Raw genomic sequence first — 57302 nt, forward strand, 5'->3', positions numbered from 1 at the left:
GATCGCGGTGCCGATGTTGTCGCGCATTGCCAATTTCGATGATTTCGACCCGCTGGCGAACGAGCCTGGCGTGCGGCTGACCATGGTGCCGCCGGGCAAGCCGATGCCGGCCGAGGCGGCCATGATCATCCTGCCCGGCACCAAGGCGACGATTGCCGACCTTGGCTTTCTGCGCGCGCAGGGATGGGATGTCGACATTGCGGCGCATGTCCGGCGCGGCGGGATGCTGATGGGCATTTGCGGCGGCTTTCAAATGCTGGGCCAGATGATCGCCGATCCGGACGGGGTAGAGGGGCCGCCGGAAACTGTCGCCGGGTTGGGCTATCTGCCCGTGGTCACGCACCTGACCGCAGACAAGCGCGTGACAGACGTGACGGGCACCAGCATCGGCGATGACGCCCCCTTTTCCGGGTATGAAATCCATGTCGGGCGGACGGAGCCTGCCGGCCCGGTCCAGCCGCTGCTGCGGCTGGCCGATGGTCAGACGGATGGCTGCATTTCCGCCGACGGGCGCATCGCGGGCTGTTACATCCACCGCCTGTTCGATCATCCGGCGCAGCGGGCGGCGTGGCTGGCGCGGATCGGCACGGCATCGGACGGTGTGCTTCAGTCCGACCGGGTGGAACGCGCGCTGGACGCGCTGGCCGAACAGCTTGCCGTGCATCTGAATACCGAACAGCTTCTTGCCATTGCGAGGTCCATGCCATGATCGATGCCGCCGCCGTCCGGGAACATCTGGACGCCCTTGCCAAACCGCAGCGCAGCCTGGGGCGGCTGGAGGACCTGGCCGTGCGCCTTGCCGTGGTTCAGCAGCGGCTGGACCCGTTGACGCATCCGCGCCGCATCGTCCTGTTCGCGGGCGATCATGGCGTGGTGGCACAGGGGGTGACGGCATGGCCACAGGCGGTCACCGGCCTGATGGTCGAAACGATCCGCGCGGGCCGTGCCACCAGTTCGGCGCTGGCCGCGGCGCAGCGATGCGACCTGCGGCTGGTCGATGTCGGCGTGGCAATGCCGCCAGCGTCGCCGCATCCCGATTTCTATCATCACGCCAGTATCGCGCCGGGCACGGCCGACCTTGGCACCGGCCCGGCCATGACAGTGGATCAGTTCGATGCGGCATGGGCGGTGGGGGCAGCAGAGGCGCGGCGCGCCCATGCCGATGGCCATGCCGTGCTGATCGCAGGCGAAATGGGCATCGGCAACACGACGCCTGCTGCCTGCCTGACCGCGCTGCTGGCCGACGCGCCGCCGGAACAGGCGGTCGGGCGGGGGGCGGGCGCCGATGACGCCATGCTGGCGACCAAGGCCCGCGTGGTCGCCGACGCGGTTGCCCGTGCATCGGCTCAGTTCCCCAACGATCCCCGCGCTGCGATTGCGAGCATCGCCGGGTTCGAAATTGCCGCCATGGCCGGTTTCTTTGCGCAAGGGGCAGTACAGGGTTCGACCCTGTTGCTGGACGGATATGTCGCAACGGCCGGCGCGCTGATTGCCGAGACGCTCGCCCCCGGCACGCGCGACGCCATGATCGCGGCGCACCGGTCGGCAGAGCCGGGCCATGCTGCGGCGCTTGCCCGGCTTGGCATTGAACCGCTGCTCGACTGGCAGATGCGGCTGGGCGAGGGCACGGGCGCGCTGGTCGCCCTTCCGCTGATCGACAGTGCCGCTGCATTGCTGCGCGACGTGGCGCTGCTTTCCGATCTGGGTGTCTGACATGGGCATGGCCTGCCCCTGGTGGGCGCCGCCCGTGCTGGCGGTCCAGTTCCTGACCCGTATCCCGGTGCCCGGCACCGACCGGCTGACCGGGGATCAGGTGGCGGTCGGGCTGGTCCGGGCGGTCGGCTGGTTTCCACTGGTCGGCGCGCTGATCGGCGTGATGACGGCGGCCATCGCCATCGCCGCCGACAGCCTGTGGCCCGCACCGGTGGCCGTCGCACTGGCGCTGATCGTCGAGGCGCGGGTGACCGGCGCGTTTCACGAGGACGCGGTGGCCGATTTCTGCGATGCCTTTGGCGGCGGCACGACGGACGAGGACATCCGCCGGATCATGAAGGACAGCCGCATCGGCAGCTATGGCGCGGTCGGCCTGATCCTGGCGATCGGTGTGCGCGCCGTCCTGATGCTCGCCGCGCTGCAGGGCATGACGCCCGCGCTTGCGGCAGCGGTCATCGTTGCGGCGGCTGGGTTCGGGCGGCTGGTGGTCGTCATGCTGATGGCGATGATCGCCCCGGCGCCGGGCGGCACCGGCCTTGCCAAGGATGTGGCGTCCGGGGTGGGCGTGCCCATTCTGCTGACCGCGCTGGTCACGGCGATCCCCGGGCTTGCCGCGCTGGTCCTGTGGATGCCAGGGCAATTTCTGGCGGCCGTTGCGACGGCTGGGCTGTTCCTCACCTGGTTCCGCGCGCTGCTGCTGCGCCGGATCGGCGGCAGTACGGGCGATTGCCTGGGCTTTGCCGCCTATGCCGGGCAGCTGATCCTGTTGCTGGCGGCGACGGCGGGTTGAGCGCGGAGGTCCTTCTGGTCCGACACACCGCCGTGGCGCTGGCATGGCGCGGGCGATGCTATGGCGCCAGCGACGTTCCGCTGAGCCGACAGGGCAGGGCGGATACCATTGCGCTGGCGGCGGTGCTTGCTGAACGAAATCCCGTTTGGGTGGTGCATAGCGGGCTGGCCCGGACGCGGATCCTTGCCGAGCGGATCGCGCGAGCCTGTGGCTGTCCGACCGGGGAGGATCGGGGCTGGCGCGAACGCGATTTCGGCAGCTGGGAGGGGCAGCGATGGACCGCCATCTATCGCGCGACCGGCAATGCCATGGACGGCATGATCGACACGCCCGACAGTTTTCGCCCAGGCGGCGGGGAAACGACGTTCGAACTGGCCGACCGGGTGGCCCTTGCCCGGCAGCGACTGCCCGGCGGGCGGGGGATCGTCGTCACCCATGGCGGACCCATCGCGGCCCTGATCGGCCGCGACCGGGGCGCACTGGCCACCGACTGGCCCGCGCTGGTCCCGCCTTGCGGCGGATCGGTCGTCATGCCGGGGGAGTGGCGCGCCCGGCAGGATTCGAACCTGCGGCCCCAAGCTTAGAAGGCTCGTGCTCTATCCAACTGAGCTACGGGCGCGTGCTGGGCGCGATAGCGCGGATTGCGCGGGCAGGAAACCGTTCGCATAACGGGGGCATGAGCATGGGGTCAGAATCAGTTCCGCGTCACGTCGCGGCGGGCGCGGTATCGAGCGGGCAGTTCCGCTATTTCGATTTCGTGATGGCCGCGTTCTGCGTCGTCCTGGTGCTGTCCAACGTCATCGGCGCGGCAAAGCTGGCGCAGCTGGGCGGGTTCGTGTTCGGGGCCGGCATCCTGTTTTTTCCGGTGAGCTATGTGCTGGGCGACGTGCTGACCGAGGTGTATGGCTATGCCCGTGCGCGCCGCTGCATCTGGGCCGGGTTTGCGGCGCTGGTGTTCATGGCGGTGATGAGCTGGGTTGTCGTCAGCCTGCCGCCCGCTGACGGGTGGGAGGGGCAGGCGGCCTATGAGGCCGTGTTCGGACAGGTGTGGCGCATCGTTATCGCGTCCATCACCGCGTTCTGGGCGGGCGAGTTCGTCAATTCCTTTGTCCTCGCCAAGATGAAGCTTGCCACCGGTGGCAAGTATCTGTGGACGCGGACCATCGGATCGACCGTGGTGGGACAGGGCGTCGACAGCCTGATCTTCTATCCGATCGCGTTCCTTGGCATCTGGTCCAACGAACAGGTGCTGACGGTGATGGTCACCAACTGGGCGCTGAAAGTGGCGTGGGAAGCGGCGCTGACCCCGGTGACCTATCTGGTGGTCGGCAAGCTGAAACAGGCCGAGGGGGTCGACCTGTTCGATCAGGATACGAACTTCACGCCGTTCAGCGCCAGGGTATAGTCCGGGACCGCTGGCGCTCGCGGCCGGGACGAACGGCCTGCCGAATCAGAACCAGGCCTTGTCCCCCCGAACATATTTACGCTGCCAGTCGTCCTCTGAAATCGCCAGATAGATGATGAATTCGATGAACGCGATCAGCGAGACGGCAATGCCAGGCACGACCAGCAGCCAGCCGATGGTGCCGCACAACAGCATGATGACGCCGGTGCCGATCCGGCCGAGATAGAATTTGTGGGCGCCGAAAATGCCGAGGAAAAAGGCGAGGATCGCGGCGATATATTTGTTCTTCTCGCCCGCCAGCAGATTGTCCGACGCGATGGCAAAGATCGAATGCGCCATGCCGTCGGCGATTTCGAAATCCACCGTCTGGCCGTTCACCGGATGCGCCTGCATCCGCCACTGGGACGGGACGAACCGATAGCGCACGCCATCGTCGCCGCTGATGAACCCTTCGCCCCGGTCATAATCGAACGCCAGTATCTTGCCGCGCATCGCCGCCGCCTCCCGTTGATCGACCAGCATTGTTGCCGGTTCAGGTGTGTTAGTCAAGTAAAGCGGCCTGGCCAGGCCAGTCAGAGCGTCGGTCGCCAGTCCCAGCCGAGCGGATCGCCGTCCATCACCTCGATCCCGGCGGCGGTCAGTTCGTCGCGGATCGCATCGGAGCGGGCGAAGTCCTTCGCCGCGCGGGCTTCCTTGCGGTCGGTCAGCCGCGCCTCGATCTCCACTTCGGTCAACGTGGCGCTGGCAGGCCGGACGCGCAGCGCCTTCCGGCTGAGGGTCGCAAGCCCAAGGCCGAGCACCGCATCGAACGCGGCCAGCGTCGCCAGCCGGTCGGGCGCGGACAGCCGCTTGTCGGCCAGTATTTCGTCCAGCACCGGCAGCGCACGGGGCGTGTTGAGGTCGTCGCTCAGCGCCTCGTCCAGCCGGTCGAGATAGGCGCCGGCCACCGTGCCGTCGCCGGTATTCTCCAGCTTTCGCACGGTCATCACCAGCCGCTTCAGCCGGGTCTGCGCCGCCAGCACCTGTTCCGCGCCGAACTCTAGCTCGCTGCGATAATGGGCGCTGAGGCACATCAGGCGATAGGATAGCGGGTGAACCCCCGCCGCCTTCAGCGCCTCCAGAGTCGCGACCGACCCCTTGGACTTGGACAGCTTGCCCGTGCGGTCGACGAGGAAGTTGTTGTGCATCCAGAAGCGCGCGCCGGTGAACCCGGCGGCAACCCCCTCTGGCGCGGTGCAGCCGCAGAATGCCTGGTTCTGCGCGATCTCGTTCGGATGGTGGATTTCGCGGTGGTCGATGCCGCCGGTGTGGATATCGAACGGAAAGCCAAGATATTTGCCGCTCATCACCGAACATTCGAGGTGCCAGCCCGGGGCGCCGCGGCCCCAGGGGCTGTCCCATTCCATCTGGCGCGTCTCGCCGGGCGGCGTCTTGCGCCAGATGGCGAAATCCTGCGGATGCCGTTTGCCCGATACGGGGTCGATGCGGCTTTCCCCGGCATCGTCCTGTCCCCCGGCCAACCGTCCATAGTCCGGCACGGTGGAGCTGTCGAAATACAGGCCGCTGTCGATTTCGTAGCAATGGGCCGGTGCGATCCGTGCGGCGAAATCGATCATCTCGCCGATATGATCCGTCGCGACCGACCAGACGGATGGATCGCCGATGTTGAGATCGCTGAGGTTCCCCTTGAACACCGCGGTGTAATGCGCCGCGATGTCCCAGGCGGATTGCCCGCGCTTTTTTGCCGCCGCCTCCATCTTGTCATCGCCCGCATCGGCATCGCTGGTCAGATGGCCGACATCGGTGATGTTGATGACATGGGTCAGCGGATAGCCCTTCCACCGCAGGACGCGCGCCAGGGTGTCGGTGAACACATAGGCGCGCAGGTTGCCCAGATGCGGATCGGAATAGACGGTCGGCCCGCAGCTATAGACGCGCACGCCCTTGTCCGCATCCAGCGGGGCAAAATCCTCGACCATGCGGGTCAGCGAATTGTAGAGGCGAAGCGTGGTCATGGTGCGGGGCGTTTAGCGAAGGGCAGGCGGGCGAGCCAGCCCCGATCCTTGAGCACGCGCATCGCCGCATTATGGCCCGGCGCGCCGGTCACGCCGCCGCCGGGATGGGTGCCCGATCCGCACAGATACAGGCCGGGGATCGCGCCGCGATATTCCGCCTCGCCCAGAAAAGGCCGCGCGGCCCAGAGCTGATCCAGGCTCATTCGGCCGTGGAAAATGTCGCCGCCGATCAGGCCGAACGTGCGTTCCAGGTCCAGCGGCGAATGGATCTGGGTGGCGACGATCAGCTTGCGAAAGCCCGGTGCGAACCGCTCCACGGTGTCCAGCACCGCATCGGCGGCCGCGTCCCGGCAATCGTCCCAGCTTTTGCCATCGGGCAGGACCGGCGCGAATTGCTGACAGAACAGGCTGGCGACGTGCGCGCCTGGCGGGGCCAGGCTGTCGTCCAGCATCGACGGGATCAGCATTTCCACGATCGGTTCGCGCGACCAGCCATGGGCGCGGGCATCGTCGAACGCCCGCTGCATATAACCAAGCGAGGGCGCCATGATGATCCCCGCGCCCAGATGCGGCCCCGGATCGGGCAGCGCGGCAAAGCGGGGCAGGGCGGACAGGGCGACGTTCATGCGAAACGTGCCCGACCCGGCGCGATAGGCGTGCGACCGGGCCAGTGCATCGGCCGGCAGATCGGCGGGATCGAACAGGCGTTCGTACAGCAGTTTCGGCCCGACATTCGCGATGATGCGGGGTGCGCGCAGTTCCTCGCCGCCGATCAGGCGAACGCCGGTCGCCCGGCCGCGATCGTCGATCAACACGCGCTCGACCGCCGCATCGGTGCGGATCGTCGCTCCGGCAGCGACCGCCGCCCGTGCCATCGCCTGCGTGATCGCGCCCATTCCGCCAATCGCGTGCCCCCACAGGCCGCGCTTGCCGTTCACCTCTCCAAACACATGGTGGAGCAGGACATAGGCGGAACCGGGCGTGTCCGGCCCGGTATAATTGCCAACCACGGCATCGAATCCGAACAGCGCGCGCACCGGATCGCTTTCGAACCATGGGTCCAGAAATTCGCTGGCCGACAAGGTGAAGATGCGCAGCAATTCGCGCTGCACCGCGATGGGCAGGCGGGCGACCTGACGCGACTGGCCAAGCGCGGCCAATATCGCACCCGCGCCGCCGCCGACATTGGGCGGCTGTTTCAGCGCCAGATCGCGCAGCACATCGGCAATCCGTTCCAGCATCGCGGAATAGGCGGGCAGGCGGTCAGCATCACGGGCCGAGAATTTCGCGAACTGGGCGGTCATGTCCGCCTGTCCGCCGGCCAGCAGATGGCGGCCATCGGGCAGGGGCAGGAAATTGCCCACTGGCCGTTCAACAATGGTCAGGCCATGGGCGTGGAGCGCCATGTCGCGGATCACGCGCGGCTGAAGCAGGCTGACGGTATAGCTGGCGGTGGAATTGCGGAAACCGGGCGCAAAGGTTTCGGTTACCGCGGCCCCGCCCACGATCTCGCGCGCCTCCAGCACTAGCGGTTTCAGCCCCGCGCGCGCCAGATAGAAGGCGCAGACAAGGCCGTTATGCCCGCCCCCGATGATGATGGCGTCATGGGTGGCGACGGGGGACATTCGATCCTTCAGGCAAGCTGGATGACGGACCGTTCCTTCATCGACCGATAGATCGCTTCGATCAAGCGGATGTCGCGCAGCCCCTCTTCGCCCGGCACGATCGGCGTCCTGCCGGTGCTGGCACACAGAGCGAGATGGTCGAGCATCGCCACGAACTGTTCATCGCCGGTGCTGCGCAGATCGACCGGGCTGACCCGTCCGTCGCGGCTGACCCGCATGGCATGGCCGCCGTAGAAGGTTGCCGGTTCCAGTTCCAGCCACCCCCGGGTGCCCACCGCGCGATAGCGGCCATGACCAGAGCTTTAGGACGACAGGCAGTTGGCAACGACGCCCGAGGGGAATTGCAGCATGAACGATACCCGGTCCTCCACCTCCGCAAAACGGGGGTCGGTCCGGTCCGTGGTTTCGAACGCGGACAGGGCCACCGGTTCCTCCCCGGTCAGATAGCGCGCAGCGTTCAGGGAATAGATGCCGATGTCCATCATCGACCCGCCCCCGGCCTTTGCCTTTTCCAGTCGCCACTGGTTGGGGCCGATGGAAAAGCCGGTTTCGACCTGAAGCGTGCTCAGCGGGCCGTCATGCCCCTGCCGCACCCAGTCGATCGCCCGGCGGTTATAGGGTTCGAAATGGCAGCGATATCCGATCATCAGGTGCCGGTCCGCCGCCTTTGCCGCGTCGATCATCGCCTGACATTCCGCCGGGTTCATCGCCATCGGCTTTTCGCAAAGCACGTGCTTTCCTGCGTTTAGCGCGCGGATCGAATATTCGGCATGAAGAAAAACGGGCAGGACGACATAGACGATGTCGATATCCGGGTTGTCGCGGATGCGGTCGAAATCGGCATAGCTGTAGCGGTGGGTTTTCGGCACGTCATAGTCCGCGCCATATTTGTCCAGCTTAGCCGGGGTTCCGCTGACCAGCGCCGCGATGCGGCTATGCTGACACAGCTTCATGCGGGGCATGATCTGCGCGGTTGCATAGCTGCCCAGACCGACAATGGCATAGCCCAGCTTGCGCACCGGACCGGCGGCGCCGAGGCGGGCGGGCAGGGCGGTGGCGATTGCGCCCATGCCGATGCCGTGCAAGACCGCGCGGCGATCCTTCTGTGCCTCCATCATCCCCTCCATCCGCAATTGACCATCACGGGATAGGGAAAAGCGGGGCGATCAGAAACCCTTAATCCGGCAACGCATCCTGTGCCGTCAGCCGGTATCCGACGCCCGGTTCGTTGACGATCAGCGCGGGGCGGGCGGGATCCGCCTCGAGCTTCTGGCGCAACGCGCGCACGACGATGCGCAGATATTCGACATCGCCGGCATGGGCCGAACCCCAGACATTGGTCAGCAATTCGCGGTGGCTGATCACCCGGTCGGGGTACCGGGCCAGTTCGGCCAGCGTGCCATATTCCTTGGGCGACAGATGCACCTCTGCCCCCTGCCGCGTCACCCGGCGGCGCTCCAGGTCGATGGTGACATGGCCGGCAGTCACCACCGGCTGGCTGCCCGCGGCCCGATGGCGAAGCGCGGTGCGCAGCCGCGCGAGCAGTTCCTCGGTATCAAACGGTTTGGTCAGATAATCGTCCGCGCCCAGATCGAGTGCGGCGACCTTTTCGGCGGTTTCCTCGCGCGCGGAAACGACCAGCAGCGGCGCGGTGGACCGGCCCCGGATCAGCTGGATCAGCTCCAGCCCGTCCCGGTCGGGCAAGCCAAGGTCGAGCAGCACCGCATCGGGCCGCTCGATTTCGACCAGCGACAATCCCTCGCGCGCCGATGCCGCCTCGATCGCGTCATGCCCCGCCCGCGTCAGCGCGGCGCGGAGCAATCGGCGGATATGGGCATCGTCCTCGACGATCAGCACCTTTGCGGCATGGGTCATGCCGCCCGGTTTAGGGCCGGGCATTGCCCGCGTCGAGCGCACGGTTCAGCATCAGCACATTGACCCGCGGCTCGCCGATAAAGCCCAACAGGGGGTGTTCGATCCTGGCGTTCACCAGGGCACGCAACCGGGCCACGCTGGTGCCGCGTGCCTTTGCCACGCGGTCCACCTGCGAAAAGGCCGCCTCGGGGCTGATATGGGGGTCAAGCCCCGAGGCAGAGGCTGTCAACAGGTCGGCGGAGCCAGTCTGACCTGCGGCAGGGCGTGTGGCGCGAACGCGTTCCGCCAGAGCGGCGGAGGTCGGGCCGAGATTGGAGCCGCTGGACGCCATGGCGTCATAGCCATCCGCACCGGCGGCGGACGGGCGGCCATGAAAGTAGCGGTCGGCGGAAAATCGCTGTCCGATCAGGCTGGATCCCACCACCCGGCCGTCCTGCCGGATCAGGCTGCCATTCGCCTGATCGGGAAAAATCAGCTGAGCAACGCCGGTGATCGCCAGCGGATAGGCAAGGCCGGTCAGCGCGGCGAACAACAGGGTCAGGACAAGGGCGGGCCGCAGCGCGGATTTCAGGTCGTTCAACATGACGGGGTTCCCTCAGGCAAGGCCGGTGGAGGAGACGGCAAGGTCGATGAGCTTGATGCCGATGAACGGGGCCACCAGACCGCCCAGGCCATAGACGGCCAGGTTGCGGGCCAGCAGCGGACCGGCCGCCATTGGGCGATAGGTCACGCCCTTCAGCGCCAGCGGCACGAGCAGCGGGATGATGACCGCGTTGAAGATGATCGCGGACAGGATGGCGCTTTCCGGGCTGGCCAGCGCCATCACGTTGAGGACGCCAAGGCCGGGATAGAGCGCGACGAAGATCGCCGGGATGATCGCGAAATACTTCGCCACGTCATTGGCCACGGAAAAGGTGGTCAGCGCGCCGCGCGTCATCAGCAGCTGTTTGCCCAGGCCGACGATCTCGATCAGCTTGGTTGGATCGCTGTCCAGATCGACCATGTTCCCCGCTTCACGCGCGGCCTGCGTGCCGGTGTTCATGGCAACGCCGACATCGGCCTGCGCCAGGGCAGGGGCGTCGTTGGTGCCATCGCCGCACATCGCCACCAGACGGCCGCCCTGCTGTTCCCGCCGGATCAGGGCCAGCTTGTCCTCCGGCGTGGCCTCGGCCAGGAAATCGTCCACCCCGGCCTCTGCGGCGATCGCGGCGGCGGTCAGCGGATTGTCGCCGGTGATCATCACGGTGCGGATGCCCATGCGGCGCAATTCGGCAAAGCGTTCGCGGATGCCGGCCTTGATCACGTCCTTCAGCGCGACTGCGCCCAGAAGGACGCCGTCCTGCGCCACGGCCAGCGGCGTCATGCCGGCGCGGGCGATCTCGTCCGTGATCCGGCGCAGTTCGGTGGCGGCGCTGCCGTGTTTGTCGGTCGGCTGACCGATGGCGGTCAGCACGGAATCGACCGCGCCCTTGCGGATCGTACCGTCCAGCGTCTTGACGCCGGAGATTCGGGTCTGTGCGGTGAAGGGGATAACCTCGCTGCCCGCGGGCAGTTCCTGCACGGTGATGCCATGCTTTTCGCGGGCGAGCGTGACGATCGACCGGCCCTCCGGCGTTTCGTCGGCCAGGCTGGCGAACAGTGCGGCACGGGCCAGGGTATCCACGGTCACGCCGTTCAGGGGGCGGAACTGGCTGGCGGCGCGGTCACCGATGGTGATCGTCCCCGTCTTGTCCAGCAACAGCACGTCGATATCGCCCGCCGCCTCGACCGCGCGGCCCGATTTGGCCAGCACGTTGAACCGGACCAGCCGGTCCATCCCCGCAATGCCGATCGCGGACAAAAGCGCTGCGATCGTGGTGGGGATCAGGGTGATCAGCAATGCGGCCAGCATCGCAACCGGGATCGAGCCGCCTGCATAGCTGGCAAAGCCCGGAATGGTCGCCACGGCGATCAGGAAGATGATGGTGAGGCCGACCAGCAGGATGGTCAGCGCAATCTCGTTCGGAGTCTTCTGCCGCTCCGCCCCTTCGACCAGTGCGATCATGCGGTCGAGAAAGCCCTGGCCCGGCTCCTGCGTCACGCGCACCTTGATCCGGTCGGAAATGACGCGGGTACCCGCGGTCACGGCGCTGCGATCGCCGCCTGCCTCGCGGATCACGGGCGCGCTCTCGCCGGTGATGGCGCTTTCGTTGACCGATGCGACGCCCTCGATCACCTCGCCATCAGCGGGGATCAGGTCGCCGGTTTCGACAAGGACGACATCGCCCAGTTGCAGCAGCGTCGCGCCGACGATTTCATAGGCGTCGGCAACGCCGATGGTGCGTTTGGCGGTCAGTTCCGCCTTGGTCGCGCGCAGCGATGCCGCCTGTGCGCGGCCGCGCCCTTCGGCCAGCGCCTCGGCAAAGGTGCCGAACAGCACCGTCAGCCACAGCCAGACGATCAGCTGCACCTGAAAACCGGTACTGAGCCCCTCGCCGCCGACAAGGGCGAGGATGGTCAGCAGCAGCGCGACGATGGCGGTCGTGAACAGAACCGGGTTGCGGATCAGTTCGCGGGGAGAAAGCTTGCGGAACGCATCGCCGATGGCCGGAACCACAAGCTTTGCAGAAAACATGGATGATGCAGCGGCCATGGATGCCACTCCTGTCAGGAAAGGGTGCCGGACAGCATCGCGAGATGATCCGCGATGGGTCCGAGCGCGAGGCTGGGAAGGAAGGTCAGGCCGCCCAGGATCAGGATGATGCCGACCAGCAGGCCGACCCACAGCGCCCCGGTGGTCGGGAACGATCCGGTGGTTGCCGGGCTGTGCCGCTTGGCCGCCAGGCTACCCGCAATCGCCAGAACGGGGATGATCACGAAAAACCGGCCAAGCCACATGGCAACGCCCAGGAGGCCGTTATACCAGGGCGTACCTGCGGTCAGGCCGGCAAAGGCCGAACCGTTGTTCCCGGTTGCCGAGGTAAAGGCATAGAGGATTTCGGAAAATCCGTGCGGCCCCTTGTTCAACGGTCCGGCCAGGCCCGCCTCGGTCACGGCGGACAGGGCGGTAAAGCCAAGGATGCACAGCGGCAGGACGGCGATGGCCAGCACGGCCAGCTTTACCTCGCGCGCCTCGATCTTCTTGCCGACATATTCCGGCGTCCGCCCGACCATCAGGCCGGCGACGAACACGGCCAGGATGGCGAACAGCAGAAAGCCATAGATGCCCGCTCCGACGCCGCCGACGACAATTTCGCCCAGCTGCATGTTGAACAGCGGGATCATGCCGCCCAGCGGGGTAAAGCTGTCGTGCATCGCGTTGACGGCACCGCAGGATGCGGCCGTGGTAACGACGGCGAACAGCGCCGAGGCGGCAATGCCGAACCGGGTTTCCTTGCCCTCCATATTGCCGCCGGGCACGCCCAGCTGATGCAGCACCGGATTGCCGGCGGCTTCGGCCCAATAGGTGACGGCAGTGCCGGCGACGAACAGTACGGCCATGGCGGACAGGATGGCCCAGCCCTGACGCGTGTCGCCCACCGCCTTGCCAAAGCACCAGGCAAGGCCGACGCCGATCATGAAGATCGAGACAATCTGCACCAGGTTGGTCAGCGCGGTCGGATTTTCGAACGGATGCGCGGAATTGGCGTTGAAGAAGCCGCCACCATTGGTGCCCAGCATCTTGATCGCTTCCTGACTGGCCACGGGGCCGAGCGCGATGGACTGCTTTGCGCCCTCCAGCGTCGTTGCATCGACCATTGCGGACAGGGTCTGCGGCACGCCGCTGAACACCAGGAACAGGGCATAGACGATGCTGATCGGCAGCAGCAGATACAGCGTCACGCGGGTCACATCGGCCCAGAAATTGCCGATCCCCGCCGCCTCGCGCCTCGCAAAGCCGCGGAACAGGGCAAAGGCGATGGCAATGCCGGTGGCCGCGCTGAGGAAGTTGTGCAGCGTCAGGCCCAGCATCTGCGACAGGTTCGACAGGGCGACCTCGCCCGAATACCATTGCCAGTTGGTGTTGGTGGTAAAGCTGATCGCGGCGTTCATCGCGCCGTCCGGCCCGATCGCGGCCAGCCCGCGCGGGTTTAGCGGCAGCACGTCCTGAAGCCGCAGGATGGCATAGAGGAACAGCAGCAGGACAAGGTTGAACAGCACCAGGCTGAGCGCATAGCGGCGCCACCCCATATCCTGCGCCGGATCGATGCCGGCCAGACGGTAAAAACCGGTTTCGACCGGCCCCAGCACGACGTGCAGCGGCGTCCGCCGCCCCTCGTACAGCGCGAACAGCCATTGTCCCATCGGTTTGGCCAGCAAGCCGACAATGACGACAAAGAGCGCGATCAGCGCCCAACCTCCTACGGTCATGGACAAGGGCCCTTTCGTCAGAATTTTTCGGGACGCAGCAGGGCCGCGACCAGATAGGCGAGCAGGCCGAGCGCGGTCAGGCCGGCCAGGATCAGGGGCAGTGTCATCGCATCACCCCCGTTCGGCCAGGCGCACCAGCGCCAGCGTCAAAAGGAACAGCCCGCCCAGAATCGCGAGCCAGGTCACATCGGCCATGGGCCATTCTCCAGCTGTTATCGTCCGCGTCTGGACGATGCCGGCCGGGCAATTAGGGCTGCCGGGCATTAGCGTTCGAGGGCGAAAAGCGGGCTGCAGCATAAAGATTCCATAAGGATCGTGTTGCCGCGGCGCGGGTTATGGCAGGACTGTGCCGATGAACGACGTCAGGATGCCGTGGTGAGCGACAGCGACCGGGATCAGCGCCCCTCGCCCGAGGCGCTGTTGCGTGCGGCGAACCGGGAACAGCGCGGGCGGCTGAAGATCTTTCTGGGCGCAGCACCCGGCGTCGGCAAAACCTATGAGATGCTGACCGACGGTGCCGCGCAGCTGCGCGATGGCAGGGACGTCGTGATCGGCGTCGTCGAAACCCATGGGCGCACCGAAACCCAGGCGCTGGTCGAGCCGCTGGAAGTCGTGCCCCGGCGCGTGGTTGATTATCGCGGCCACCGGCTGGAGGAAATGGACCTGGACGCGGTGATCGCGCGGCGGCCCGATCTGGCGCTGGTCGACGAGTTTGCGCACAGCAATGCAGAGGGCAGCCGCCATCCCAAGCGGTGGCAGGACGTCATGGAGCTGCTGGATGTCGGTATCGACGTCTATACGACGCTGAATATCCAGCACGTCGAAAGCCTGAACGACGTGGTGGCGGGTTTTACCCGCGTCCGCGTGCGCGAAACGGTGCCCGACACGGTGTTCGACGGTGCCGAGGTGGAGGTGGTGGACATTCCGCCCGACGAGCTGATCGAGCGGTTGAAGGCGGGCAAGGTCTATATCCCGGCCGAGGCGAGCCGGGCACTCGACCGGTTCTTTTCCCGTCCCAATCTGTCCGCGCTGCGCGAAATGGCGCTTCGCCGCGCTGCGATGAGCGTCGATCAGTCGCTGCTGGAGGATCTGGCCACCACGACGGCGACGGGGACCTTTGCGGGCGGCGAGCGGGTGCTGGTTGCGGTCAGCGAACTGCCCGGATCGGATCAGCTGGTGCGCGTTGCCAAGCGACTGGCCGACGCGCTGAAGGCGCCGTGGCAGGCGGTATTCATCGAAACGCCGCGCGCCGCGGGCTTTTCCGCCGATCAGCGGCAGCGCGTGGGCGAGAGCCTGCGCCTTGCCGCCACGCTGGGTGCGACCATTGCCACGGTGCCGGCGGTGTCGGTGATCGAGGGGTTGCGCACCCATGTCGCGGGGATGCGCGCGACGCAGCTGGTGATCGGCAAATCGGTGCGCAGCTGGTGGTTCGAACTGCGCCATGGATCTGTCGTCGATGCGATGCTGCGGGCGGGCGAGGGGCTGGCGGTGCATGTCATCCCGGCGGAGGCCAAGCTGTCCGCCCCGCGTCAGGCGGCGGCCCTGCTGCGCGGTTGGGGCGGGGTGCGCGATTATGTGGTGCTGGCGCTGCTGCTGGCCGTCACGACGCTGATCGCCAAGCTGGCCGAGCCGCTGATCGGCATGGCGGGCGTCGACCTTTTGTATCTCCCGCCGGTCATCATCGGGTCGATCTGGGCCGGTCTGCGCCCCGGACTGATTGCGGGGATCGCGGCGGGGCTGGCCTATAACTTCTTTTTCCTGCCGCCGCTCTACACCTTTACCATCGCCGATCCGCGCAGCTTGCTGACCGTGTTCGTCCTGATCGGGATTGCAGTGTTCACCGGCAATCTGTCGGCGCGGCTGCGCGACCGGGCCAATCTGGGTGCCCGCAGCGCCCAGGAAAACGCCGCAGTCGCCGCTTTCGGCCAGTCGCTTGCCCGCGTGTCCGACTGGGATGGCACCAGCCGGATCGTGTGCGAGGAAATGGCGCGAACCCTCAACTGTTCGGTCATCCTGTTGAACGAGCGGGAGGGCGAACTGGTGCGCGTTGCCGCGTGCCCGCCGGATCAGCCTGATCTGGGACCGGTCGATCGCGCCGCCGCCGATTGGGCATGGAGCCGGGGCGAACCGGCCGGGGTCGGCACAGGCACCCTGGTCGCCGCCGAGTGGCAATTCCATCCGCTGCGCACGGCGCTGGGCACGCTTGCCCTGATCGGACTTGCCAATGATGGCGGGGGCAATCCGGTGTCGGCGGACCGCGCGCTCCTGTTCTCCACGCTGCTGGGTCAGGCCGCACTGGCGCATGAGCGGCTGACGCTGGAGGATCAGGTGCGCGAGGTGTCGGTGCTGCGCGAACGCGACCGGCTGCGCGCGGCGCTGCTATCGTCCATCGGTCATGACCTGCGCACACCGCTGACCGGCGTGGCCGCGGCGATCGACGCGCTGGCGGCAGAGGGACAGGCGGATGACAAGACGGTCCGCATGGCGCAGGCAGAGGTCGGCCGGCTGAAACGGTTTCTCGACAATCTGGTCGACATGGTGCGGATCGACAGCGGCGCGCTGAACCTGTCGATCGAACCGACCGATCTGACCGATGCCGTCGTGGCGGCCGTGCATGACCTGCGCGCGGTGCTCGCATCCTGTACCATCGACCTTCGCGTGCCGCCCAACCTGCCGCTGGTGCGCGCCGACCCGCGCCTGTTGCATCACATCCTGATCAACCTGCTGGCCAATGCAGCGACCCATGGCGGCGGGGACCGGATCATCGTCAGCGGACGGCGGATGCCCGATGGCGTCGTCCTGTCCATTGCCGACAACGGTCCTGGCCTGCCCGATGGTGCTCAGGACCGGGTGTTCGAAACCTTCCGCCACGGCGATGGCAACGACCGGCACGGCGGCAGCGGCCTGGGGCTGGCGATCGCCAAGGGCTTTGCCGAGGCGATGCAGGCCAGGGTCAGCGCCGCCAATGGGGCAGAGGGCGGGGCGGAGTTCAGCATCAGCCTGATGCCGTGGCTGGAAACCGCCCCGACCATCCCCGACGAACCAGCAGGCATGAACGGTTAGGCGCTCAGCCAGCCCCCGGTAAAGCCCGCCCGCTGCAGGCCGCGGCGGATGTGCGGGTTCTTCTTCATGGTTTCCCAGACAAGCCCGCTGCGATGATTTTCGATCATCGCCACGATCGGACCCTGGTCGATGCCCAGATAATCCTTGTCCACCCAGCCAAGGCCGGGGCGCAGTTCGCCATGCTTGAACGGTTCCGGCGGGCGCCGCGTGATGGTGAGGTTGAAAGCGTCCAGAAAACCGTATTTGTCGTACAGCTGTTCTCCATAGCGGAAATACATGGCCTGAACCGTCGGCTCGATGATTTCCGGCGCAAACGGCATCGAGCCGAGCAGCGCGGTGGGGGCAAGGGTGCCATCGTCCCGCTCACCGGGTCCGCGCGCCGAATAGCTGAAGAACTGCCGGTCGCTGCCGCCCGTGTTCATCCGGAAATCGCCCGGCCCGTCGCACGCGGTAAGGCCCCAGCAGTCGGCACCATATCCCGCCCATCCGCCCGGATTTTCGACGGCATAGTTACGCTGCGCATAGGTCGCGCGGCGGCTGTTTTCGAAATAATCGATGCCCTTGGCGGACATGAAGGAATCCCGGATGCCCCGGAAATCCAACCAGACATGGCTGTATTGATGCCCGAACATCGGAGCGAAATGCAGATGCGGTTCGCCCCATCGGCTCGACCAGCTGGGTTCGAACCGGGCGGCCCAGGCATCCCAGGTGCCATCGGCCAGCGGATGCGTGGGCGAACCGAGACCCAGGATGTAAAGGATCATCCCTTCGTTATAAATGTCCCAGTCTGATCGGATGAAGCCGCTTTCCGGGTGCCAGCCCATCGACACCAATGGAGCACGCGGCGTGATCCACGGCCATTCGACGGCCTGATACAGCTGTTCGGCCAGTTCGCGGATGCGCGCTTCCACCGGGCTGGCTGCATCGTCGAACCAGCTTTGCACGAACAGCACGCCAGCCATCAGCAGGGCGGTGTCGATGGTGGACAGTTCCGACAGCGAAAAGCGGTAGCCGCGCGTCGAACCCAGAAAATGGTAGAAAAATCCGCGATAGCCCGAAACACCGGTCGGCGTGTCGCCCATCGGCGCCTTGGCCAGGAACTCCAGCGTGGTCAGCGTGCGCTGAGCCGCCGCCTCGCGCGTGACCCAGCCATGGCTTGCCCCGATCGGATAGGCGGTCAGCGCAAAGCCGATGGCCGCAATCGAGACAAAGGACGGGGTGGGCCAGCGATCCGGCGCCATGCCGGTCTTTTCATCCGTCACTTCCCAGAAATAGCGAAAGGCGCGGCGCTGAATATCGTCGATCAGCGGGCTGACCTCCACGTCCAGCGCGGGCCGGTCATTGAGGACGGTCCAGCCATCCACCGCAATCGGACCTGCCGGGGCGGGCGGGGCCGAGCGCGGGGTGCATCCCGCCATCAGACCGGCAAGGCCGAGCCCCGCCGATCCCACAAACTTCCGTCTGTCGAACAAGTCGCTACTCCATATGGGTTGGCCGCGGCGGGGCCAGGGGTGGGGGGAGGAGGCCCCGCCGCGACCGGCAAGACTATCAGAAGCGATAGCCAAGCCTGAACTGGACCCTGCGCGGCAGGGTCAGCAGGTTCGCTGCATTGTCCGCATTGGCGGGCAGCAGCGGATCGGTGACCTGACCGGTGGTCGGGTTGATCGTGTTGTTGAAGAAGCCGTCAAAGCCGCTGAAATTGTTGTTGTTGAACACGTTCAGCACATCGACCGCGATGTTGAAATTGTCCTCCCTGCCAAAGATCGCGAAGTTCTTGGCCAGCGTGACGTTGACTTCGCAGAAGGCGAAGACCCCGGCGATGCAGTTCTTTTCAGGGTACCGCGCGGTAAAGTCGTTGAACCCGACCGAAGCGCCATTGGTGCCGTCCGTCACCTGATACGCCTGACCCGAACCCAGCGTGGTCAGAGTCGAGAACTGGAAGCCCAGCGGCAGATCGACAATGCCCGAAATGACGACCCGGTGCCGTTCGTCGCCTGGCGATGCGCGCCAGCCATAGGCATCCGGCGTGATCTGATCGAGGCTGAACAGATCGCCGCCATTCTTTTCGGCCTTGCCCAGCGTATAGGCGATGTTGAGGCCCCAGCCCGAAACTTCGGTATAGTTCTTGTCGAGCGTGAAATAGAGCGCCTTGTACCGGGTATCGAGCCCGTCAAAGCCGATCAGCACGTTGGAATAGCCGGCGGCGCGAACCGCGGACAGCACGGTGCCGTCGCAGCAGCCGCCAAGTCCGGCGTTGTTCCGCGTGGCAAACAGGTTGGTGTATCCGTTGCGGCCGCGCTGGTACGAGCCCGTGACCGATGCCTCGAACACGCCGATCCGCTGACGCACGCCAAACGAGAACTGGTCGTTTACGGGCGGGCGGGAATCGTTCTTTACCGCGAACAATTCCGGCAGGCCGACCTGCGGATTGGCGTTGATCAGCGCCTGAAGCCCATCGCGCGTCAGATAGGACGGGTTCCACCGGATGGTCGGCTGGCCATCGCGGTTCGCGCCGTCTGCCGAAAACCGGAACCGGCCGATGGGATTGATCGTCCGCGACAGTTCATCGACCGTGTTGTTGAAATTGTTGCGGTCATAATAGCGGCCTGCACCGCCGAAGATTACCGTGCTGCGGTCGCCCTTGATATCCCAGGAAAAGCCGACGCGTGGCTGGATCGCCCCGGCGAACGGCTTTCGGTCATTGCCGTCGGTGATGTAGTTTTCGGGATCGAAATAGAAGTTCGCAGGCACGGCGCGCAGTGCGGCTGCCGCCCCGGCAGGCGTTCGATATTCGTTGTTGAAGCCGTTGGTTTCGTAATCCCAGCGGACGCCCAGGTTCAGCTGCAGGCGATCGGTCAGATCCCAGTCATCCTGCAGATACAGGCCGACCTGTGTGTTCGACGCGTCGATCAGGCCGGAGCCCAGACCCAGCAACGCTTCGGCCGGGAAGGCGAAGTTCAAGTTGTTGTTGGGTTCGCGGCGGAAGAAGTAGCGCGGCTGGATATACGCCTGGTTATCGAAGCTGATGTCCGTCACCTCGACACGCGCGCCGAACTTGATCGCGTGACCGGCAAGGCCGGTATAGGTGAAGTCGTTGCGGATATTGTAACCCTGCTGAAGCTCACGCCGGGTCGAATCCTTGCCGCCGAACAGCAGCACGCCCTGATAGTCGAACGAGGCCAGATCGGGGTTCAGCGAGGTCGGGTTGAATTCATAGTTCAGATAGCTGGCGTTGAATTCGTTGACGAAATCGTCGCCGTTATAGGTCCATTTGAACTGATAGGTATCGACGAGGTTGCGCTTGTTTTCGGCATATTCGAACGCGGTGTTGCCGCCGAAACCCTGAATGTCGCTTTCCTGGCGACGGCTGAACGACAGGTCGAAGATCTGGTTATCGTCCGGGGTCAGGGTCAGCTTGCCAAAATAGAAATCGCTGCGGAACGGGCTGACGAACGCGCCCTCGAACTCTTCGATCTGGCGACCGGAGAAGTTTTCGAATTCCGTGATGGCATCGGGCGCGCCGGTCGAGCGGACGTTGAAGGCGCGGTCCTGATCATTGCCTTCATAGGCGACGAAGAAGAACAATCGGTCCTTGACGATCGGGCCGCCCAGCGAGGCACCATATTGCTTGCGCTCGAATGCGGGCTCGGCGTTGCCCCGACGCCGGTCGAGGAAGCTCGTCTCCGACAGCGACCGATCGGTGTACTGGCCAAAGATCTCGCCATGAAATTCGTTGGTACCGGATTTGGTGACGGCGGTGATGATCGCCGCGCCGGCCTGTTCATATTCCGCCTTGTAGTTCTGCGTGATGACGCGGAATTCCTGCACGGCCAGCTGGCCGAAGGGATTGCCCCGGCTGTTCTGCTGACCAGCGACGCCGCCTTCGCGCACCTTGTTCTTCAGGCTGAGGCCGTCGATGAACACGTTGACCTGAGCCGCCGGCGATGCGCCGGACGAAAAGCTCTTGTCGGTTTCGCTGTCGTTATAACGCACGCCGGGGGCCAGCGCTGCAAAGCTCAGGAAGTTGCGGTCCGTCTGCGGCAGGACGCGGATCTGGTCCTGGCTGATGTTGGTTGCGATTTCGCTGGTGCGCGTTTCGCGAAGGCGTGTGCCGGTGACGACGATGTCGTCGCCTGTGGTCGGTTCGGCCGCTGCGGCGGCATCATCGGCGGGGGCGGCTGCTGCCCCGATTTGGGCATCGACCGTCGCGGCCTGACCCACGCCCACACCGATCACGCGCTCGAACGTCTCGCCGTTGGGACCGGTTACAGTGATGCGATAGGTGTCGGGCCGCACGCCGTTCAGGATGTAGCCGCCGCTGGCGTTCGTCGTCGCGGTCTGCGCGCGATTGGTGCCCGTGCTGACGATGCGGACGGTAGCACCGGATACCGGTGCGCCGCTGGCATCGGTGACGATGCCGCGGATCGATGCAGTAGTGGTCTGCGCCGCAACGGGCGCGACCAGCGTGACGGAACCGGTCAGCGCGGTCGCGCTGGCCAGCAACAGACGGATAGCTGATGATTGACGCATTGGTTTTCTTCCCTGCTGAACCCCCGTTTGCCGGGGCTGTTTTTACTGTGATTAGGACTGGGTACTGGCCCTGATAATGAGGCTGGGGCTACGAAGTTCCGTCAGCGGAACGGTTTCTCCGGACAATATTGTCGACAGGCGGTTGATGGCCCGGGCGCCCATGTCGGCAATGTCCACTGCCATCGTCGTCAGGCCCGGACTGATCAGCCGGGCAAGCGGGATATTGTCGAACCCCGCAACCGCGATCTTGCGCGGCACATCCATGCCCGCATCGCGCAGCGCCACCATCGCGCCGATGGCCATCATGTCGTTGGCGGCAAAGACCGCATCGGCCGCGATCTGGCGCGCGGCCATCGTTGCGACCGCAGCCCGGCCCGAATCCTCGTCGAAATTCCCGGGCAGGATGATGGCGGGCAATCCGGCCGCGGCCATCGCCTGGCGATAGCCCTGTGCCCGGTGTTCCGCCTCGATATTCCCGCGGGGTCCGGCAATGTGAACGATCGCGCGGCGGCCCGTTTCGATCAGGTGTTCGACCATGGTGCGCGCGCCGGCCGCATTGTCGATCCGCAATTCCATCCGGCCCTGCCGGTTATCGGGGCAGTTGAGCAGCACAGCCGGAACATTGGCGGGCAGATGCGCGAACAGCAGGTCGGGATCGACGTGAGGCGCCATGACGACCAGTCCGTCGACCCGCCCGCGCATGCTGCGCATTGCGTCGATCCCGTGCAGCGGATCAGCATGCATGTTGGACAGCAACAGGTGCATGCCCCGCGCCGAAGCCTCACGGTCCATGCCGCGCAGCATTTCGGAAAAGAACTCGCCATGCAGGTCGGGCAGGACGACGCCGACCGTGCCCGTGCGGGACAGGCTGAGCCCGCGTGCGCCGGCATGGGGAACATAGCCAAGGCGCCGGGCCGCAGCCTCCACCTTGTCCTTAAGCTCGGGGCGCACATTGGGCAGGCGATTGAGGACGCGCGACACCGACGCGACGGAAACACCCGCCTCGCGCGCCACATCCCTGATCGTCGCCTGGGTCATGCCCGTCCGTTCATCCTCATCGGCCCTTCAGGGCCGCTTGCGCGGGCGGTCTTGTCGACCGCCTCTTGATGTAACCGGTTACAAGAAACTACAAGCGTCTGCAATAGTCAGGCAGGATGACTGCCTGCCTTGTGCCAAGCCGTTCGTTTTTCAGGAGAGTTTATGCATCGCACCCCCCGAATCAGCCGCCGCGCGATGATGATCGGCGCTGGCGCGGTCGCGGCATGGGTTGCCTCGCCTGCCCGCGCACTGATGCAGAATGGGGCCGCCGATTCCCTGTCGCCCCGGCTCCGTGCGCTGATCGCCAGCATGACGGTGGAGGAAAAGGCGGGGCAGGTGACGCTGATGGCTGCCGCCTGGGCGGGCAGCGCCGCGAACGCGCTGAACCCGACCAAGGGCGGGGCCAATTACCAGCAGCAGCTGGACGAGGTGCGGCGCGGCCGCATCGGCGGGGTGTTCAACGGCAATGGCGCGGAAATGGCGCGCCAGATGCAGCAGGCGGCGGTACGGGATTCCCGGTTGAAGGTGCCGCTGATCTTTGCCGCCGATGTCATTCACGGCTTTCGCACCGTGTTCCCCATGCCGCTGGCCGAGGCGGGGAGTTTTGATCCCGACCTTGCCGAACGGACTGCCCGGATCGCGGCGGTCGAGGCGACGGCGGCGGGCATCGACTGGAATTTCGCGCCGATGGTCGACATTGCGCGCGATCAGCGTTGGGGCCGCGGCGTCGAAGGGGCCGGCGAGGACATTCTGCTCGGCAAGCTGATGGCGGATGCGCGGGTGCGGGGGTTTCAGGGGCGTCGCGGCCTTTCCGCCGATGATGCCATGGCCGCCTGTGCCAAGCATTTCGCCGCCTATGGCGCGGCAGAGGGCGGGCTGGATTACAACAGCGTCGACGTGTCCGAACGGACGCTGCGCGAGGTGTATTTTCCGCCGTTCCAGGCCGCGTTCGATGCCGGGGCAGCGACCGTGATGGCGGCATTCAACGAACTGTCCGGCGTGCCGGCCACTGCCAATCCCTGGCTGCTGTCCGACGTGCTGCGCAAGGAATGGGCGTTCGGCGGCCTGGTCGTATCCGATTACACCGGCGATTTCGAACTGATCGACCACGGCTTTGCCGCCGATGAGCGCGAGGCGGCAAAGCTCGCCTTTTTGGCGGGCGTCGATATGTCGATGCAGTCCGGTTTCTACATCAAGCATCTGCCCGACCTGGTCGCATCGGGCGAAGTGCCGATGGCGCGGCTGGATGAAGCGGTCGGCCGGGTGCTGGCGCTGAAGCAGCAGTTGGGCCTGTTCGACGATCCGTTCCGCCGCATCGACCCGCGTCGGGAAAAGACGCGGGTGCGCACCAAGGCGCATCTGGCCGTCGCGCGGGAAGCAGCGCGCCGTTCGATCGTCCTGCTGAAGAATGACGGCGACCTGTTGCCGCTGCCGCGATCGGGCAAGCGCATCGCGCTGATCGGCCCGTTTGTTCAGGGTCAGCGCGAGCTGATCGGGCCGTGGAACGTCTATGGCTCGGATGCAGAGGCGGTCGACCTGCTGACCGGCGTTCGCGCGCTGGTGAGCGATCCGGCGCTGGTCACCGCCGTCGACGGATCGGGGATCGAAGAGCCGCTGGCCGGCGGGATCGAGGCGGCGGTCGCCGCCGCCAACGCGGCCGATATCGTTGTGCTGGCGATCGGGGAAAGCCAGCGCATGTCCGGTGAGGCGCAGTCCCGCACCGATATCGGCATCCCGGCGCCGCAAATGGCGCTGGCCGAGGCTGTGGCCGCAACGGGCAAGCCTGTCGTCGTCCTGCTTCGTCATGGCCGCGGGCTGGCGCTGGCGGGCGCGGTCAAGGACGCCCCGGCGATCCTTGCCACCTGGTTTCTGGGGTCGATGTCCGGTCCGGCGACGGCCGACATCCTGTTCGGGGTGGAGGGGCCGTCGGCCCGCCTGCCGGTCAGCTTTCCCCATGCCACCGGTCAGCAGCCCTATCATTACGCGCACAAGAATACCGGCCGGCCCAATCCGCCTGGCCCGCGTCAGGATTACAAGGCGCATTACCGGGAGGCACCCAATGCCGCGCTCTATCCGTTCGGCCATGGCCTGACCTATGGCCGCATCGAATATTCCGCCATGGAAGGGGCGGGCAGCACGCTGACCGCTGGCGGCACGATCAAGGTCGCGGCGACCATCGCCAATACGGGCACCCGTGACGCGGTGGAGGTGGTGCAGCTGTATGTTCACGACATTGCCGCCAGCATCACCCGCCCGGTCCGCGAACTGAAGGCGTTTCAGCGCGTGGCCCTCAAGCCCGGCGAGCGTCGCCGCGTCGAATTCACGCTGCGGCGGGACGACCTGACCTTTGTCGGCCTCGACTTGAAACCCACGGTGGAGCCCGGCCGTTTCCGGCTGTGGATCGCCCCTTCGGCTCAGGCAGAGGGCGTGTCCGGTGAATTCACGCTGGCCTGACGCCCGCGCAGCGGATTGCCCAGCATCGCCCCCGCGCCCAGCGCGACGGCGATGGCAGGGCCGGCGATCATCAGCCACTGAATGGCATCGCGTGCCGCCGGTCCCGGTGTCCCGCCGCGATACCCCCATGCGGCATAGACCGCGCCCAGCAACAGCGCGGCCAGGCCCAGGCCCAGTTTTTGCGCCAGCATGAACACGCTGAACGCCGTCGCTTCGACCCGGTGGCCGGTCGCGTCGGCACCGTGATCCACCGCGTCGGGCAGCATGGCCCAGGCGGACAGGTGAAAGCCGCTGAGCGCCGTCTGCATGGCGCCCAGGAACAGCAGGGCTGCGGTGACGCCGACGCCGGGGACCAGCGCGAACAGCGCGGCCGCTACGATGCCCAGCGCCGCTGCGCCCAGCCAGGTGGCACGCGCGCCCATCCGCAATGCCAGTGCCGTCCAGGGCGGCACGGTCACCGCGCCGACAACGCCCATCATCGCCAGTGCCTGTTGCCCCGCCTCTGGTGCGGCCAGACTGTGGGTAAAGAAATACAGGACCGAATGGCCGATGATCGCGCCCGCCACCGTTGCAGCCAGTGCGGCCAGGGTCAGGGTGATGAAGGCTCGATTGCCGATCAGCGTCATCAGATCCCGCCGGACGGATCGGGGGCCGGCCGACTGCGTCTCTATCTGCTGTTCCGGTACGAACAGGGCGACGATCAGCAGGATGGCGGTGGCCGCACCGGCAAATAGGATGGCCGTTCCGGTATAGCCATTGCCCAGGCCCGGCATCGCCAGCGCAACCGTCACCGCGCTCGCCGCGCCGAATGCCATCCGGGCACCCGACATCAGCGTCCGGTCGGCGCTGGCATGGCTGACCCGCACCGACCAGGCGGCATAGGGCAGGTTGACGACGGCATAGAGCAGCCGGAACAGGAGGTGAGCGGCCAGAATGGTGCCGATCCCGCCGCCCAGCCCCTCGGCAAAGATCAGGATGAACGACAGGCCAAGCGGCAGGGCCATTATCGCCACGACGCGTCGATATCGGATGCGCCAGCGATCGACCGCAATGCCGATGGCCAGATCGGCCGCCCCGTCCATCACTGCGCCCGCAGCCATCACCGATCCGGCAACCTCTGGCGAAAGCCCCAGCCGGTCGGTGTAGAAAAACAGAAGGAACAGGCTGAGCGCCTGCCAATAGAGGTTGAAGCCGAAATCGCCTGAACCGAACAGGATCGATCGGGCCGGATGGCGGGTGGGCGGGGGCGGGGCCATGGCCGGTGTTTAGGGGCGGGGGCGCACCGGTAAAGCGGAAATCGGATCGGCCGATGCCTTGGCGGCGGCCGCCGTGTCACGCGCGATCGGGGGGCATGACTGTGCCGATGCCTCCGCCGATCCCTTTTGCTTTCATCGATGTAAGTTACGTATTGTTGCGATCTATCAATAAGCTACCGATGGGGCGATACCGGCATCGACACGGTTTTCGGGTCGCAGAGGCTAAAGCCCGCCCGGGGCGGCAGGCGTGCGCATTGTTACTCCCTTTCAGTCGCACGCCTGCGCAGCTGCCATCCCCGATCACCGATGCGCAGCGCCGCTGCCGATCCGCCCAGCTACCCGATCTGTCCCGATATGGGCAATCGCACTTGGGTCGCGGCCTCCAGATTGCAGGATCGTTGCACGCATGATGATTACCGAAAGAGGATTGCCTTTTCCGTTCAGTTCTGGCCGGAGAGACAGGAAAGTTCAGGAACCGGCGCATCGGGTCAAAGGGTAGTTCATTGGGCAGTTCGGCCGATGTCGGTCAAATGGTAATGACGGGAACACACGATCCGGCATTGGTGCTGGTATCGATCGGCATCGCCGTCCTTGCATCGTTCACTGCACTCAGCATCGTCGCACGGATGCGCGCGACCAGCGGCCGCGCCACCTATCTGTGGCTTTGCGCTGCAGCGCTGGCGCTGGGCGGCGGCATCTGGTCGATGCACTTCGTTGCCATGCTGGCCTATCATATGCCCGGCATGGTCATGCGCCATGAGCTTGCCCTGACGCTGGTATCGCTGGCGCTGGCCATCGGTGTGACCGGCTTGGGCCTTGGCGGGATGGACTGGAATCGACCCCAAACCCTGCGCATCGGCCTTGCGGGGGTGTTTATCGGCGGCGGTGTTGCGGCCATGCATTATGTCGGAATGGCCGGGATGCACATGACGGGCCTGGCCCCGGTGTACGATTTCGGCTGGGTTGCGCTGTCCATTCTGATCGCGCTGGCCGCGGCGACGGCTGCGGTCTGGCTGGCGTCACGCGATTTTGGTCGCGGTCGGCAACTAGGCGCAGCGATGGTAATGGGCGTGGCCATTGCCGGGATGCACTATGCCGCAATGGCGGGCGTGGGGTTTGTGCCGGATGCCGATTCGGCCAAGCGCGGCGTGGCGCTGTTCGATCAGACGGCGCTCGGCCTTTCGATTTCCGTCGTCACGGCGATGATCCTGATCCTGGCGCTTGCGGCTGCCCGGGTACAGCGGTTCATCGAACGCGCCGCGCAGGAACAGGCGCGCACGACGCTGCTGCTGACCATTGCCGATACGCTGCGCGGGCAGGACAGCGGCGAGGCATTGTCCGCCATCGCCCGTGCGCTTGGCGAGCATTTCGGGGCTGTCCGTTCGGGATTTGCGGAATGGGATGCCAGTGGCGGCAGTTTCGATTTCGTCGTGGGCTGGAGCGACGGGAGCGTCCCTCCGCTGGCGGGCAGCGATGCCGCGCGCTTTGTGCCGTCGACCTTGGACACGCTGTCGACAGGCGGAATGATTGCCAGCGAGAACCTGCCGCTCCTCCAATCCATTACCGTTGCCGGCAGGCCCGATGGCGGGGCGGCGGATCATGCCGCATTCCTGATCGTTCCGTTCGTCCGGCACGCCCGGTTGCGCAGCATCGTCTATCTGAACGACCGCAGCCATCGCCGCTGGCGGGCGGACGAGATCGCGCTGATCGAGGATATTGCCGAGCGCATCCGGCTGTTCATCGAACGCCAGGCGGCGGAAAGCGAATTGCGCGCGCTGAACGCCAGCCTGGAACTGCGTATCGAGGCGCGTACAGCCGAACTGCGGCTTGCCGAGGACCGGCGACGGCAGGCGGATGCGCTGTACCGCGCCTATTTCGAAAACACGCCGGATCGGCTGTTCGTGATCGGCGTGCGCTCCGATGGCGATTTCTTTGTCGAACAGCTCAATCCCGCGCATCAGGCAATCGTCGGTTTTGCGCTGGATGAGCTTGAGGGAAGGACGATCAGCGAAATCCTGTCCCCCGATCTGGCCGAGCGCGTGACCAGCGCCTATCGTCATGTTGTCGAGACCCGGCAGCTTTACCAGTATCGCGAAATATACCCCGAAACCGGGGACCGGCGCTATCTGGATACGACGCTGGTGCCGCTGTTCGACGCTGCCGGTCACGTCGTCCGGATCATCGGATCGAGCCGCGATGTCACGCGACAGGTCCAGACCGAAGAGGCGCTGCAACAGGCGCAGAAGATGGAGGCGATGGGGCAGCTGACCGGCGGGGTCGCCCATGATTTCAACAATCTGCTGACCCCAATGCTGGGCGCGCTTGATCGGCTGCATCGCAAGGGGGTGGGGGATGACCGGGACCGGCGCCTGATCGACGGGGCGCTGCAGTCGGCGGAACGCGCACGCACGCTGGTCCATCGCCTGTTGTCCTTTGCCCGTCGCCAGCCGTTGCAGCCGGTGGCCGTCGACCTGTCGCAACTGGTGACGGACATGGCCGGCCTCATCACCAGCACGGTGGGACCGCGGGTCAACCTGATCCTCGATACGCCGACCATGCTGCGACCGGCCACCGCCGATCCCAACCAGCTGGAAATGGCGCTGCTCAACCTGGCCGTGAATGCCCGGGACGCGATGCCGGATGGGGGCACGCTGACCATCGGCGTGTCCAGCGCCGTGGTCGATCCCGGCGACGGGTCGGGTTTGGCGCCCGGTGCGTATCTTCGGCTGATGGTCGAAGATACCGGGACCGGCATGGATGGCGAGACGCTGTCACGCGCCATCGAACCGTTTTTCACGACAAAGGCGCTGGGCAGGGGAACCGGGCTTGGCCTGTCCATGGTGCATGGCCTTGCCTCTCAGCTTGGCGGCACGCTGACCATCGACAGCGCGCCGGGACGGGGGACCAGCATCTGCATCTGGCTGCCCGCTTGCGGCGACCTGCCCGTTGCCAAGCCGGTAGCAGGCGATCCGTCGACGCGTCGGTCCTCTGGTCAGGTCCTGCTGGTCGATGACGAGGATCTGGTGCGCGGCACCACGGCACAGATGCTGTCGGACATCGGGTTCGATGTCACGGTTGCCGGGTCCGGGGACGAGGCGCTTGCGCTGCTTGATGGCGGGTATCGGCCCGACCTGATGATCACCGATCACCTCATGCCGGGCATGACCGGCAACGCCCTTGCCCGCACGTGCCGCGAGCGGTTTGGCGATCTGCGCATCCTGGTCGTGTCGGGCTATGCCGACGCCGATGGCATCGATGCCGATTTGCCGCGCCTTACCAAGCCGTTCCGGCAGGACGAACTGGCCAACGCCATCGGGGTGCTGTCCGGGTCGCCTGCCTGAACGGCGGGCCGCTCAGTCCTTGACCAGGATGTGCGGCCCGATCGCGTCAATGGTGGGGCATCCGGTCAGCGTCATCGCAACCCGCATTTCCGCATCGATCAGGTTGAGGAGGTGGGTAACGCCCGCCTCTCCCTTTGCGCCCAGCGCATAGGCCCAGGCCCGGCCCAGCAGCACGCCCTTTGCCCCCAGCGCGAGCATCCGCACCACGTCCAGCCCCGACCGCACGCCGCCATCGGCCAGCACGGTCAGGCGATCGCCCACCGCCGCCGCGATGGGGGGCAGGGCGCGGGCAGTGGCCGGCACCCCGTCCAGCTGACGCCCGCCATGGTTGGATACGACGATGCCGTCCGCGCCCAGATCAGCGGCTGCGCGCGCGTCCTCGGCGTCCAGGATGCCCTTGATGATCAATGGCCCGGTCCATTCCGTGCGGATGAAATCCAGATCCTTCCACGTCACGCTGGCGTCGAAATTGTTGCGCATCCACGCAAAGAAATCCTCCAGCCCGGTATTCCCGGCCAGCACGGGCGCGACATTGCCCAGCTGATGCGGGCGGCCATTGACACCGACGTCCCATGCCCAGTGGGGGTGCTTTACCGCCTGCCAGATGCGGCGCAGATCGCCGGCAAGGCCGGACGCGCCCGCCAGACCCGAATGATAGTCGCGATAGCGCGAACCGGGCACCGGCATGTCGACGGTAAAGATCAGCGTGGTGCAACCCGCATCGCGCGCCTGTTGCAGCAGCGCGCGCATGAAGCCGCGGTCGCGGATCATGTACAGCTGGAACCACAACGGGCGCGGGCTTGCCTTTGCCACCTCGTCCAGCGGGCAGCAGGAAACGGTGGACAGGCAGAACGGCACGCCGGCCTCCGCCGCCGCCCGCGCCGCCTGAGTCTCGCCGCGCCGCGCGTTCATGCCGGCCAGACCAACGGGTGCCAGCGCAATCGGCATCGACATCGCCTCACCGAACAGGCTGGCCGACAGGTCGATGCCATCCGTGCCGGTCAGCACGCGCTGGCGCAGCGCAATGCCGCTCAGCTCCTCGACATTGCGACGCAGCGTCACCTCGGCATAGGAGCCACCGTCGATATATTCGAACAGAAAAGGCGGCAGGCGCCGACGCGCCAGTTCCCGATAGTCGATTGCGGATGCGGCCTTGCGGATCATTGCAGGTTCACGAACGCCCCGCCGTCCACCAGCAGGGCAGCCCCGGTGACATAGGCAGCCATGTCGGACGCCAGAAAGATGATCGGCCCGGCCAGGTCGTCCGCCTCGCCCAGCCGGCCCAGCGGGATGCGCGCGGTCATGCGGTCGCGCTTGGCCTGATCGGCCAGGTCGTCCTTGTTGATTTCAGTGAGGATGGTGCCCGGCAGCACGGAATTGCAGCGGATGCCATGCTTGCCCAGCGCAATCGCGGTGGATTGCATCAACGAATGGATGCCGGCCTTGGTCGGAGTATAGTGGGTCTGATATTCCCCGCCGACCAGTGCGGAGATGGAGGATACCGCGACGATGGCACCGCCGTCGCCCTGTGCCACCATCTGCTTTGCCGCTGCCTGACACATGTAATAGGCGCCGTGCAGGTTCACCCGCATCGTGCGCTCCATCACGTCGGCCGGCATGTCCAGAAAGCTGTGGAACGGGCAGATGCCGGCATTGGAAACCAGGACATCGACCCGCCCGAACGCATCCACCGCGCGGGCGACAAAGTCGGCTGCCGTCGCCGCTTCGGCAACATCACCCTTAACGGCAAGCGCGCGGCGGCCCAGCGCCTCGATCTCCGCCACTGCCGATGCGGCCTTGGCGTCACTGGATGCATAGTTGAGCACGACGTCCGCGCCGTGACGGGCAGCGCCAATGGCCGCCGCCCGGCCGATGCCGGTCGATGCGCCCGTGACAAGCACGACCTTGTTCTCAAGCAATCCCATGCAGCTCTCCATTTGCCGAATATTCTGGTTCAGACCGCCTCGGGGTCCTTGCCCGACCAGCCCAGGTCCGCGCTGATTGCGGCTGCTGTCCGGCGCACATCGTCGGTCAGCGATTCCATGCGGTCATCGGACATGTATTGCGCCGCGCTCGACACGCTGATCGCCGCGACGATCGCGCCACCTGCGCCCCGGATGGGCGCGGCGACACACCGGATCAGATCCTCGTTTTCCTGAAGGTCATAGGCGCGGCCTGCCCGGACATAGCCGATCATCCGTTCCTGCCAGACGGACCATTCGGCGCGCGGCGCGCCCGCTGCCTGATCTTCGCGGAACAGCCGTTCCCAGGTTGCGGGCGTGCTGTCCAGGAGCAGCGCCTTGCCAAGTCCGGTCGAAGTCAGCGCCTGACGATCGCCCACCCGGCTGGAGATTTCCACCCGGCGGCGGCCCGGAATCTTGTCGAGATACAGCGCCCGATCGGCGTCGATCACGCCGATATGCACCGTATCCTCGGTCAGGCCGGCCAGTCGTTCCAGATGGTCGCGCGCCACCTGAACAATGTCGGTCTGTTGCTGGGCGATAAAGCCCAGTTCCAGCAGCTTGGGTCCGATCCGATACCCGATACGGGGGGCAAAGCTGAGATACCGCCGTTCGATCAGGGCGCTGGCCAGCCGGTGCGTGGTCGACCGGGTCAGCCCAAGCGTCTGAGCCAGTTCGACAAGGGTCAGCGGGCTTGATGTCACCGCCTCGATCACGTCCAGCCCGCGCATCAGGGTCTGGCTGCCCGCGACGGAGGAACGCGCGCCAGTCGCCCCGTCGGCTGATTCAGGATTTGACGACGTCGTTCTCATTTAATAATACTCTGTCTCATAATGTGAAAATGTCAAGGGCGTGCTTGTCATCCGGTCACGCGCAGCATTTTGGGGATCGTGTGCTGCACGGAACGGACAAGCAAGGGGGAGGGGCAAGCCAGCATGGAGCAAAAGGGCTTATGAAATTTCCGCTTATCCGGCACGTCCGCGCCTATACGGTGCGCGGCGGCGGGGCCGATTACCATGACCAGGGCGAGGGCCACTGGATCGACGACCACATTGCCACGCCGATGAGCCGATATCCCGAATATCGCCAGTCGCGGCAGAGTTTCGGCATCAATGTGCTGGGCACGCTGGTGGTCGAGATCGAGGCGGATGACGGCACGATCGGTTTTGCGGTGACCACGGGCGGGGAACCGGCCTGCTACATCGTGGAAAAGCATCTCGCCCGCTTCCTTGAAGGGCGCAATCCCGCCGAGATCGAGAAGATCTGGGACCAGATGTATTTTTCTACCCAATATTATGGCCGCAAGGGACTGGTGGTAAACGCCCTGTCCGGCGTCGATCTGGCCTTGTGGGATCTGCTCGGGCGGCTGCGCGGCGAGCCGGTGCATCAGATGCTGGGCGGCGCCGTCCGGGACGAACTGCAATTCTATGCCACCGGCGCCCGGCCCGACATCGCCAAGGAACTGGGTTTCATCGGCGGCAAGATGCCGCTGCACCACGGCCCGGCCGAGGGCATTGAGGGATTGCACAAGAACATCGCCGAACTGGCCGAAATGCGGTCGCGCTGCGGCCCCGATTTCTGGCTGATGTGGGATTGCTGGATGGCGCTGGACGTGGACTATGCCACGCGGCTGGCCATTGCTGCGCACGAGCATGGCCTGAAATGGATCGAGGAGGCGATCAGCCCCGACGATTATTGGGGCTATGCCGAACTGAAGCGCAACGTGCCGCGCGGCATGTTGGTGACCACCGGCGAACATGAAGCGACGCGGTGGGGCTTTCGGATGCTGATGGAAATGGACTGCTGCGACATCATTCAGCCCGATGTGGGCTGGTGCGGCGGTCTGACCGAACTCATCAAGATCAGCGCGCTGGCCGATGCGCGCGGCAAGCTGGTCGTGCCGCACGGCTCGTCCGTCTACAGCTATCATTTCGTGGCGACGCGCCACAATTCGCCCTTTGCCGAGTTTCTGATGATGCACCCCGGCCCGACCGAGGTGGTGCCGATGTTCTCGCCGCAACTGCTTGGTGAACCGGTGCCGCAGAACGGTCGCCTGCCGATCAGTGCGCTCGACAAGCCAGGGTTCGGTGTCGAGCTCAATCGCGATATCGCCCTTCACCGCCCCTATCAGCATTAAGGAACAGTCCGAGATGAAGTTTTGTCGTTTTGGCCCGCGCGGGGCCGAAAAGCCCGGTGTGATCGATGGTCAGGGCCGGATTCGCGATCTGGCCGGGCACCTGTCCGATGTCACCGTCGATGCGATCGACGGCCTGTCGGTCGATGTGGACAGCCTGCCGCTGGTCGAGGGTGAGCCGCGGCTGGGCGTGCCGGTGGCCGGCATCGGCAAGATCGTGGCGATCGGCCTGAATTACGAGGATCACGCCATCGAATCGAACCTGCCGATCCCGACCGAGCCGGTCATGTTCATGAAGGCGCTGTCGGCGCTGACCGGTCCGAATGACGAGGTAATGCTGCCCAAGGGGTCGACCCATAGCGATTGGGAAGTCGAACTGGCGGTCATCATCGGCAAAACCTGCCGTTACGTCGACGAATCCGCCGCGCTGGATCATGTCGCCGGTTACGCCATCGCCAATGACGTGTCCGAACGCTTCAATCAGAAGCAGCGCGGCAGCCAGTGGTCGAAGGGCAAGGGGCACGACACCTTCTGCCCGCTGGGTCCGTGGCTTGTCACGCCGGACGAGGTCGGCGACCCGCAGGCGCTGGACATGTTCCTCGACGTCAATGGCGAGCGGATGCAGACCGGCAATACGCGCACGATGATCTTCAACGTGGCGCAGATCATCAGCTATGTCAGCGAATATGTGACGCTGTACCCCGGCGATGTCCTGATCACCGGCACGCCGCCGGGCGTGGGTGAGGGCAAGAAGCCGCAGGCGATCTATCTGAAGGCGGGGGACACGATGCGGCTTGGCATCGCCGGGCTTGGTGAACAGCAGCAGCAGGTGGTCGAATGGCGCCATCTGGGTGATGAGGTGCTCGGATGACCAGCTATCCGGGACGCTTTGCCGGCCGGGCGGCAATCATCACCGGGGGCGCATCGGGCCTGGGCCGATCAGTCGCGGAGCGCATCCTTGCCGAAGGCGGCACGGTGTCGCTGTGGGACATGAACGGCGCGCTGGATGAGGCGCGCAATCAGCTGGGCGGGGTTCACGGCGTCAGGGTGGACGTCTCCGACGCGGTCGCCGTCGAAGCCGCTGCCGCCGAAAGCGCAGCCGCGCTTGGCCGGGTCGATATCCTTGTCTGTTCGGCGGGGATCACTGGCCCGACCGTGCCCGTCACCGAATTTCCGCTGGAGGGGTGGGAACGGACCATCGCGATCAACCTGAACGGCCTGTTCTACTGCAACCGTGCTGTCGTCCCGCATATGCTGTCCAATGGTTATGGCCGGATCGTGAACATCGCGTCTGTTGCGGGCAAGGAGGGCAATCCCAACGCGTCCGCCTATTCCGCGTCCAAGGCGGGTGTGATCGGCTTTACAAAGTCGCTGGGCAAGGAACTGGCCGGCAAGGGCGTGATCGTCAACGCGCTGACCCCGGCCACGTTCGAAAGCCCGATCCTGGCGCAGCTGCCTCAGAGCCAGGTGGATTACATGCGCTCGAAAATTCCGATGGGCCGGCTGGGCGAAGTGCATGAAAGCGCCGCGATGGTCTGTTTCATGGCCAGCGAGGAATGCAGCTTCACCACGGCATCGGTGTTCGACACCTCGGGCGGCCGAACCACCTATTGAACAGGACGGAGACCGGCATGGAGCGGTTGCCCTTCATCGATGCCCATATGCATCTGTGGGATCTCGATCGGATCGATTATCCCTGGTTGAAGCCGCCGTTCGACGATGCCGGTCCCAATGGCAGCGTAGCGGCGATCGCCAGCACCTATCTGCCCGCCGATTATCGGGCAGAGGGGGCGAAGTGGAACATCGTCGGCGCCGTCCATGTCGAAGCCGGGGCCAATCCCGTGCAGTCGGTCAACGAAACCGACTGGCTGCACGAAATGGGCGATGAAGCCGGCCTGCCCACCGTGCTGGTCGCCCATGCCGCGCTCAATCATCCCAGCCTGGACGCCATGCTGGCCGTGCACGCCAGCCGGCCCCGCATCCGCGGCATTCGGCACATCGTCAACTGGCATCCCGATCCGAACCGGACCTATACCCCCGCCGACCTGACGCAGGACCGGGTGTGGCGGGCCGGCTTTGCCCAGTTGGCCGATCATGGCCTGTCCTTTGATTTTCAGGCGTATCCGGGCCAGTTTGCTGGTGTGGCCGACCTGTTTGCCGCCAATACCGGCGTTCCCGTCATCATCAACCATGCCGGCATGGGCGTGGACGGGGCGCAGGAATGGCGCACGGCCATGGCGCTGCTCGCCCAGCTGGATCATGTATCGGTCAAGCTGTCCGGCCTTGGCTTTGTCTGGCGCACCCCGGACGAAGGGGCGATGCGGGAACGGATCGTCGAACTGGTCGAACTGTTCGGCACCGACCGGGTGATGCTGGCCAGCGATTTCCCGACCGACCGCCTGTTTGGCGATTTCGATGCGACGCTGGCCCGCATGGACGCGGCGCTGAGCCATCTGTCCGACACGGAGCGCCGTGCGATCTTTGCCGGCAACGCCAATCGCATCTATCGCATGGGATTGGAGCTGTAACGGCATGGGCAATCCGCTGCTCGGCGTACTGTTTCACTGGCTGGGCGGACTTGCTTCGGCCAGTTTCTATGTGCCCTATCGCAGTGTCCGGCGCTGGTCGTGGGAGATTTACTGGCTGACCGGCGGTCTGTTTTCCTGGGCCATCGCGCCATGGCTGTTCGCGTCGGTTCAGACCAACGACCTGCTGGGCGTACTGGGCGAGGCACCCGCACCGGTGCTGCTCTGGCCGGTGTTTTTCGGGCTGCTCTGGGGGTTCGGCGGTCTGACCTATGGCCTGACCATGCGGTATCTGGGCCTTTCGCTGGGGATGGCTGTCGTCCTGGGGCTGTGCACCGTGTTCGGCACGATCATTCCCCCGCTGTTCACTGGCGAGTTTGCGCCAAAGCTGCTCGGTACGCTCAGCGGCCGGATCAACCTGCTCGGCCTTGCCATCACCCTGGCCGGGATCATCGTCGTCGCGCGCGCAGGTGCCGCCAAGGATCAGGCGCAGTCAGCCGAAGAAAAGGCCGCAACAGTCGCCGAGTTCGATTTTCGAAAGGGCATCCTTGTCGCGGTCTTTTCCGGGATCATGTCCGCCTGTTTCGCCTTTGGGCTGGCGGCGGGCGAGCCGATCAAGGCGATCAGTGCTGCGCGCGGCACGGGGCCGTTATGGACCGGCCTGCCGGTGCTGTGCCTGGTCATGTTCGGCGGATTGGTCACCAACGGCATCTGGTGCACCGTCCTGATCCTGCGCAACGGCAGCGCGGGACAATGGCTGGGTCGTTCAGCTGGGACTGCATCCGAAACCGGGGCATCGCCGGCTGCTCCCGTGCCCCTGCTGGCCAATTTCGCCCTGTGTGCGATCGCCGGGACTGCCTGGTATTTCCAGTTCTTCTTCTACACCATGGGCGAAAGCCAGATGGGCGAATTTGGCTACTCGTCTTGGACGCTGCACATGGCGTCGATCATCATTTTCGGCACGATCTGGGGCTTTGCCCTGCGCGAATGGAAGGGCGCGTCAGCCCGCATCAGGGCAACCGTCTGGACCGGCGTCGGCCTGCTCGTCTTTGCCACCATCGTCATCGGCTATGGCAACAGCCTGGGCAGTGCTGCCTGAAATCGCCGCCGCCGATTACGCTCGCGGCAAATGATCCGGTGGATCTCGCCCTGCGTCCAGATCGGCCGCGACGTTTCGCTCCTCCCGATCCCTGAGCGGATGGCGATTGCTCCGGCGTCGCAAGAACAGCGCTAGGGCGATTGCCGCAATAGCAACCACCACAATCATGGTCGTCAAACTCAAGGACGAGAGGAAATCGGTACTGGACATGGTCGTTCACCTTGTCACCCGCTCGATCATTCAACCTCCGCCTGAACTTCCGGTTCCATCCGCGAGATGATCGCAGCAAGATGGCAAGCCCCGGGATGCAGGGCGCAACGGGCTGGCAGATGACGACATGCGCTTTCATCGGCCTTGGCGTCGGCATCGTCTATCTGGCGATCCTGGGGCGGTTTGGCCGGAAATCCTCCGCCATCCCACCGGCTGCACCAGCTCTCATGCCAGCAGCCGAACCATCAGCCTGAAAAAAAGCACGGCCGCGAACGCGCTTGCGCTCGCGGCCATTTGGTTCATCAGCGTCAGGCGACGGCTTTGCTTACTTGCTGCGTTCGACCTGGTCGAAATCCAGCTCGACCGGGGTGGCGCGGCCAAAGATGCTGACGGAAACCTTGACCTTCGACTTGTCGAAATCCAGTTCCTCGACCACGCCGTTGAACGATGCGAACGGACCTTCCAGCACCTTGACCGCGTCGCCGATCTCGTAATCGACCTTCACCTTCTGCTTCGGTGCGGCGGCGGCTTCTTCCTTACTGTTCAGCATCCGCTTGGCTTCGGTTTCGCTGATCGCCTGGGGCTTGCCCATCGAGCCGAGGAAACCCGTCACCTTGGGCGTGTTCTTGACGAGGTGATAGACATCGTCGTTCAGGTTCAGCTTGGCCAGCACATAGCCGGGCATGAACTTGCGTTCGGACTGTACCCGCTTGCCGCGACGCACCTCGGTCACGGTTTCCACCGGCACCTCGATCGCTTCGACCATCGGCTCCAGACCCAGGCGAGTCGCCTCGGACAGGATCGCCTCGCGCACCTTGTTCTCGAACCCGGAATAGGCGTGAATGATGTACCAGCGGCTCATGGGATGCGTCTTTCTTTTCTTACTTCGCCAGCGACAACAGCGTGTCGACGATCAGCTTGAACATGGTGTCCACGGCAAAGAAAAAGATGCCAAGGATGCTGGCCATGATCAGCACCATCACGCCGGTCATGATCGTTTCGCGCCGCGTCGGCCAAACGATCTTGCTGGCCTCGGCCTTCACCTGGTTCACGAACTCGACGGGGCTGGTCTTTGCCACGGTCTCAAATCCTCAATCAGTTGATCCGCCGCCGGACATGGGCCCTCCGCCCGGTCCTTTGCAAGAGGAGCCGGTGCGAATGATCCAACGCTATCGGATTGGTGCTCGCTTAGCGCGCCGTAAAGGGAAGCGCAAGCTGGCACGAGTGGCAGGACTCGAACCTGCGGCCCTCGGTTTTGGAGACCGATGCTCTACCAACTGAGCTACACTCGTACGCGCGGCGCACCTCCTACAAATCCATTGCGCATTCGGCAAGCGATTATGCGGCGGCGCTGGAAGAACCGCTGTTGAGCGCGATCGCGCGCGCCTCGTCGACGGGCAGGGGGCGTCCGAAATAATAGCCCTGTACCTTGGTACAGCCCAGCATCCGGACCAGTTCGTGCTCCTGCTCGGTCTCGACGCCTTCGGCCGTGGTTGCCATGTTCAGCGACTGGGCAAGGGCGACGACGGCGCGGATGATCGCAATCGCTTCCTTTTCCCCGCGCGATGCCCCCTGCACGAAACTGCGGTCGATCTTGATCGAGGAAAAGCGCGTGCGGCTGAGGTAGCCGAGCGAGGAATAGCCCGTGCCGAAATCATCGAGGCTGAGGCGCACGCCAAGATCGAGCACCCGTTCAAGTACCCGGATCGCGCTGGTCCCTTCGCGCATGAACACGCTTTCGGTGACTTCCAGCTCCAGCCGTTCGGCCGGCAGGCCCGTCTCCTGCAGCGTATGGGACACCAGCCCCACGAAATTGGGGGAATAAAGCTGTTCGGCGCTCACGTTGACCGCGATCCGGATATTGGCGGGCCAGCGCGCCGCCTCTGCACATGCGTGTTTCAGCACCCACGCGCCGATTGCGGGGATCAGCCGCGCTTCTTCGGCAAGCGGGATGAAGCGCGCGGGCGACACTTGGCCATGTTCCGGATTGTACCAGCGCAGCAGCGCCTCGAATCCCGTCAGCCGTCCGTCGGTCGCATCGACGACAGGCTGATAGTTCAGTGAAAATTCGTCCAGGTCGAGCGCGCTGCGCAGCGCGATTTCCAGCTTGCGCTTTTCTTCGGCCTCGACGTGCAACTGCGGCTCATAGATATGGACATTGCCGCCGCCGGCATCCTTTGACCGGTACAGCGCCAGATCGGCCGACCGGATCAGCGTTTCCGCGCTCCGCCCGTCCCGTGGGCCAGTGGCAAGGCCGATGCTTGCGCCGATGAACAAGGTGTTCTGATCGACCTCATAGGGGCGCGACAACGTGTCGATGATGCGATTGGCCAGCTGTTCGACCGCCTTTGAATCAGTGGCGTCGGGGATGATCAGCGCAAATTCGTCGCCGCCCAGCCGCCCGATCACCGCATTTTCGCCGGCCAGCTGCGCCAGACGCTGCGCCACCTTGCCAAGCAGGCGGTCGCCGACCTGATGGCCCAGCGTATCGTTCACCGCCTTGAACCGGTCGAGGTCGATCATCATCAGCGCGCACCGCGAGCGCCACTGGTCTGCCCGCTCCAGCGCCCGTGCCAGCGATTCGTTGATCGACAGCCGGTTGGGCAGGCCGGTCAACAGGTCGTATCGCGCCAACCGGCTGATCTTTTCCGCCGATGCCCGCGCCTCGGTCACGTCCGATCCGACGCCGCGATAGCCAAGGAACGTGCCGCGGTCGTCATAGCGCGGGCTGGCGGTGATTTCCCACCAGCGCTGCTGGTCCGCGACATGGACCGGCAGCAGGATGTCGGCAAACGGCTCGCGCTGCTTCAGCCGTTCGGACAGCTCGCGAAGGCCGGGGTGGAAATTCCCCGCTTCCCATGACGGCCCGGCCAGCACCTCCAGCAGCGACCGGCCCGTAATGTCCGCCGGCTCCACCCCGATCGACCGCGCAAATCGAGGACTGGCCCGGGTCAGGCGGCGCTGGGCGTCGATTTCCCACAGCCAGTCCGACCCGTCGTCCTCGAACTCGCGCAGCAACAGGCTGACCGTCTGATCCCGCTCGCCCAGCGCAATCTCGTTTGCGCGCAGCACCACCAGCGATTCGCCACGGGCGAAGCAGGCGAGCATCAACAGCGCCATGAACACCATCGTCGCCGCTGCCAGCGCGAAATGCGCCTGGATGGCCAGCATGACCGCCGCAGCAATGCCCGTGATGGCCAGAAACACCAACGTCGCCAGCGGCAGCGCGGCCATGGCAAAGGCAGCCGCCGCCATCAGCACCGCCAGGATCATCCAAAGGCCAAAGAGCGTGTCCGTCGTGGCACCCGGCGAAAACGCCAGCGGCGGTACCGACCAGACAGCGGCCAGCGCAACGCCGTCCAGCATCGTGTCGCGCACCTGCCGCACCTCTGCAGTGGCAAGCGCCGGTCCGCCCGCCGAAAGGCGGCGAAACGCAACAGCGGAGGAGATGGCCGCGACGAATGCCCACCAGCAGGCCAGTTGCCACAAGGGCTGTTCAGCGCGGAACAGCATGACCACCAGTGTCGCGGTCAGGACGCTGGCGCCCAGCATCAGCATGGCCAACTGTCGCCCGGCATTCAGCTGGGCCGCGCGGATCGGCCCCCAATCGGTATCGTCCGCCGGGTCATACAGACCCAGCAGGGCTCGAAAATCGATCCGCGGGTGCGGAAACTGGGATTGGACAGCATCGCTCACTCGCCGACCATAACCCCCGGCTGGTTAGCGAGAGGTTAGGCCGCGCACGGCGATCATCATGAATTCAGCGTAACAAAGCAATTTTATGCTGCAATGTCATAGGGCTTGATCTCGCCCGCCAGATACAGGTTGCGCGCCTTGGCCCGGCTGAGCTTGCCGGAGCTGGTGCGGGGCAGCGTGCGCGGCGGGATCAGTTCGATCACGCAGTTCATGCCAGTCACCGACTTCACCCGTTCGCGGATTTCATCGCGCAGGCGAACCCGCTCCTTCTCGTCCGACGTGCGGCATTGCACCAGCACGGCGGGAGTTTCCTCGCCGCCCGGTGTCGTGATGGCAAAGGCGGCGATATCGCCCTGCTTGAACCCGGGCAGCTGCTCGACCGCCCATTCGATATCCTGCGGCCAATGGTTTTTGCCATTGACGATGATCATGTCCTTGGCGCGGCCGACGATGTAGATATAGCCGTTCGAGATATAGCCCATGTCGCCGGTATCCAGCCATCCGTCGGTCATGCACGCCGCGGTCGCCTCAGCATCCCGGAAATAGCCCTGCATGATCGACGGGCCGGTGCACCACACCTTGCCGATCGCCTTTTCGGGCAGGGGCTGGCCATATTCGTCGCGGATCTCGACGGTCATGTCCTTGACCGGCTTGCCGCAGTTCACGATTGCGCGATATCGCTGTGGCCGGTTGGCCTGGGCATGGCTGCCGCCGGAAAGCTGCGTTTCCTCGACCAGTTCGACCACGATCCCCTCTGCGGGCGGCATGATCGACACGGCCAGTGTCGCCTCGGCCAGGCCATAGCTGGGCAGGAAGGCGGATGCCTTGAACCCGGCGACCGCAAACGCATCGACAAAGCTCTGCATCACGTCGGGTCGGATCATGTCCGCACCGTTGCCCGCCAGGCGCCAGCGCGACAGGTCGAACCGCTCGCCCGGGCGCGTCTGGCTCGATACGCGGCGGGCGCAGATGTCATAGCCGAATGTGGGAGAATAGCTGATCGAGGTGCCCGGATTGCGGCTGATCAGATCGAGCCAGGCGAGCGGCCGCCGAGCGAAATCCTCGGTTTTCAGATAGTCGGTCGACACCTGATTGGCGACCGGCGACAGGAAGCATCCGACCAGGCCCATGTCATGATACCAGGGCAGCCAGGAAATGCACCGATCACGCGGTTCCACCCGCATCCCGTGCGAATGGGCCGCCAGATTGTTCAGCAGCGCGCGGTGCGTGATGACAACGCCATGCGGAAACCGGGTCGATCCGCTGGAATATTGCAGATAAGCGATATCGTCCGGGGTCGCCTTGGGCAGTTCCGCTTCGGGCGCGGGGCGATCACCGAACGCTTCCCATGCCACTGCATCCACATTGCACTGCCGTGCCGCATCCTGGCACATCGCATCCAGCGATTCCGGATAGATGAGCAGGACAGGATCACAGCTTTTGAGCTGAACCGTCAGCTGGTCGATATAGCTTTGCGCCCCGCCAAAGCTGGTCGGCAACGGCAGCGGCACCGGCCATGCGCCGGCATAGACCGCGCCAAAGAAAAGGCTGGCAAATTCAGGTCCGGTTTCCGCGATCAGCGCGATCCGGTCCGCCGGCTTGATCCCGGCTGCGATCAGGCGCTTTGCCTGTGCCAGGGCATCGGTGCGCAGCGCACTGAACGGATAGGGCAGGGCAAGCTGACCCCGCGCGTCGTGGAAATTCAGGCCGCGCACACCCTGCGCCGCATAATCCAGCGCCTCGCCCAGGTTATCGAAATCGGCAAAACGGCGCGGCAAAGCGTCCTCCAACGGCGTCGGCACCAGCGCCGGCTCATTGGTGTTTGCAGCAGTTCGTGTTGCGGTTTCTTCAATCATCTCAATCACTCGCGCCCCAATATGCGGCCGGGTTCAGCCTTTAACCATCAGGTTGGCCGGACGCTCTGGCCCGCAGTCGCGTTCAAAATCGGATGCCAGTGTGGCACAAACATGGCGCATGGATCGATCCAACCCGAATCGCCCTCCGCTCGACCACGCTGCGCTGGAGCGTCTGGCGCTGCGTTATGTCGAGCGATTCGCCACATCGCGCGGCCGGTTGCTCGCCTATCTCGAGCGCAAGCTGTTCGAACGCGGTACTGTGGAGGGCCCCCGGCCGGATGCAGGATCCATTGCGGACCGCATGGTCATGCTCGGCTATGTCGACGATCGGGCTTATGCCGATGCGCGGTCGCGCGCACTGTCCCGTCGCGGGATGGGCGGCCGACGGATCGACATGGCGCTGCGTCAGGCTGGCATCGACGAACCCCTGCGCCAGGAAACCATTGATTCAACGGACAGTTCGGCGGAACAGCGTGCGCTGCGTTATGCCGAACGACGCCGTTTCGGGCCGTTTTCCAGAGCGTTGGCCGATCCCGACCAGCAGCGGCGCCAAGTCGCGGCGATGGTCCGCGCAGGGCACGCACCCGCACTTTCGGCAAGGATCGTGCGCATGAAGCCCGGCGACGACGCTCTCGAACCTGTGGATAATGCGTAAGCGAAACAAATATTCACCTTCACATAAATGCTGTGTTAAGCTCGTCGCTCGGGGGTATTTTCGATGCGAGCCGAACATCATCAGTTGATCGGGGACATGACCCCGGACATTTTGCCGGAGCCGGGCCGTGCAGTGCCTGCCGCCGAGCCCGGTATTGTCGCCACGGGCGTCGTCAAATGGTTCGATGTCACGCGCGGCTTCGGCTTTGTCGTTGCCGATGATGGCATGGGCGACATCCTGGTCCATTTCACCGTGCTGCAGCCGCACGGCCGCCGCAGCCTGCCGGAAGGTGCGCGGGTCGAATGCGTCGCCGTTCCGCGCAATCGTGGGCTTCAGGCGCGCGAGATCCTCAGCATCGACCTTAGCACCGCGCTGGAAATGCCGCGCCCCCGTGCCACCGACCGGCTGGAACGCACCCGGTTGATCGCCGATGCCGGACCGTTCGAACCGGTTGCGGTAAAGTGGTTCAATCGGCTGAAAGGGTATGGTTTTCTGGTGCGGCCACAAGACAGCGCCGATATCTTCGTGCATATGGAAACCCTGCGCAGCGCGGGGATCGACGAGGTCGAGCCGGAACAGCCGCTTCGTGCGCGCATTGTCGACGGTGCCAAGGGGCCGCTGGCGGTCGCCGTGGAGAAAATGGACGGTCAGTAATGCGTACAGGATTTTCGGGTTTCAAACTGGCGGCGATGATCGCTGCCTCTTTCATCGCCGCTCCGGCACTGGTGGCCTGCGCCGAAAATGGCGTGGCACAGGGCACGACGGGCGGCACGGAACAGGCCAGCGTAGCCGTCACCATCACCACGGCGGATGGCAAGACGCACGCGTTCAAGGTTGAACAGGCGCGCACCCGTCAGGAACAGGATCGCGGCCTGATGTTCCGCACCGACATTCCGGAAAATGGCGGAATGCTGTTTTTCCCCTATCCGGCGGAAGGCGGCGGCCCGCGTGAGGCGAGCTTCTGGATGCGCAACACGCCATCGCCGCTGGATATCCTGTTCATCCGCCAGGATGGCTCGATTGCCACCATCGCGGAAAACACCGAGCCGTTTTCGGAAGTGCCGATCCGTTCGGGCGAGCCGGTGGGCGCCGTGCTTGAACTGCGCGGTGGCCGGGCGGCCGAACTGGGCATCGCGCCCGGCGACACGGTGCGCTGGACCGGCGCCAAGCAGTAGGCCGCGTCAGGCAAAGACGCCCATCACCGCCTTTGTCTCCAGAAACTCCTCCAGCCCGAACCGGCCATGTTCGCGGCCGTTGCCCGACTGCTTGTACCCGCCAAAGGGCAGCATTGGGTCGGGCTGGCCGCCGTTGATATAGACCATACCGGCCCGGATGCGGGTGGCGACGCGCCGGGCGTGTTCCGGCTCGCCGCACACCACGCTGGACAGGCCGTAAACGGTGTCGTTCGCAATCGCGATCGCCTGTTCCTCGTCGGTATAAGGCATCAGCGTGACGACCGGCCCGAAAATCTCCTCCCGCGCGATGGTCATGCCATTGTCGACATCGCGGAACAGGGTCGGGCGAACATAATAGCCCTGGTTACGCCCCTCCGGCCGGCCGGTCCCGCCGGTCACCAGCGTCGCGCCCTCATCGATGCCCGTCTGGATCAGCCGCTGGATCTTTTCCCACTGCGTCCGATTGACGACCGGGCCGATATGGCGCCCCTCTGCATCGGGATCGCCCACGGTCACGCTGTCCATCACCTGATGCGCGATTTCGGCGGCCTCGTCCTGCCTGTCGGCCGGCACCAGCATCCGCGCGGGCGCAATGCAGCTCTGGCCGGAATTGTTCATCACGGTCAGCACGCCCGTCGTCACCGCTCGTTTCAGGTCGGCGCTTGGTAGGATCAGGTTGGGCGATTTGCCGCCCAGTTCCTGATGCACCCGCTTCACCGTATCCGCCGCCGCCCGGGCGACCAGCACGCCAGCGCGGGTGGAGCCGGTGAAGCTGACCATGTCCACGCCCGGATGGCCGGACAGTGCCGCGCCGACCCCCGGACCATCGCCATTGACCATGTTGAACACGCCGGCCGGTACGCCCGCCTTGTCCAGCACTTCGGCAAAGATCGCGGCACAGCTCGGCGCCTCTTCCGACGGTTTCAGCACCATGGTGCATCCTGCGGCCAGCGCCGGAGCGACCTTTGACACGATCTGATTGAGCGGCCAGTTCCACGGCGTGATCATCGCCACCACGCCGATCGGCTCGCGCCGGACCAGGTGGTTGCCGATCCGCTCCTCCCACTCGAAATCGGCCAGCACCTTGATGACTGCATTCAGGTGGCCGACCCCGGACCCGACCTGAGCCGTCGCCGCCATCGAAATGGGACAGCCCATTTCCTCGCTGATCGCTGCCGCCATTTCCCGCGCCCGCGCCTTGTAGGCGTCGAGCACCGCGCGCAGCAGGTCCACCCGGTCCGCAACGCTGGTCTGCGCAAAGGCTGGAAAGGCGCGAACAGCGGCGGCGACGGCGCGGTCGGCATCCGCGGCGGTGCCCAGCATGATTTCGGCGCAGGGCTGCTCGGTCGCGGGATTGATCACCGGGTGCGGCGTGCCGCCCAGGCTGTCGACCCATTGCCCGTCGATATAGTGCTTCAGATGCTGTCTCATTCCGATTGCTCCTGCCGGCCCTGCGTCCTACCGACCTTTCCACGTTGATGGCGATGCAGCCGGCCGGGTGCAAGGCGGCGGTACCAGCGAAAGGGACGGACAGATGACGCGAATGGCGATGATAGAGGCGCATGGCGGGCCGGACGTCATCCGGATCGTCGACCGCGACCTGCCCCTGCCGGGACCGGGCGAGGTGCGGATGCGTAACACCGCAATCGGCCTCAACTTCATCGATACCTATTATCGTTCGGGCCTGTATCCCGTGCCGCTTCCCGGCGGCCTTGGCCTTGAAGCTGCCGGCGTCGTCGAGGCGGTGGGAGAGGGGGTGACCCGGTTCGCGCCCGGCGCGCGGGTGGCGACATTCGGTCCTGCGCTCGGTGCCTATTGCGATGCGCGCAATGTGGCGGCCGACGCCCTGTTCGACCTTCCGCCCGCGATCACCGACGACGTGGCGGCCGCCGTGCTGCTAAAGGGGGCGACGGCCGAGTTCCTGGTCGAACGCTGTGCGACGCTGCTGCCCGGCGATACGGTGCTGGTTCATGCCGCTGCGGGCGGGGTGGGGCACCTGCTCGTCCAATGGCTCAACCATCTGGGCATGGTCGTGATCGGCACGGTCGGCAGCGAGGAAAAGGCGGATCGCGCGCGCGCCGCCGGGTGCGATCATGTGATCTTCTACAAAAAGGAGGATGTGGCCAAACGGGTCCGCGCGCTGACCGGCGGGGCGGGCGTCGCCGTGGCCTTTGACGGGGTTGGCGCCTCGACCTGGGAAGCATCGCTGGCATCCATGGCGCCGCGCGGTCTGATTATCAGCTATGGCAACGCGTCCGGCCCGGTAGAGGGCGTCAAGCTGGCCGCGCTGAACCAGCATGGCTCGCTGTTCGTCACCCGGCCGAAACTGTTCGACTATTACACCCTGCCGCACGAGCGGGCGGACGGCATGGCTCGGCTGTTCGCCATGATCGAGCAGGGCGTGCTGAAGGTCGAGATCGGTCAGCGCCTCCCCCTCGATCAGGCGGCGGAGGCCCATCGGCTGATCGAGGGCGGGCATACGATCGGTTCCACCCTACTGATTCCGTAGGCCGCTCTTATCCCCGACCAAGGATCCACGTGCGGGCCGCGGCCATTTCGGGATCGCGCGAACCGGCAATGTCCGCGACCGACGGGGCCACCCGCTCGTCGGGCATCACCCCGCTGTCGGGCTGCGGCGTCAGGGGGAAATAGCCGTTGATCGGCAGGTCGAATTCCAGCCCGCTTTGCGGCAGCCGCACGAAGAAATAGGACCCGCCATTGATCCCGCGCAGGTTGCCGCCCGTTTCCTGCCCGAACAATCGAACCAGGCCCGACTGCTTCGCCCGCCGGGCAAAGCCATAGGTTGCCGAACTGCATGCCGGGCCGACCAGCGCTGCGACGGGGCAGCGGACACGCGGGCCGATCGCGGGGATGCGATCCACCGCCTCCCGGTCGGACCGCCAGAAATAGCCATTGTCGATGGCCACCGCATCGACGCCCAACCGTCGAAAGCTGTCGTCCCATGTGTCGAGATAGGGGTCGAGTGCCGGCGGCGTCGTGCGATACCGCAGCCGCGTCTGATATCCCGGCAATTCCAATTCCGCACCCGCCAGCCGCGACAGGAAATGGTCGCCGCAGTCCGTGCCGCCTTCATTGTGGCGCAGGTCGATGACGATGCCCCGGGCGTCGCCCAGGCTGGCAAACCGGTCGTCCAGCCACGCCTTCCAGTCCCATTTGCCGCGATAGGTGACCCAGCTAGGCATGGTCAGCACGGCGATGCCGTCCGTCACGGTCCAGTCCCAGAGGGGCTTGTCGTTGGCTGCGCTGTCCTCGATCCCCCTCTGGTCCGCCCGGCGTTCGGCCAGGGTGATGGCGGGCACGGTGATTGCCAGCCCCCGACCGTTCGGCAACACGGCGTCGATCGCAAACCCGCCGTCGACAGGCGGAAACAAAAGCCCCTGAAACAGGTCGAATGTTTCGAACCGCTCATTCCCGCGCACGGCCATCAGCGACGTCCGCTTGCCATCATTCCCGCCATCGGCCCGGGCATAGGGCAGCAGGTCGCGCAGCATCCGCCGCGTGGGGATGCCATTGATGCGGGTGACGGTGGTTCCCTGCACCAGCGCCTCTGCCCCGCGCCCGGCGGCCACGACGACCATCTGCCCGTCGATCCAGGTGAAGCGCAGCGGCAACCGGGTCGGACGGTCAAACAGCTGCTGGGCGACGACGCGCGTCTGATTGAACGGGTTGCAGTGCGTGTGACTGCAGCGGATGGTGCTGAGCAGCCGCGACAGCGCCAGATAGCGTTGCTCCAGCGTCGCCAGCCCCGCCCATTGTTCCGCCAGCCGGTCGATCCGGCCTGCCATCTGGCGTGAGCTGGAATAGCGGTACAGGCCAGGATGCAGGGCAAGCGCGCCGCGCAGCACCGCCATGTCGTCCATGGTGGACGCCGCCACCGCCATGGTTGCACGCCCCGCGACTGGGCCGATCACCCCCGCCGCAATCATTCCCTTAAGCCAGTCCCGCCGGTTCATCCGTGCCACTCCCGTTTGCGTTGATGGCCGACCGGATGGCCGGAATTGCCCGGTCCATCGCCTCAAATCATCGATGGACGCCGATATTCACGATGTGAGACGTGCCCGCCAGGCACTTGGCGCCGCACCAAAGCGTTCGGAAAAGGCGCGGTTGAAGTTGGCTTTCGAACTGAACCCTGCGGCCAGGGCCAGATCGAGCAGGGTGTGCCCCGGCTGGTGCACCATTGCCGCCGCAACCGCCTCTGCCCGCAAGCGGTTGATGAACGTCGAAAAATTGACCCCCAGCCCGTCGTTCAGTGCACGCGACAAATGGCTGCTATTGGTACCCAGCAGGCGCGCGGTCTGGGCCAGCGTCAGTCCCGGTTCGGCTGCCCACCCGCCCACGCGGATGGCCTCTGCCCATGTCTCGCCCTGCACCTGCCAGTCCCGGCCGGGCGACACCGCCGGCGCAGGCGTCGCCAGATCCGCCAGCCTTGGAAAGGGAAGGACGGCATGGCGCCACCCCTCGATCGCCAGGAACAGGGCAACGCCCGCGATCGTCAGATACAGGCCCATATAGGCATGATAGCTGATCGGCATGAACAGGCCGGCGATGCTGTACCCCGCCCATATCGGGAACAGGATGGCCGCCCCGATCATCGCATTGCGAAGCCAGCGGGGCGCATAGCGATGATCGTCGCCGACATGATCGACCAAGGCGGCGGTATAGGTGCTGATCAGGTCGCGGCTTATCCGGCCATACCAGGCAAAACCGGCAATCAGCGCCGATCCGGTCAGCACGCCATAGGCAAGATCGGACCGATCGGACCATGCCCATTTCGCCTCAAGCGGCAGCAGGAAACAGCCGCAAAGGTAGATCAGCTGCACCGCCGCCGGGATCAGGTGCAGCGCCCCTCGCCGCGGCCATGCACCGGTGACCAGCGCGACGGCGTACAACCAGAACAGCGGCGCGACCGCCAGGCTGATCTGGAATGGCGCAAAGGTCAGCCACGGCCAGCGATCGTAAAAGCCTGCAAACCCGATGATCCACGGCGTGATCATCGACGCCATCACAAGCAGCAGCACGGCAAGCGTCCGGTTGGCCGCACGATTGACCATGGACCGGGCCAGTGCGACCGCAATGGCCAGCAACTGCACCGCCGCCACCAGCAGCACCGCCGTGCGCCACCCGAATACCAGCCCCTCCAGCATTGCCCAACCGTAACGAAAAGCCAGTCTGGCTCAACAGCTGACTATCCCGGATAGGGGGACTGTTTCAGCAGCGTCGCCAGGTGCGCCGCATTTCCGGCCACCATGGCGGCAGTCTCAAGCACCTTTTCAGGCGTGGCCTCCAAGTCCTTGAAATCGGTCGATCCCATTGCCTCGCCCACCCAATAGCAGGCGGCGACCGCCGGGATGGTAAATCCGACATCGTTCAACGACTGGAAAATCTGGGCCGACGAAAAATGCGCGCCGTCCTCGTTTCCGACGATCGCGGCCACGGCGACCTTGCCATAGCTGGGCATCCGGCCGGCATCGTCGGTTTCCGAGATGAACGCGTCCATCCGTTCCAGCACCCGCTTGGCCACGCTACCGATCTGGCCCATCCAGATCGGGCCGCCCAGGATGAGAATATCGGCGCCCAGGATCTTCTCACGGATCGCGAGCCAGGCATCGCCGTCGCCCTCGTCCGAGGTGACGCCGGGTTTGACGTCGTGTGCGGCGATGCGGATGGTTTCGGTGATGGTAACGTCATGCTTGGCAAGGGCGTCAGCCAGCACCGCGATCATTGCATCGGTGCTGGACGGCGCGCCTTCATCCGCTTTCAGGGTGCAGTTCAGGGCAAGGGCAGTAATGGGCATGGCGTCATCTCCGGTCGGTACCCCCGCCAACAGCCAGACGAACGGATGGCCGGGTCAGTTCCCGCGCGGCGTTTGCGACAACCGGGTGATCAGCATGGCGGAACGCAGCGCCTGACGCGGGATGCTGTCCAGATCGACCCATTCCCCCGCCGCATGGGCATTGCCGCCGGCAGGGCCCATGCCACCCAGCGTATCGGCACGGTCGGCGACAAAGCTGGAATCCGCCGCGCCCCGCTTGGCCGGATCGAACTCCGCCATTTCCGGCAGCCCCAGATCGCGGTTCACCCGGTTCAGCTCGGCCAGCAGCGCCCGGTTGCCCGCCGTCGGCGCCATCGGCGGATAGCTTTCGGCAAACTGGATTTCGGCCTGCGTTCCCGGCAGGCTGACGGCGACGATCGCCTTCATCCGCGCGATCGTCCGATCATTCTGCTCCCGCGTTAGCGCGCGCAGGTCGCCCCGGGCAAAGGCGGTTTCGGCGATGATGTTGGTCTTGCCCGACGCCGTCACGCTGTCGCCGCTTTCGGCCAGTGCTGCGGGCGCACCGCCGCCCATGATCCCGACATTATAGGTCAGATATTGTTCGGCCAGCTCGCGCCGGAACGTATCTAGGATGCGCGCCAGCTCGTAATTCGCACCATATCCCAGCGCCGCGTTGAAAATGCCGCTGGAATGTCCGGTTTTGCCCCGGACGCTCAGCGTCCAGCTGGTCGAGCTGCGCCGCGCCGTGGTGCCGAATTCGCGCCCGTCCTCGGTTGCCACCGCCTCATATTCCAGCGCCACGTCGGCCCAGTCGCCCGCCGCGATCAGATCGCGCCGCGCCACGTCCAGCGGACGGCCGGTCGCTTCCTCGTCGCCGGTCATCACCACCATGATGTCCGCCCTGGCCAGCGTCCCTGCCGCCTTCATCGCGCGCAGTGCCTGCAGGATCACGACCATGCCGCCCTTGTCATCGACCACGCCGGGGCCGATCGCGCGGCGTCCCTCGACCTTCCATCCGGTAAAGCCGTTATCGGGTTCGAACACGGTATCCAGATGGCCGATCATCAGGACGCGCTTGCCCTTGCCATTGCCGCGATGGGTGGCGACCACGTGTCCGGCCCGGCCGGTTTCGCGCATGTCGACCCAGCGCGCATCGAACCCCAGTTCGGTGAGTTCGGCCCGCACCAGTTCGCCCACCCGCGTCACCCCCGCCAGATTGCGGCTGCCGCTATTCTGTTCGACCAGTGTTTTCAGCAGCGCCTCACCTTGCGCGGCGTCCGCCTTCACCGCGGCGGCAAGGGCGGGTTCCTGCGCGGTCGATGGCGTCAGGGGCAGCAGGGCGGCCATGGCGGCGACGAACAGGATTGGGCGCAGGGTCATGCCGCACAGGCTATCGGCAGTTTCAGCGTTGAAACAGCCCCCCTGAACGGCGCAACCGGATTTTCGCATGGCCGTTCATCGCAGGGCAAGCTAGCACACGGGAAAGCCGCTGCCCTTGTTCGCAGTTGCAGCAGCAATCGCGCCTGTTGGTACAGACAGTTGGATGGCATGGTCGAAGAAACGAATATCTCGCTGCAATGGTATGCCGTGATGAAGGAGGCGATTCACAACGATACCGGCCTCGAAAACACGCTGCTGCACCTGCATGGCGGTATGTTGATCCTGGTGCTGGCGCGCATGATTACCCGAAAGCCGCTGGAAACCTTTGTCCCGTTTCTGATCGTCCTTGCGCTGGAACTGCTCAACGAATGCATCGACCGGGTGAACCACGGGTCGTGGCTGTGGGATGACACGATCAGCGATCTGATCAATACGCTGCTCTGGCCGTTCGTCCTCAGCCTCGGCGTCTGGCTGCGTCCGATCGTCCTGCGGCGCAAGGACGGCCCGGCTGACGGTTCGACGAACCCTTGAACGCGAAACGCCCGGGATGACGATGCATCCCGGGCGTCCCGCTGTCCATGAACACGCGATCTAACGCGGTCCCATGAATGAATGATTACGCGCTGTAATACATGTCATATTCGACCGGGCTGGGCGTCATTTCCCAACGGGCCACATCGGCGCGCTTGATCTCGATATAGGCTTCGATCTGGTCCTTGGTGAACACGTCGCCCTTCAGCAGAAAGTCCATATCGGCTTCCAGGCTGTCCAGCGCCTCACGCAGGGAGCCGCAGACAGTCGGCACTTCGGCCAATTCCGCCGGCGGCAGGTCGTACAGATTCTTGTCCATCGGATCGCCCGGATGGATCTTGTTCTGAATGCCGTCCAGGCCAGCCATCAGCAGCGCGGCATAGCACAGATACGGGTTGGCCAGCGCGTCCGGGAACCGGAACTCGACGCGCTTCGCCTTGGCACCCGAACCATAGGGGATCCGGCACGACGCCGAACGGTTGCGTGCCGAATAGGCCAGCAGCACGGGCGCCTCATACCCCGGCACCAGACGCTTGTAGCTGTTGGTGCTGGGGTTGGTGAACGCGTTCAGCGCCTTGGCGTGCTTGATGACGCCGCCGATGAAATACAGGCACATTTCCGACAGGCCGGCATAGCCTTCGCCAGCGAACAGGGGCTTGCCCTTGTTCCAGATGGAGATGTGGGTGTGCATCCCCGAACCGTTATCTTCCTTGATCGGCTTGGGCATGAACGTCGCCGTCTTACCATAGGCGGCTGCGACCTGATGCACGACATACTTGTAGATCTGCATCCGGTCGGCCGTTTCGACCAGCGTGCCAAAGGTCAGGCCCAGTTCGTGCTGGGCAGAGGCGACCTCGTGGTGATGCTTGTCGCAGGGCAGGCCCATTTCGATCATCGTTGACACCATTTCGGCGCGGATATCGACGGCACTGTCCACCGGCGCGACGGGGAAATAGCCGCCCTTGGCGCGCGGACGGTGGGCCAGGTTGCCGCCTTCATATTCCTTGCCGGAATTGGTCGGCAGTTCGATGTCGTCGATCGAGAAATAGCTGGTGTTGTAGCTGGTTTCGAAGCGGACATCGTCGAACATGAAGAATTCGGCTTCCGGGCCGACATAGACGGTGTCGCCGATGCCCAGCGACTGCAGATACGCCTCCGACCGCTTGGCCGTGGAGCGCGGGTCGCGGCTGTACAGCTCGCCCGTCGACGGCTCGACGATGTCGCAAAAGATGATCAGCATCGGCGTGGCCGAAAATGGATCGACATAAACCGCGCCCAGGTCGGGCTTCAGGATCATGTCGGATTCGTTGATCGCCTTCCACCCTTCGATCGACGATCCGTCGAACATCAGGCCTTCGTTCAGCTCATCCTCGCCCATCACGCCGGCAACCATGGTCAGGTGCTGCCACTTGCCCTTGGGATCGGTGAACCGCAGGTCGACCCACTCGATTTCCTTGTCCTTGATCGTCTTCAGAACGCTGGCGGCGTCATTGGCCATGGAAGTGCCCTTTCGTTTCAGAATTCTTGCCGCGCGAATCGCGCAAGCAAATTGCGTGGATGCCAATTACTCATGCACAAGATTGTTGCGGAGCGTCAAATGCCCGTAACATTTGATCAGATGGCGTTGTCGTCCCGTTCGCCGGTGCGGATGCGCAGCGCAGCCTCGATCGGCATGACGAAAATCTTGCCATCGCCGATCCGGCCGGTTTGCGCGGCGGAAGCGATCGCCTCGACCACCCGCTCGGCCAGTTCGTCCTCGACCACGACCTCCAGCTTCACCTTGGGCAGGAAATCGACGACATATTCGGCGCCGCGATAGAGTTCGGTATGGCCCTTCTGCCGGCCAAAGCCCTTGGCTTCGGTGACGGTGATCCCGCTAACGCCGACTTCGTGCAGCGCTTCTTTCACCTCATCCAGCTTGAACGGCTTGATGATGGCTTCGATCTTTTTCACTGGCGTTTCCCTGTTTCCCCGGATGACATCCGCCGATCCGCTCCTCTGGCGGTGACCTTACAACAATTGTGCCATGCGTGCGAAGCGCGAAGCAAAGCCCTGTCCTGCTGTTTTGTCGGCACCCGGCCTGCTTAACTTTTAGGCAACTTGTCGCCGCTGCTGCATTGATCAGCACTGGCGATTTCACCCCTTATCCCGCGCGCTGTGCCAGTGTCAGCACCGCCTCTGCCCGTTTCAGGTGCGGGCGATCCAGCATTGCGCCGTCCAGGCCGATGGTGCCTGCGCCGGGGCTGGCGGCAAAGGCGGCGACAATGCGTTCGGCCCGTGCCACTTCGGCCGCATCGGGCGAAAAGCATCGGTTGATGATCGCAACCTGATCGGGGTGAATGGCCATCATGCCGCGAAAGCCGGCGCGCCGTCCCTCGCTTGCCACCGCTTCTAGCCCGGCGGCATCGCGGAAATCGCCATGGATCGTCTCGATCGGCGTAACCCCCGCCGCCGCCGCTCCGGTCAGGCACAGGGCGCGATACAGCTGAAACGGAAAGGCATAGCTGCCATCGCCATTGCGATTGCCCGACGCGCCAAGCGCCGTCGCGATATCCTCTGCGCCCCAGGTCAGCGCGGCAAGACGCGGGGTGCCACGATAGTCGCCAAGGCCGAACACGGCCTGCGGGGTTTCGGTGGCAATCGCCATTACCGCGATGCCGCCAATGGGAAGCCCGGCCGCCGCCTCAAGCGCCGAAAGATAATGGTCCAGCCGATCGCAATCGCCCCGCGTCGCCTTGGGCAACACAATCCCCGCAGGCCGCGCCGGAACAATGGCTGCCAGGTCCGCCAGCGCATGGGGCGTGTCCAGCGGGTTGATCCGCACCCATTGCCGGCCATCCGCGCCATGGGCGCGCAGATGCGCGGCAGTGATCGTGCGCGCATCCCTCTTGCGCTCCGGCGCCACCGAATCCTCAAGGTCGCACAGGATCAGGTCGGCTGCGCTCTCTGTCGCCTTGATCAGCTTGCGCTCGCTGTCGCCGGGGGCGAACAGCAATGATCGGGCGAGCAGCGGGGTAGGGGGCATGGCGATCCGTTCTCCTGTGTGGGCGGAGACGTGCAACGGCCATCGTCGGGATGCAAGAGCGGACGCGCGGCAAACGCCGCGGCCCTGCTCGGTCAGAACGCGTTGCGGTGAACCACCACGCGGAACGTCTTTACGATGATGATCAGATCCTGCCAGATCGACCAGTCGTTCAGATATTCAAGGTCGGCATAAAGCCGGTCGGTCAGGTCGCGCTCATGCTCGGTCGCGCCGCGGAACCCGCGGACCTGCGCCAGGCCGGTCAGGCCGGGCTTGGTCGCATGGCGCTGCCAGTAGCGGTCGTCGACTTCCCAGAACAGCTTGTCCGCCGCGCGGGAACCGAGCGCGTGCGGGCGCGGCCCGACAATGCTCATGTCGCCCTTCAGCACGTTGATCAGCTGCGGAAGCTCGTCCAGGCTGGTCTTGCGGATAAAGGCGCCGATGCGCGTGATCCGATCATCGTCGCGGGACGTGGATCGCGCGCCGTCCTCATCGCATTTCTCGACGCGCATCGACCGGAACTTCATCATCGGGAACATGCGGTTGCCAAGGCCGATGCGGGTCTGGACGAAGAACACCGGTCCCTCGCTCTCGCGCTTGATCAGCAGGGCCAGGACGATGAAGATCGGCGACAGCGCGATCAGCGCCAGCCCCGAAAACACGATGTCGAACGTCCGCTTGACGAAGGCATCGGTCGGGCCAAGCGGCCCCTGCGCGATGACCAGCGTCGGCGTGTCGGCCCACTGGCTGATTTCCAGTGGCTGCAATTCGGCCAGTTCCGGCGCAACCACTTCACTGCGGACATTCGCGCCCTTCAGCGCCTTGACCCACGCACTGCGCCGCTCCGGCGAACAGGCAACGACGACGCGGTCCGATTCCCGCAGCGCCCGGGCCAGCCGGTCGAACATGATCGGGCAATGATTGTCCGGGTTCAACCAGGAATCGGCGGCGATATAGGTGGAATATTGGCCGGTCAGCGGGATCTGTTCGCCGTCGCTGATCAGCACTGTGCTGAAGATGTTCGGCCCGATCGACCGCCTGACATAGCGGTTATACATCACCCGCAGCGCGACCAGCGTCAGCAACGCCAAGCCGGACCCGATGGTGAAGGTCGCGCGCGATACCTCGTCCCCGATCTTCAGGTAAAACACCATGAAGGCGACGATGCCCATGGTCAGCAGCAGCGCGCGCACGGACCGCCGGATGCCGCCGCCCCGATCGGAAAAGATCTCGACCGAATAGGCGCCGGCATTGGCCGAAACCGCCAGAAAGATGGGCGCAATGACCAGGCCGATGGCAAAGTCGCGGCTGCCGATCATCAGGTCGAGCACGCTGTCGAAAAAGTCCGACACCTGCTCGGCACTGAAATATGCGATCATGACCGCGGCGATATCAACGATGACCAGGCCGATGATCGTTCGAACCCGTGCCGTTTTCTGCCCCAGACGCCAACGAACATTCAGTTCCGGCGTCTTGGAAGCGGTCGCGATCCGACCAGCTTCGAGGTTCATAAAAGGCCCCTTTGCAAGGAAACGACTCAAACGCGCGGAACTGACGTTCGTCGCTTATCTAGCATGTAAAATGTGAATGCTATATTGCGGTGCAGCGAAAATTCGGCACGGCCGGTCTCTGTCTCACGCGGGGACATTCACCATTGATCGGATGATTTTCTGCCGCCCGCGCTCGATGCCGGGCATTATCCCCTAAGTTCGATAGCTTAGGTACCAGTGTACGAAAGCGGTCACGCCGTTCGACAATGGCGTGGTGGGCATATGCCCGGTCAGGGCCCTCAACAAATCGGGATTGGAA

Annotated in this window: 48 protein-coding genes, 2 tRNA genes and 1 pseudogene (2 of these 51 cut by a window edge); 18 read left to right on the forward strand and 33 right to left on the reverse strand. The window is 65.1% G+C overall.

What is annotated here, in order from left to right; all coding sequences use genetic code 11:
- The 4 genes in view from ACNI3Q_RS10895 to ACNI3Q_RS10910 are tightly spaced (at most 1 nt apart) and all read left to right on the forward strand, a layout consistent with a single transcriptional unit that may run on beyond the window.
- Positions 1 to 709: the 3' portion of a cobyric acid synthase gene (locus ACNI3Q_RS10895; protein ID WP_426276560.1), read on the forward strand. The gene continues 767 nt to the left of window position 1, outside the view; the window shows 709 of its 1476 coding nt (coding positions 768–1476); its start codon lies off the left edge, out of view; the stop codon is at positions 707 to 709.
- On the forward strand, positions 706 to 1713 hold the full coding sequence (gene cobT, locus ACNI3Q_RS10900; protein ID WP_426276562.1) for a nicotinate-nucleotide--dimethylbenzimidazole phosphoribosyltransferase: 1008 nt from the start codon (positions 706 to 708) through the stop codon (positions 1711 to 1713). The genes ACNI3Q_RS10895 and cobT overlap by 4 nt, the downstream gene beginning before the upstream one ends.
- Before the next feature lies 1 nt (position 1714).
- Positions 1715 to 2503, forward strand: coding sequence for an adenosylcobinamide-GDP ribazoletransferase (locus tag ACNI3Q_RS10905; protein ID WP_426276564.1), 789 nt, complete (start codon positions 1715 to 1717; stop codon positions 2501 to 2503).
- Positions 2500 to 3087, forward strand: a complete 588-nt coding sequence (locus tag ACNI3Q_RS10910; protein WP_426276698.1) for a histidine phosphatase family protein — start codon at positions 2500 to 2502, stop codon at positions 3085 to 3087. The genes ACNI3Q_RS10905 and ACNI3Q_RS10910 overlap by 4 nt, the downstream gene beginning before the upstream one ends.
- Here the strand turns inward: ACNI3Q_RS10910 and ACNI3Q_RS10915 are convergent.
- A tRNA-Arg gene (locus ACNI3Q_RS10915) sits at positions 3046 to 3122 on the reverse strand. The two genes, ACNI3Q_RS10910 and ACNI3Q_RS10915, sit on opposite strands and share 42 nt — an antisense overlap.
- Positions 3123 to 3185: 63 nt before the next feature.
- Between ACNI3Q_RS10915 and ACNI3Q_RS10920 the strand changes: the two genes are divergently transcribed.
- Positions 3186 to 3908 (forward strand): queuosine precursor transporter, encoded by a 723-nt coding sequence (locus ACNI3Q_RS10920; protein WP_426276566.1) that lies wholly within the window; start codon positions 3186 to 3188, stop codon positions 3906 to 3908.
- 45 nt (positions 3909 to 3953) lie between these two features.
- On the opposite strand, the gene ACNI3Q_RS10925 is transcribed toward ACNI3Q_RS10920, so the two are convergent.
- The 10 genes and pseudogenes from ACNI3Q_RS10925 to ACNI3Q_RS10970 form a co-directional block, all read right to left on the reverse strand.
- On the reverse strand, positions 3954 to 4430 hold the full coding sequence (locus ACNI3Q_RS10925; protein ID WP_426276568.1) for a TM2 domain-containing protein: 477 nt from the start codon (positions 4428 to 4430) through the stop codon (positions 3954 to 3956).
- 50 nt (positions 4431 to 4480) lie between these two features.
- Complete coding sequence (gene cysS / locus ACNI3Q_RS10930) at positions 4481 to 5923, reverse strand: cysteine--tRNA ligase (protein WP_426276570.1); 1443 nt, start codon at positions 5921 to 5923, stop codon at positions 4481 to 4483.
- Positions 5920 to 7548, reverse strand: a complete 1629-nt coding sequence (locus ACNI3Q_RS10935; RefSeq protein WP_426276572.1) for a phytoene desaturase family protein — start codon at positions 7546 to 7548, stop codon at positions 5920 to 5922. Before ACNI3Q_RS10935 ends, cysS begins: the two co-directional genes overlap by 4 nt.
- An 8-nt stretch (positions 7549 to 7556) precedes the next feature.
- Positions 7557 to 8675, reverse strand: a pseudogene (locus ACNI3Q_RS10940) (Gfo/Idh/MocA family protein).
- A gap of 49 nt (positions 8676 to 8724) precedes the next feature.
- On the reverse strand, positions 8725 to 9423 hold the full coding sequence (locus ACNI3Q_RS10945) for a response regulator (RefSeq protein ID WP_426276574.1): 699 nt from the start codon (positions 9421 to 9423) through the stop codon (positions 8725 to 8727).
- 10 nt (positions 9424 to 9433) lie between these two features.
- The gene (gene kdpC, locus ACNI3Q_RS10950; RefSeq protein WP_426276576.1) at positions 9434 to 10006 is read right to left on the reverse strand and encodes a potassium-transporting ATPase subunit KdpC; all 573 of its coding nucleotides are present in this window, start codon (positions 10004 to 10006) and stop codon (positions 9434 to 9436) included.
- A 12-nt stretch (positions 10007 to 10018) separates the two neighbouring features.
- Complete coding sequence (gene kdpB / locus ACNI3Q_RS10955) at positions 10019 to 12055, reverse strand: potassium-transporting ATPase subunit KdpB (protein WP_426276578.1); 2037 nt, start codon at positions 12053 to 12055, stop codon at positions 10019 to 10021.
- A gap of 14 nt (positions 12056 to 12069) precedes the next feature.
- Positions 12070 to 13773: a potassium-transporting ATPase subunit KdpA gene (gene kdpA / locus ACNI3Q_RS10960; RefSeq protein WP_426276580.1), complete on the reverse strand. Its 1704-nt coding sequence runs from the start codon at positions 13771 to 13773 to the stop codon at positions 12070 to 12072.
- Positions 13774 to 13790: 17 nt separating this feature from the next.
- On the reverse strand, positions 13791 to 13880 hold the full coding sequence (gene kdpF, locus ACNI3Q_RS10965) for a K(+)-transporting ATPase subunit F (protein WP_008994571.1): 90 nt from the start codon (positions 13878 to 13880) through the stop codon (positions 13791 to 13793).
- Between the two features lie 4 nt (positions 13881 to 13884).
- The gene (locus ACNI3Q_RS10970; protein WP_426276583.1) at positions 13885 to 14037 is read right to left on the reverse strand and encodes a hypothetical protein; all 153 of its coding nucleotides are present in this window, start codon (positions 14035 to 14037) and stop codon (positions 13885 to 13887) included.
- A 108-nt stretch (positions 14038 to 14145) separates the two neighbouring features.
- Between ACNI3Q_RS10970 and ACNI3Q_RS10975 the strand changes: the two genes are divergently transcribed.
- Positions 14146 to 16836, forward strand: coding sequence for a DUF4118 domain-containing protein (locus ACNI3Q_RS10975; protein ID WP_426276700.1), 2691 nt, complete (start codon positions 14146 to 14148; stop codon positions 16834 to 16836).
- Here the strand turns inward: ACNI3Q_RS10975 and ACNI3Q_RS10980 are convergent.
- The 3 genes from ACNI3Q_RS10980 to ACNI3Q_RS10990 all read right to left on the reverse strand — a co-directional run bounded on the left by ACNI3Q_RS10980 (position 16833) and on the right by ACNI3Q_RS10990 (position 22404).
- Complete coding sequence (locus ACNI3Q_RS10980) at positions 16833 to 18308, reverse strand: glucoamylase family protein (protein ID WP_426276585.1); 1476 nt, start codon at positions 18306 to 18308, stop codon at positions 16833 to 16835. The genes ACNI3Q_RS10975 and ACNI3Q_RS10980 overlap by 4 nt on opposite strands.
- 76 nt (positions 18309 to 18384) lie before the next feature.
- Positions 18385 to 21366, reverse strand: coding sequence for a TonB-dependent receptor (locus ACNI3Q_RS10985; protein WP_426276587.1), 2982 nt, complete (start codon positions 21364 to 21366; stop codon positions 18385 to 18387).
- 51 nt (positions 21367 to 21417) lie between these two features.
- Positions 21418 to 22404 (reverse strand): LacI family DNA-binding transcriptional regulator, encoded by a 987-nt coding sequence (locus ACNI3Q_RS10990; protein ID WP_426276589.1) that lies wholly within the window; start codon positions 22402 to 22404, stop codon positions 21418 to 21420.
- Positions 22405 to 22566: 162 nt separating this feature from the next.
- Here ACNI3Q_RS10990 and bglX point away from each other — a divergent pair, with 162 nt between their 5' ends.
- The gene (bglX, locus tag ACNI3Q_RS10995) at positions 22567 to 24858 is read left to right on the forward strand and encodes a beta-glucosidase BglX (protein WP_426276591.1); all 2292 of its coding nucleotides are present in this window, start codon (positions 22567 to 22569) and stop codon (positions 24856 to 24858) included.
- Here bglX and ACNI3Q_RS11000 read toward each other — a convergent pair.
- A complete protein-coding gene (locus ACNI3Q_RS11000; protein ID WP_426276593.1) occupies positions 24819 to 26114 on the reverse strand; it encodes an MFS transporter in 1296 nt (431 codons plus the stop codon). The two genes, bglX and ACNI3Q_RS11000, sit on opposite strands and share 40 nt — an antisense overlap.
- A gap of 536 nt (positions 26115 to 26650) precedes the next feature.
- Between ACNI3Q_RS11000 and ACNI3Q_RS11005 the strand changes: the two genes are divergently transcribed.
- On the forward strand, positions 26651 to 29455 hold the full coding sequence (locus tag ACNI3Q_RS11005) for an MHYT domain-containing protein (protein ID WP_426276595.1): 2805 nt from the start codon (positions 26651 to 26653) through the stop codon (positions 29453 to 29455).
- A 12-nt stretch (positions 29456 to 29467) separates the two neighbouring features.
- Here ACNI3Q_RS11005 and lldD read toward each other — a convergent pair whose 3' ends face one another.
- The 3 genes from lldD to ACNI3Q_RS11020 are packed head-to-tail and all read right to left on the reverse strand — an operon-like array spanning position 29468 to position 32228.
- On the reverse strand, positions 29468 to 30619 hold the full coding sequence (lldD, locus tag ACNI3Q_RS11010; protein WP_426276597.1) for an FMN-dependent L-lactate dehydrogenase LldD: 1152 nt from the start codon (positions 30617 to 30619) through the stop codon (positions 29468 to 29470).
- Complete coding sequence (lra1, locus tag ACNI3Q_RS11015) at positions 30616 to 31380, reverse strand: L-rhamnose 1-dehydrogenase Lra1 (protein ID WP_426276599.1); 765 nt, start codon at positions 31378 to 31380, stop codon at positions 30616 to 30618. The genes lldD and lra1 overlap by 4 nt, the downstream gene beginning before the upstream one ends.
- Positions 31381 to 31409: 29 nt before the next feature.
- On the reverse strand, positions 31410 to 32228 hold the full coding sequence (locus ACNI3Q_RS11020; RefSeq protein ID WP_426276601.1) for an IclR family transcriptional regulator: 819 nt from the start codon (positions 32226 to 32228) through the stop codon (positions 31410 to 31412).
- A 140-nt stretch (positions 32229 to 32368) separates the two neighbouring features.
- Between ACNI3Q_RS11020 and rhmD the strand changes: the two genes are divergently transcribed.
- From rhmD to rhaT, 5 genes are read left to right on the forward strand one after another with little or no spacing between them, the layout of a single operon-like run.
- Entirely contained in the window at positions 32369 to 33553 is a 1185-nt protein-coding gene (rhmD, locus tag ACNI3Q_RS11025) for an L-rhamnonate dehydratase (RefSeq protein WP_426276603.1), read from the forward strand.
- Between the two features lie 13 nt (positions 33554 to 33566).
- Positions 33567 to 34421, forward strand: a complete 855-nt coding sequence (locus tag ACNI3Q_RS11030; RefSeq protein WP_426276605.1) for a 2,4-didehydro-3-deoxy-L-rhamnonate hydrolase — start codon at positions 33567 to 33569, stop codon at positions 34419 to 34421.
- Positions 34418 to 35164: an SDR family NAD(P)-dependent oxidoreductase gene (locus tag ACNI3Q_RS11035; protein WP_426276607.1), complete on the forward strand. Its 747-nt coding sequence runs from the start codon at positions 34418 to 34420 to the stop codon at positions 35162 to 35164. Before ACNI3Q_RS11030 ends, ACNI3Q_RS11035 begins: the two co-directional genes overlap by 4 nt.
- A 17-nt stretch (positions 35165 to 35181) precedes the next feature.
- Positions 35182 to 36078 (forward strand): amidohydrolase family protein, encoded by an 897-nt coding sequence (locus tag ACNI3Q_RS11040; protein WP_426276609.1) that lies wholly within the window; start codon positions 35182 to 35184, stop codon positions 36076 to 36078.
- 4 nt (positions 36079 to 36082) lie between these two features.
- Positions 36083 to 37174, forward strand: a complete 1092-nt coding sequence (gene rhaT / locus ACNI3Q_RS11045; protein ID WP_426276611.1) for an L-rhamnose/proton symporter RhaT — start codon at positions 36083 to 36085, stop codon at positions 37172 to 37174.
- A 535-nt stretch (positions 37175 to 37709) separates the two neighbouring features.
- On the opposite strand, the gene nusG is transcribed toward rhaT, so the two are convergent.
- From nusG to ACNI3Q_RS11070, 5 genes are all read right to left on the reverse strand, one after another.
- A complete protein-coding gene (nusG, locus tag ACNI3Q_RS11050) occupies positions 37710 to 38246 on the reverse strand; it encodes a transcription termination/antitermination protein NusG (RefSeq protein ID WP_260022338.1) in 537 nt (178 codons plus the stop codon).
- Between the two features lie 19 nt (positions 38247 to 38265).
- Positions 38266 to 38463 (reverse strand): preprotein translocase subunit SecE, encoded by a 198-nt coding sequence (gene secE / locus ACNI3Q_RS11055; RefSeq protein WP_260022339.1) that lies wholly within the window; start codon positions 38461 to 38463, stop codon positions 38266 to 38268.
- A gap of 137 nt (positions 38464 to 38600) precedes the next feature.
- Positions 38601 to 38676: transfer RNA gene (locus ACNI3Q_RS11060), tRNA-Trp, on the reverse strand.
- A 46-nt stretch (positions 38677 to 38722) separates the two neighbouring features.
- Positions 38723 to 41080: a putative bifunctional diguanylate cyclase/phosphodiesterase gene (locus ACNI3Q_RS11065; protein WP_426276614.1), complete on the reverse strand. Its 2358-nt coding sequence runs from the start codon at positions 41078 to 41080 to the stop codon at positions 38723 to 38725.
- An 83-nt stretch (positions 41081 to 41163) separates the two neighbouring features.
- Positions 41164 to 42936, reverse strand: a complete 1773-nt coding sequence (locus tag ACNI3Q_RS11070; RefSeq protein WP_426276702.1) for a fatty acyl-AMP ligase — start codon at positions 42934 to 42936, stop codon at positions 41164 to 41166.
- Between the two features lie 118 nt (positions 42937 to 43054).
- Here ACNI3Q_RS11070 and ACNI3Q_RS11075 point away from each other — a divergent pair, with 118 nt between their 5' ends.
- The 3 genes from ACNI3Q_RS11075 to ACNI3Q_RS11085 all read left to right on the forward strand — a co-directional run bounded on the left by ACNI3Q_RS11075 (position 43055) and on the right by ACNI3Q_RS11085 (position 44766).
- Positions 43055 to 43591 (forward strand): regulatory protein RecX, encoded by a 537-nt coding sequence (locus tag ACNI3Q_RS11075; protein ID WP_426276616.1) that lies wholly within the window; start codon positions 43055 to 43057, stop codon positions 43589 to 43591.
- A 63-nt stretch (positions 43592 to 43654) separates the two neighbouring features.
- Positions 43655 to 44245, forward strand: a complete 591-nt coding sequence (locus tag ACNI3Q_RS11080; RefSeq protein WP_426276618.1) for a cold-shock protein — start codon at positions 43655 to 43657, stop codon at positions 44243 to 44245.
- A complete protein-coding gene (locus ACNI3Q_RS11085) occupies positions 44245 to 44766 on the forward strand; it encodes a DUF192 domain-containing protein (protein ID WP_426276620.1) in 522 nt (173 codons plus the stop codon). Before ACNI3Q_RS11080 ends, ACNI3Q_RS11085 begins: the two co-directional genes overlap by 1 nt.
- Before the next feature lie 6 nt (positions 44767 to 44772).
- Here the strand turns inward: ACNI3Q_RS11085 and ACNI3Q_RS11090 are convergent, their stop codons facing one another.
- Positions 44773 to 46197, reverse strand: a complete 1425-nt coding sequence (locus ACNI3Q_RS11090) for an aldehyde dehydrogenase family protein (RefSeq protein WP_426276621.1) — start codon at positions 46195 to 46197, stop codon at positions 44773 to 44775.
- Positions 46198 to 46300: 103 nt separating this feature from the next.
- On the opposite strand from ACNI3Q_RS11090, the gene ACNI3Q_RS11095 reads away from it, so the two are divergent.
- On the forward strand, positions 46301 to 47275 hold the full coding sequence (locus tag ACNI3Q_RS11095) for a quinone oxidoreductase family protein (protein WP_426276623.1): 975 nt from the start codon (positions 46301 to 46303) through the stop codon (positions 47273 to 47275).
- 7 nt (positions 47276 to 47282) lie between these two features.
- Here the strand turns inward: ACNI3Q_RS11095 and ACNI3Q_RS11100 are convergent, their stop codons facing one another.
- From ACNI3Q_RS11100 to ACNI3Q_RS11115, 4 genes are all read right to left on the reverse strand, one after another.
- A complete protein-coding gene (locus ACNI3Q_RS11100; protein ID WP_426276625.1) occupies positions 47283 to 48740 on the reverse strand; it encodes a S41 family peptidase in 1458 nt (485 codons plus the stop codon).
- 87 nt (positions 48741 to 48827) lie between these two features.
- Positions 48828 to 49931, reverse strand: coding sequence for an AraC family transcriptional regulator (locus tag ACNI3Q_RS11105; RefSeq protein ID WP_426276627.1), 1104 nt, complete (start codon positions 49929 to 49931; stop codon positions 48828 to 48830).
- Positions 49932 to 49972: 41 nt separating this feature from the next.
- A complete protein-coding gene (locus tag ACNI3Q_RS11110; protein ID WP_426276629.1) occupies positions 49973 to 50581 on the reverse strand; it encodes a flavodoxin family protein in 609 nt (202 codons plus the stop codon).
- 54 nt (positions 50582 to 50635) lie between these two features.
- On the reverse strand, positions 50636 to 51940 hold the full coding sequence (locus tag ACNI3Q_RS11115) for a M20/M25/M40 family metallo-hydrolase (protein ID WP_426276631.1): 1305 nt from the start codon (positions 51938 to 51940) through the stop codon (positions 50636 to 50638).
- A gap of 168 nt (positions 51941 to 52108) precedes the next feature.
- On the opposite strand from ACNI3Q_RS11115, the gene ACNI3Q_RS11120 reads away from it, so the two are divergent.
- The gene (locus ACNI3Q_RS11120; protein WP_426276633.1) at positions 52109 to 52471 is read left to right on the forward strand and encodes a hypothetical protein; all 363 of its coding nucleotides are present in this window, start codon (positions 52109 to 52111) and stop codon (positions 52469 to 52471) included.
- Between the two features lie 85 nt (positions 52472 to 52556).
- Here the strand turns inward: ACNI3Q_RS11120 and glnA are convergent, their stop codons facing one another.
- The 5 genes from glnA to ACNI3Q_RS11145 form a co-directional block, all read right to left on the reverse strand.
- Positions 52557 to 53969, reverse strand: coding sequence for a type I glutamate--ammonia ligase (gene glnA, locus ACNI3Q_RS11125; RefSeq protein WP_426276635.1), 1413 nt, complete (start codon positions 53967 to 53969; stop codon positions 52557 to 52559).
- Positions 53970 to 54085: 116 nt separating this feature from the next.
- Positions 54086 to 54424, reverse strand: coding sequence for a P-II family nitrogen regulator (locus tag ACNI3Q_RS11130; protein WP_260022356.1), 339 nt, complete (start codon positions 54422 to 54424; stop codon positions 54086 to 54088).
- A gap of 190 nt (positions 54425 to 54614) precedes the next feature.
- Positions 54615 to 55496, reverse strand: a complete 882-nt coding sequence (locus tag ACNI3Q_RS11135; RefSeq protein WP_426276638.1) for an HpcH/HpaI aldolase/citrate lyase family protein — start codon at positions 55494 to 55496, stop codon at positions 54615 to 54617.
- 92 nt (positions 55497 to 55588) lie between these two features.
- Positions 55589 to 57004: an exopolysaccharide biosynthesis polyprenyl glycosylphosphotransferase gene (locus ACNI3Q_RS11140; RefSeq protein WP_426276640.1), complete on the reverse strand. Its 1416-nt coding sequence runs from the start codon at positions 57002 to 57004 to the stop codon at positions 55589 to 55591.
- Between the two features lie 192 nt (positions 57005 to 57196).
- On the reverse strand, positions 57197 to 57302 hold the final stretch of the coding sequence (locus tag ACNI3Q_RS11145) for an NAD-dependent epimerase/dehydratase family protein (protein ID WP_426276642.1). Its footprint extends 902 nt past the window's final position; only the last 106 of its 1008 coding nucleotides appear in the window; its start codon lies beyond the right edge, outside the window — the gene reads right to left on this strand; it ends in the stop codon at positions 57197 to 57199.

This window comes from Sphingomonas eleionomae, assembly GCF_049889035.1.
Classification (GTDB): domain Bacteria; phylum Pseudomonadota; class Alphaproteobacteria; order Sphingomonadales; family Sphingomonadaceae; genus Sphingomonas.

Excerpts from the sequence above, each read along its gene's own strand:
- ACNI3Q_RS11075 (WP_426276616.1), top strand. The coding sequence starts at position 43,055 with ATGGATCGATCCAACCCGAATCGCCCTCCGCTCGACCACGCTGCGCTG.
- glnA (WP_426276635.1), bottom strand. The coding sequence starts at position 53,969 with ATGGCCAATGACGCCGCCAGCGTTCTGAAGACGATCAAGGACAAGGAA.
- ACNI3Q_RS11105 (WP_426276627.1), bottom strand. The coding sequence starts at position 49,931 with ATGCTGGAGGGGCTGGTATTCGGGTGGCGCACGGCGGTGCTGCTGGTG.
- ACNI3Q_RS10925 (WP_426276568.1), bottom strand. The coding sequence starts at position 4,430 with ATGCTGGTCGATCAACGGGAGGCGGCGGCGATGCGCGGCAAGATACTG.
- ACNI3Q_RS11140 (WP_426276640.1), bottom strand. The coding sequence starts at position 57,004 with ATGAACCTCGAAGCTGGTCGGATCGCGACCGCTTCCAAGACGCCGGAA.
- ACNI3Q_RS10990 (WP_426276589.1), bottom strand. The coding sequence starts at position 22,404 with ATGACCCAGGCGACGATCAGGGATGTGGCGCGCGAGGCGGGTGTTTCC.
- ACNI3Q_RS11035 (WP_426276607.1), top strand. The coding sequence starts at position 34,418 with ATGACCAGCTATCCGGGACGCTTTGCCGGCCGGGCGGCAATCATCACC.
- ACNI3Q_RS10970 (WP_426276583.1), bottom strand. The coding sequence starts at position 14,037 with ATGCCCGGCAGCCCTAATTGCCCGGCCGGCATCGTCCAGACGCGGACG.
- ACNI3Q_RS11080 (WP_426276618.1), top strand. The coding sequence starts at position 43,655 with ATGCGAGCCGAACATCATCAGTTGATCGGGGACATGACCCCGGACATT.
- ACNI3Q_RS11005 (WP_426276595.1), top strand. The coding sequence starts at position 26,651 with ATGACGGGAACACACGATCCGGCATTGGTGCTGGTATCGATCGGCATC.
- ACNI3Q_RS10905 (WP_426276564.1), top strand. The coding sequence starts at position 1,715 with ATGGGCATGGCCTGCCCCTGGTGGGCGCCGCCCGTGCTGGCGGTCCAG.
- ACNI3Q_RS10945 (WP_426276574.1), bottom strand. The coding sequence starts at position 9,423 with ATGACCCATGCCGCAAAGGTGCTGATCGTCGAGGACGATGCCCATATC.
- kdpB (WP_426276578.1), bottom strand. The coding sequence starts at position 12,055 with ATGGCCGCTGCATCATCCATGTTTTCTGCAAAGCTTGTGGTTCCGGCC.
- ACNI3Q_RS11085 (WP_426276620.1), top strand. The coding sequence starts at position 44,245 with ATGCGTACAGGATTTTCGGGTTTCAAACTGGCGGCGATGATCGCTGCC.
- ACNI3Q_RS11110 (WP_426276629.1), bottom strand. The coding sequence starts at position 50,581 with ATGCCCATTACTGCCCTTGCCCTGAACTGCACCCTGAAAGCGGATGAA.
- ACNI3Q_RS11135 (WP_426276638.1), bottom strand. The coding sequence starts at position 55,496 with ATGCCCCCTACCCCGCTGCTCGCCCGATCATTGCTGTTCGCCCCCGGC.
- cysS (WP_426276570.1), bottom strand. The coding sequence starts at position 5,923 with ATGACCACGCTTCGCCTCTACAATTCGCTGACCCGCATGGTCGAGGAT.
- lldD (WP_426276597.1), bottom strand. The coding sequence starts at position 30,619 with ATGATCCGCAAGGCCGCATCCGCAATCGACTATCGGGAACTGGCGCGT.
- ACNI3Q_RS11095 (WP_426276623.1), top strand. The coding sequence starts at position 46,301 with ATGACGCGAATGGCGATGATAGAGGCGCATGGCGGGCCGGACGTCATC.
- ACNI3Q_RS11000 (WP_426276593.1), bottom strand. The coding sequence starts at position 26,114 with ATGGCCCCGCCCCCGCCCACCCGCCATCCGGCCCGATCGATCCTGTTC.
- ACNI3Q_RS10920 (WP_426276566.1), top strand. The coding sequence starts at position 3,186 with ATGGGGTCAGAATCAGTTCCGCGTCACGTCGCGGCGGGCGCGGTATCG.
- cobT (WP_426276562.1), top strand. The coding sequence starts at position 706 with ATGATCGATGCCGCCGCCGTCCGGGAACATCTGGACGCCCTTGCCAAA.
- ACNI3Q_RS10935 (WP_426276572.1), bottom strand. The coding sequence starts at position 7,548 with ATGTCCCCCGTCGCCACCCATGACGCCATCATCATCGGGGGCGGGCAT.
- ACNI3Q_RS11070 (WP_426276702.1), bottom strand. The coding sequence starts at position 42,936 with ATGATTGAAGAAACCGCAACACGAACTGCTGCAAACACCAATGAGCCG.
- kdpC (WP_426276576.1), bottom strand. The coding sequence starts at position 10,006 with ATGTTGAACGACCTGAAATCCGCGCTGCGGCCCGCCCTTGTCCTGACC.
- ACNI3Q_RS11020 (WP_426276601.1), bottom strand. The coding sequence starts at position 32,228 with ATGAGAACGACGTCGTCAAATCCTGAATCAGCCGACGGGGCGACTGGC.
- ACNI3Q_RS11100 (WP_426276625.1), bottom strand. The coding sequence starts at position 48,740 with ATGAACCGGCGGGACTGGCTTAAGGGAATGATTGCGGCGGGGGTGATC.
- ACNI3Q_RS11040 (WP_426276609.1), top strand. The coding sequence starts at position 35,182 with ATGGAGCGGTTGCCCTTCATCGATGCCCATATGCATCTGTGGGATCTC.
- lra1 (WP_426276599.1), bottom strand. The coding sequence starts at position 31,380 with ATGGGATTGCTTGAGAACAAGGTCGTGCTTGTCACGGGCGCATCGACC.
- kdpA (WP_426276580.1), bottom strand. The coding sequence starts at position 13,773 with ATGACCGTAGGAGGTTGGGCGCTGATCGCGCTCTTTGTCGTCATTGTC.
- rhaT (WP_426276611.1), top strand. The coding sequence starts at position 36,083 with ATGGGCAATCCGCTGCTCGGCGTACTGTTTCACTGGCTGGGCGGACTT.
- ACNI3Q_RS10985 (WP_426276587.1), bottom strand. The coding sequence starts at position 21,366 with ATGCGTCAATCATCAGCTATCCGTCTGTTGCTGGCCAGCGCGACCGCG.
- kdpF (WP_008994571.1), bottom strand. The coding sequence starts at position 13,880 with ATGACACTGCCCCTGATCCTGGCCGGCCTGACCGCGCTCGGCCTGCTC.
- nusG (WP_260022338.1), bottom strand. The coding sequence starts at position 38,246 with ATGAGCCGCTGGTACATCATTCACGCCTATTCCGGGTTCGAGAACAAG.
- bglX (WP_426276591.1), top strand. The coding sequence starts at position 22,567 with ATGCATCGCACCCCCCGAATCAGCCGCCGCGCGATGATGATCGGCGCT.
- rhmD (WP_426276603.1), top strand. The coding sequence starts at position 32,369 with ATGAAATTTCCGCTTATCCGGCACGTCCGCGCCTATACGGTGCGCGGC.
- ACNI3Q_RS11115 (WP_426276631.1), bottom strand. The coding sequence starts at position 51,940 with ATGACCCTGCGCCCAATCCTGTTCGTCGCCGCCATGGCCGCCCTGCTG.
- ACNI3Q_RS11120 (WP_426276633.1), top strand. The coding sequence starts at position 52,109 with ATGGTCGAAGAAACGAATATCTCGCTGCAATGGTATGCCGTGATGAAG.
- ACNI3Q_RS11090 (WP_426276621.1), bottom strand. The coding sequence starts at position 46,197 with ATGAGACAGCATCTGAAGCACTATATCGACGGGCAATGGGTCGACAGC.
- ACNI3Q_RS11030 (WP_426276605.1), top strand. The coding sequence starts at position 33,567 with ATGAAGTTTTGTCGTTTTGGCCCGCGCGGGGCCGAAAAGCCCGGTGTG.